The sequence below is a fragment of the Microbacterium sp. NPDC058342 genome (assembly GCF_042723935.1).
GTDB lineage: Bacteria > Actinomycetota > Actinomycetes > Actinomycetales > Microbacteriaceae > Microbacterium.
Map to the genome: position 1 here is coordinate 113,269 of NZ_JBHXID010000003.1, position 55,024 is coordinate 168,292.

The following is a 55,024-nucleotide window of genomic DNA, read 5'->3' on the forward strand; positions in this document are numbered from 1 at the left end:
TCTCCGCCTCGGCGCTCCCGGCTCATGCCGTCCGCATCGCGTACACGATCAGGAGCGTGGTCACGACGAAACCGCAGGCGTAGTTGATCCAGAGGAAGTGCCGCCATCCTCGGTTGGCCCGCGCGGAGTCGGCATCCGGCACGCGGGCGTACGGGGCCGCCGCCACGAGGTACGGCACCGCCAGCACCGCGGCGAGCGCACCGGGGAACCCGGTGGTGAGCATCAGCAGCCCGGCGGCGCTCCAGCAGACCAGCGCCAGGCGCACCGTGCGTGCGGCGCCGAACACGGTGGCGATCGATGAGATGCCGCCGTCGCGGTCGGGCACCACGTCCTGCACGGCACCGAACGCGTGGCTGGCGATGCCCCAGAACAGGAACGCGGCGAGGACGGCGATCAGGCCCGGGGTGAACGTGCCGCCCGCGAGGAGGACGCCGTAGACGGCCGGGCTCACGAAGTGCACGCTCGAGGTGAGCGAGTCCAGCATGGGCACCTCCTTGAACCGGAGCGGCGGCGCCGAGTACGCGACGACGGCGAACAGGCTGACCGTGAGCGCGATCCAGGAGCCGGGCCCGCCGAGGATCACGAGCGCGACGACGAAGGGCAGCGCGGTCAGCAGCGCGGCCAGCAGCACCGTGCGGTGCTTCTCCGGTGTGAGCAGCGCGCCCTCGACGCCGCCCTTGCGCGGGTTGGCGAGGTCGGATGCGTAGTCGAAGACGTCGTTCACGCCGTACATGGCGAGGTTGTAGGGGATGAGGAAGAACACCGCCCCGATGATCAGCGGAGCATCCACCTCTCGTGCGACCAGCAAATACGCGGCCGCGAAGGGGTAGGCGGTGTTGATCCAGCTCAGCGGCCGGGACGCGGTGAACAGGTCGGCGATCACTCTTCCCCTCCCTCCACGACACGGTCATCGGCGGACCGCGCGGTCGTCAGCCGGCTCCACAGGGCAGGAAGAAGGATGACGGCCGCGAGCGGGTAGGCGAAGTCCTCGATCGGAGCGGCGCCGATGCGCAGCCCCGACACGTGGGAGTCGGCGTAGGAGAACAGGCCGGCGGCGATCATCAGGTTGTCGAACACGGCCGTCAGCAGGATGAGTGCCGCGGCGGCGATCGCCAGGGCCCCCGACGACGGCCCGCCGGGCCGGCGCAGCACGGTCGCGGCGATCACCGCCAGCAGCAGGAAGCCGGCGCACAGGAGCAGATAGGTCACGGCTTCTCCTCACGCTTTCGCTCCAGCATCCGCTGCGCACCGCACGAGAGCACCATGGTGAGCTCGCAGAGGAAGAGCAGGAACAACGGCTCCTCCAGTGGCAGATCGGGCGCCAGGAGGATGCCGGTGGCGAACGGTCCGTCGGCGCGGAAGAAGATGCCCAGGCCGATCCCGGCGATGTCCCAGAGCAGGAAGAACACCAGGCCGACGCCCAGCACCACCAGCGCGCGCAACGGGCTGCGCCCCAGGAAGAGACGGTGGCGCAGATCGAGCGCCGTCACACCCGCGAGCGAGACGAGCAGGAACGCCGGGTAGAGCAGGCTCACAGCGGCTCCGGGAGGGGGCCGGCCGATCGGTCGCCGCGCAGCCGCTTGACGACGAGCTCGGCGCTGATCAGGCACATCGGCAGGCCGATCCCGGGGATCGTCGTGGCGCCGGCGAAGAGCAGTCCCTTCACCTTCGCCGAGGAGTTCGATCCGCGCAGCAGCGCGCTCTGGCGCAGCGTGTGCGCCGGTCCCAGCGCGCCGCCGCGCCACGCGCCGAACTCGCGCTCGAAGTCCGCCGGGCCGATGCTGCGGCGCAGCACGACGCGCTCGCGCAGGTCGGCTGCACCGCTCCAGGTCGCGATCTGATCGATCGCCGCGTCCACGGTGCGCTCGACGGTCGGGGACCCGGTGCCGTCGATACCGCCCGTCCCGATGGCGGTGTCGGCGGGCACGGGGATCAAGACGAACAGGTTCTCGTGACCGACCGGGGCGACGTCGTCGCTGACGCTGGGACGACACACGTAGATCGATGCGGGATCCGGGATGCTCGGACGATCGCCGTAGATCGCGTCGAATCCCGCCTCCCAGTCGCGGGTGAAGAACAGGGTGTGATGGGCCAGCTCCGGCAGCTCTCCTCGAACGCCGAGCAGGGCGAGCACGGCACCGGGGCCCGGTTCCCGACGTCGCCACCACCCCTCGCTGCGACTGCGGTGCCGAGGGTCGAGCAGCTGCCGCTCGGTGACGTTCAGGTCGGCGGTGGACACCACGACGTCGGCGGGAAGGCGTCCGGCTCTCCCGTCGGCATCCACGACGTCGACCCCGCGGGCGGCACCGGCTTGCACGACGATCCGCTGCGCGCGGCATCCGGTGCGGATGTCGACGCCGTGCTGCGCGGCGAGGCGGGCGATCGCATCGATCACCGCGGCGATGCCGCCGCGCGGATACAGGACGCCCTGACCGATGTCGAGGTGGCTCATCAGGTGGTACATCCCCGGCGCGGCTGCCGGGGATGTGCCCAGGAACACCGCGGGGTAGCCGAGCACCTGCTGCACGCGCCGCTCGCGCGAGTGTCGCCGGATCCGGCGATCGAGTGGCTCGCCCAGCAGCTTGGCGAGTCGGGGCAGCCTGCGCAGCGTGTCCGTGCCCAGCAGAGGACGCAGCGACTCGTAGGTGCTGTAGAGGAACCGCGACGTCGCGAGCTCGTAAGTGTCGGCGGCCGAGGCGAGATAGGCGTCGAGGCGCTCGGCTGATGCCGGGTCCAGCGAGACGAGGGCGTCCCGAGCTCCGTCTGCCGGCAGATCGAACGGCACCGCGTCGCCCTCGAAGTACACGCGATACGCCGGGTCGAGCCGCAGGAGCTCCAGCTGCTCGGCGGAAGAGGTGCCCATCAGCCGGAAGAAGTGGTCGAACACCTCGGGCATGAGATACCAGGACGGCCCGGTGTCGAAGGTGAATCCGCCTGACTCCCACCGCCCTGCGCGCCCGCCCAGCTCATCCCGGGCCTCGATCAGGGTGACCTCGGCGCCGTTGCGGGCCAGCAGGGCGGCCGTGGCCAGCCCGGAGATGCCGCCGCCGATCACGACGATGCGCTGCGCCGGGCTCATGCGCCGACCCGGCCCATGGCCGCCGCTGCGACCAGACGCAGCTTCACCGCTGTCGGCACCGACACGCGACGACGACGCAGCTCGTCGGCCGGTGTGGCGCGCAGCTGATCGTTCAGCCGGCCGAAGAGGGCGGCGGCCGCCGCCGTGGCGCGCTTCGAGCCTGCAGGCAGGCGCCCGATGGCGAGCCGGGCGGCATCGAGGTCCGCGGCGATGTCCTCGACGACGGTGTCCTTCTGCGCGTCGGTGATCGTCGCGGGGTCCACCCCGGGGATGTACGACCTGCCGAGCCGCGCGGAGTCATCCGCGAGGTCGCGCAGGAAGTTCACCTTCTGGAAGGCCGCGCCCAGCCGGCGCGCGCCCTCCTCCATCTCCTCGTCCAGCACGAGCGCCGGGTCCTCGAGAGTGAAGACGCGCAGGCACATGGAGCCCACCACCTCCGCGGAGCCGTGGATGTAGCGCCGGTATCCATCGAGGTCGAGATGAACATCACCGGCGTCCACCCGCATCGATGCGAAGAACGGGCGCACCAGCCCGGCGTCGATCCCGGTGGCGCGGGCGGTGGCGGCGAACGCGTGCACGGTGAGGTTGGCGCTGAAACCTCGAGAGAGCGCCGCGACGGTTTCGGATTCGAACTGGTCGAGCAGGGCACGGGTCGCGACGGGATCCATGCCCGCCTCCGCCGCGGGGCCGTCCACGATCTCGTCGGCGACGCGCGCGAGCGCGTACACGTCGGCGATGCCGGCGCGCACCTCGGCGGGAAGCATCCGGCTCGCGAGCCCGAAAGAATTCGAGTACGCGCGGATGACCCGGGCGGACGACGCGCGAGCGGTGCGCGTGTAGAGCTCGAGCCCGGTGTGCTCGCTCATGCGTCCCGCCCCGCGCAGTCCACGGCGATCCGGCGCAGCGCGCCGCGCAGCGGATCGGGCAGCGGCGCTTCGTCGATCTCGCGCTGGACGCGGTCCAGCTGCTCGGCGATGGTCTGCTGCATCCGGTCGGCAGCGCCCGAGGAGATCAGGGCCGCGCGCAGACGGCCGGCGTCGGCGAGATCCAGTCGAGTCCGGCCGAACAGGTGGCGCACCTGTGCCCATTGCGCACTGTGCTCGGCGAAGGCGATGAGGAGGGTGCGCTTGCCCTCACGCAGATCGCCGATCACCGTCTTCCCGCTGCGGGTCTCCGCGCCGAACACGCCGATGACGTCGTCGCGCATCTGGTACAGCAGGCCCAGGCTCGCGCCGATCCCGCCGAGTCCGGACACCGTGCGCGCGTCGGCGCCGGCGAGCAGTGCGCCGGCCCGAAGCGGCGCCGAGAACGAATAGCACGCCGTCTTCTGCTCCATCATCCGCAGGATCTCGTGCTCATCGGCCCTCAGGACGCCCAGGGCATAGCCGACGTCGGAGTGCTCGCCCGACGCCGTCACCGCCAGGCAGTCGTCCACGAGCGCGTGCAGTGCGGCACGAGCGGAGTGCTCGATCTCGGCGATCAGGGAGTGCACCCCGCTGAGGAGCACGTCGCCCGCGAGAAGAGCGGATGCCTCTCCCCACGCCGTCGCGGCCTCGGGTGCGACGCCCTCGTCGACCGCTGACGCCGCGAAGCGGCCGGCGAGATTCGGCCGGCCGCGGCGCACCAGGTCGCCGTCGAGCAGATCGTCGTGCAGCAGCAGCGCGGTGTGCAGCAGCTCGAACGCGGCCGCGGCCGTCTCGGCCGAGCGCGAGTCACCGCCGCCGAGCGCCTCGTGCGCGAGTAGGAGCAGGCGCGGCCGCAGCCGCTTGCCGCCGTTCGTGGCCTCCGCGGCCCTGCGCCAGATCTCGCCGTGCCGGGCTCCTCGTGCATCCGCGCGTTCGATGCGCTGGGCGAAGAACCGTCCGATCACCGCGTCCACGTCGGTGGCGATCGTCGTCTCGGGCACTCTCATGCCGCGCTCTCCCAGGCCTCCGCGCGGATGCTGCCGCCGGCGGCGGACATCTGCTCGGCCTGCATCACCAGCCAGGGACTGAACGCCCACGGTGCGGTGGTGAGGGACGCCGCGAGGTCGGCCGGGTTCACCCACCGGTGCTCCATCACCTCGTCGGGGTGCGGCACGAGCGGTCCCACGGCCACAGCGGTGTACACCGGGCACACCTCGTTCTCGACGATCCCCGAGGCGTCGACGGCGCGGTAGCGGAAGTCGGGCAGCACCAGCCGCATGTCCCGCAGCTCGAGGCCGAGCTCCTGGCGACCTCGGCGCGCGACCGCATCGGGGATCGGCTCGAACGGCTCGGGATGACCGCAGAACGCGTTGGTCCAGGTGCCGGGCCATGTCGCCTTGCCGAGCGCCCTGCGGGTGACCAGGATCCGGCCGTCCTGGTCCACGACATGGCAGGAGAAGGCGAGATGCAGGGGAGTGCTCTCGGTGTGGACGGCGGACTTGACCGCGACGCCGCGCGGGCTGCCGTCCTCGTCGAGCAGGATCACTCGCTCCTCAGCGTCCACGTGCCCACCTCTCCTTTGCTAGGTAAGCTAGATGCACACCGACTATATATCTTCAATTCGCATAAAGTAACGGACATGGTCAGTCGAAAGGCGCCGGGGGAGGCGCGCGTGGTCCTGCACGATCCGGTGAGGCTGGATCCGGATCAGGAGATCGTGCGGCGATCGCACCTGTCCGACGAGGATCTCGCCGGCATCGTCGGCGTGCTCGACGCCATGCACCGGTGGCGCGAGGCGGAGCGACGGATGAACGAGGCCTCGCGGCGGTACATGAAGCTGGGCGACACCGATATGCGTGCACTGCGCATGCTCATCGCGGCGCAGCGACAGGGGATGGTCGTCACTCCCGGACTGATCGCCGCTCACCTCGGCATCTCGTCGGCTTCGACCACCAAGCTTCTGGATCGGCTCGAGGCGGGGCGGCACGTCACCCGCGCGCCGCACCCGACTGACCGTCGCAGCCTGGCCATCGAGGTGACCGAGGAGACCAGACGCGTCGCGAGGGAGAGCGTGGGCCGCTCCCACGCGCGACGCTTCGATGTGGTCGCCGGCCTGTCACCGAGCGAGCGCGGCGCCGTCACGGCGTTCTTCGAGGCGATGACCGAGACCGCTCAGCCCGATGCCGACGACGTGGCCTGACATCTGTGACGCCGTGTGTCGCATCGATTCGATGTGCTGCGGCCTGCGCACGTAGCGTTTCTCGAGTCCCCCACGAGAGGAAGAGGCCACCACATGTCCCGCCGCATCACCACCTTCGCCGCCGCAGCAGCCGCGGCCACACTCATCGCATCCCTGGCCGGATGCGCGTCGAACTCGGACGGGGGCTCCGCGCCCGCCTCGGGTGGGAAGGACGAGCCGGTCAGGATCGGCGTCGTCGGCAAGAGCGACCCGCAGTGGCCCGCGTTCGTCGAGGCCGCTGAGAAGGAGGGGATCGACGTCGAGCTCGTGGACTTCGGCTCCTACGAGCTTCCCAACCCGGCACTGACCGAGGGCGAGATCGACCTCAACCAGTTCCAGCACGTCATCTACCTCGCCCAGTACAACGAGGCCTCCGGTGAGGATCTGGCCGTGATCGGCTCGACCCAGACCTACCCGCTCGGCCTGTACTCGTCGAAGTACGACGACGTGAAGGACATCAAGGAGGGCGAGACCGTCGCGGTGCCGGATGACGCGTCCAACCAGGCACGCGGGCTGCTCGTTCTTCAGTCCGCCGGGCTGATCGAGCTCGCCGACGGAGGCTCGCCGTTCTCGGATCTCTCCGATGTCGACGAGGAGAAGTCCAAGGTCAAGGTGACGGCTCTCGAAGCAGCCCTGACTCCCGAGGCGCTGCCGGATGTCGCAGCAGCGATCGTCAACAACGACTTCGTCGAGGGCGCCGGCCTGTCCTTCGACGACGCCCTGTTCACGGACGACGCTTCCGACCCGGCCGCCGCGCCCTACGTCAACATCTTCGCGGCGCGCTCGGAGGACGTCGACGACGAGACCTACCTGAAGCTCGTCGACATCTTCCAGACCGACGAGGCCGTGCAGAAGGGCCTCGCCGAGTCCTCGGGCGGGACGGGTGTGACCGTGCAGATCTCCCGCGAGGAGCTGGCGAAGACTCTCGCGAAGGTCCAGCAGGACGTCGCGGCCGACAACTGACCCGCATCGATCTGAGAGAATCGGGCGGCGCCCCATCGCGCCGCCCGATTCTCCGTGTCGGGTGGCCGGCGCTGCGAATCGCCCGCCCGCACCCGGAAGCCGGAGAGAATCCATGCCGATCGTCTCACTCGAGAACGTGTCGAAGCGATATCCGTCCCCGCACAAGGCGGGGGAGGAGATCACCGCCGTCGACGACGTCACCCTCCACATCGACAAGGGCGACGTCTACGGCATCATCGGATACTCCGGTGCGGGCAAGTCCACACTCGTGCGGCTGATCAACGCGCTGGAACCGGCGACCGGCGGGCGCATCACGGTCGGCGACTTCGAGGTCACCGCGCTCTCCGAGCGTGCGCTGCGCGGCGTGCGCAGCGGTATCGGCATGATCTTCCAGCAGTTCAACCTGTTCTCCTCCAAGACGGTCAGGGCCAACATCGCGTACCCCCTGAAGCTCGCCGGGTGGACGTCCTCCGACATCGATGCCCGCGTCGCCGAGCTCCTCTCTTTCGTCGGCCTCAGCGACAAGGCCCGCTCCTATCCGGAGCAGCTCTCCGGCGGGCAGAAGCAGCGCGTCGGCATCGCGAGAGCCCTCGCCACGCGTCCGGCGATCCTGCTCGCCGACGAGGCCACCAGTGCCCTCGACCCCGAGACGACGCACGAGGTGCTCGCCCTGCTCAAGCGCGTCAACGAGGAGCAGGGGGTGACGATCGTGGTGATCACCCACGAGATGGACGTCATCCAGACCATCGCCACCAAGGTGGCCGTGATGGACCGGGGCCGCGTCATCGAGTACGGCGACGTGTTCGAGGTCTTCTCGGCCCCGCAGCATCCCGCCTCGCAGCGCTTCGTGAGCACGGTCGTCAAGGGCATCCCCTCGCCTGCCGAGCGGGTCGTGCTGCGCGAGCGCCACACCGGGCGGCTCGTCACCTTCTCGTTCCGCGACGGCGGTCCCTCCCAGGCGCAACTCTTCGTCGATCTCGCTGAGGCGGGCCTCGAGTTCGAGCTGGTCTACGGCGGCATCAACGACATCCGGGGGCGCGCCTTCGGACATCTGACCCTCGCGATCCGCGGTGACGACGCGGTCATCGACGAGGCCCTCGCCCGGATCGGCCGACAGGTCGATGTGACCGACATCGACCGGGAGGAGACGCGCTGATGGATCGCCTGGTCGAACTCGCCCCGGAGTTCTGGGAAGCAGCGGTCGAGACGCTGTACATGGTCTCGCTGACACTGCTGTTCGGCGGCATCCTGGGCGGCCTGATCGGTGTCGGGCTCTATGTCACCCGTCCGGGCGGGATGCTGCAGAACCGCGTCGTCTCCTTCCTGCTCAACCTGTTCATCAACTTCTTCAGACCGATCCCGTTCGTGATCCTCATCACGGTCCTCATCCCGTTCTCTCGCTTCGTCGTGGGCAGCGGGATCGGCACGAACGCCGCGATCGTGGCGCTCGTCGTCGCATCGATGTTCGCGATCGGGCGCATCGTCGAGCAGCACCTGGTGGGTGTCTCGCCCGGCGTCATCGAAGCCGCCCGCGCGATGGGCGCGGGGCCCTGGCGCACGCTGTTCACCGTCGTGATCCCCGAGGCTCTGGGGCCGCTCGTGCTCGGCTACACCTTCGTGATCGTGGCGCTGATCGACATGACCGCGATGGCCGGGTACATCGGCGCGGGCGGCCTCGGCAACTTCGCCCTCACGTACGGCCGCCGCCAGTTCGAGCCCGTCGTGATGTGGGCGGCCGTGCTGCTGATCGTGGTCTTCGTGCATCTCGCCCAGACACTGGGGACGTGGCTGGCGCGGCGCATCATGAGGCGCTAGCCGTGCGATGACCTAGCGCGCTCGCGGGGCGTCCTGCAGCGTCCGCCGGGTCGTGAACTCGCGCGGCTCGCCCGTGATCGGGTCGACGAAGCGCAGTTCGCGCGCCAGCAGCTGCAGCGGCCTGTCGAAGTCGTCCGCCGCCTCGGGCAGCAGCTCCGGGTAGAAGCCGTCGTTCAGGATGCCGGCGCCGAGCGCGGCCAGATGCACCCGCAACTGGTGCATCTTCCCGGAGTGCGGACGCAGCCGCGTGTGCAGAACGCGGTCGTCGGAGCCGATCAGCTCGACGAGCGTCTCGGAATTGGGCTCGCGCCCGGCATCGACCTGCACGCACACCTGCGCCCGCAGCTTCTCGATGTGGTTGCGGTAGACGATCGGGAACGACTCGCCGCCCAGAGCGGGCGATGCGGCATCCCAGCCGGCAGGCAGCGCCGACACCGCCTCGTAGACCTTCTCGACCTGACGCCGCTCGAAGAGCAGCTGATACGCGCCGCGCGTCTCGGGGCGCACCGAGAACATCAGCAGTCCCGCGGTCGCCCGGTCCAGCCGGTGGATGGGGGTGAGCTCCGCCAGCCCGAGCAGGTTGCGCAGCCGCACCAGCGCGGAGTTCTGGAGGTACTTGCCGCCCGGCGTCGTCGGGAGGAAGTGCGGCTTGTCGGCGACGACCAGGTCGCGGTCCTGATGCAGCACGTCGATCTCGAAGGGGATCTCGCGCTCCACCGGCGGCTCGCGGTAGTACCAGACGAACTCGTGGGCGCCCAGCGCCGTCTCCCGGGTCAGCGTCGTCCCGTCGCGCGCGACGATCTCACCGCGATCGAATCGGCGCAGAAGCCGCTCCGGGTCGAGGTGGAAGAACCGCTCGGCCATGTACGCGCCGATCGTGGGCCAGGGACCGCTCATCGGCAGGTGCAGGCGGGTCGCGCCGACCCCGTCGCGCACGGGCAGCGGAGAGGCCATCGCCATCACGAGTCGAAGGTCAGGCTGAGCTTGCGCAGCAGACCCGCCAGCCGGTCGCGGTCCGAGCGGGGGAGCGCACGCAGCAGCTCGGCCTCGGCGTCGACGAGGCGGGTGATGGCCGCGTCCACCCGGATCCTGCCGTCGTCGGTGAGGATGACGAGGATGCTGCGGCCGTCGCCGGGGTCCGCTTCGCGCCGCACGAAGCGCCGGCCCACCAGGCGGTCGATGCGGTTGGTCATGGTGCCGCTGCTGACGAGCGTCTGCTGCAGCAGCTGCTTGGGCGAGAGCTGGAACGGCGCGCCCGCGCGACGCAGCGCGGAGAGCACGTCCCACTCCCACGGCTCGATGTCGCTGCGGTGGAACACGTCCCGGCGCGCCCGGTCGAGTTGACGGGAGAGCCGATCCATGCGGGAGAGCACCTCGAGCGGCGAGAAGTCCAGGTCGGGGCGCTGCACGTTCCACGCGCTGACGATCCGATCGACCTCATCCGTCTCCCTCATCCCTCCATCATCGCGCACCGGCGGGCATCGCCGGACGTGCGCGCTCGGCGTCGCGGGCGGGCGGGCTCACAGGCCCGGTCGTGGCAGACTTGTCACGCGGTCGCGCTCTCGGCGCCGCCGCGGTCCGCCGTGGTGTAACGGCAGCACGACAGCCTTTGGAGCTGTGAGGTTCAGGTTCGAATCCTGGCGGCGGAGCATGACGGAGAACAACGCGTCGACTTTCGACAACCTCGCCATCATCGTCCTCGCCGCGGGCCAGGGAACGCGGATGCGCTCGCGGCTGCCCAAGGTGCTGCACGAGATCGGCGGGCGCCCACTGGTCGGTCACGTGCTCAACACCGCGCACGCGCTAGGCGCGCAGCACATCGAGGTGGTCGTGCGCCATGAGCGCGATCAGGTCGTCGCCGCGCTCGCCGCCGACTACCCCGACGCCGTGTTCGTCGATCAGGACGATGTCCCCGGCACGGGCAGGGCTGTGCAGGTCGCGCTCGATGCGCTGCCCGCCGACTTCGGCGGCGACGTGCTCGTCCTCTCCGGCGACTGCCCCCTCGCGGATGCGGACACGCTCGCCGGGTTCCTCCGCGAGCATCGCGCGGCGGGTGCCCCGGCCACGCTGATGACGGCCGTCGTCGACGACCCGACCGGCTACGGGCGCGTCATTCGGGATGCCGACGGCGGCGTCGACCGCATTGTGGAGCAGAAGGACGCCAGCGACGACGAAGCCGCGGTCCGCGAGATCAACGCGGGCATGTACGTGTTCCGCGCCCAGACGCTGCGCCGCTATCTTCCCGAGATCGGCGTGGACAACGCGCAGGGCGAGATGTACCTCACCGATGTCCCGGGTCTGCTCCGTCGCGACGGCGACCGGGTCGCGGCATCCGTGGTCTCCGACGTCACCGTCACGTACGGCGTCAACGACCGCGCGCAGCTCGCCCTCGTCGGAAGCCTCCTCAATGCCCGCATCGTGCGCCGCTGGCAGCGCGAGGGCGTGACGGTCATCGATCCCGCCACCACCTGGATCGACGACGACGCGACGCTCGCGCCCGACGTGACGATCCTGCCGAACACGCAGATCCTGCGCGCCAGCACCATCTCCTCCGGCGCGGTCGTCGGCCCCGACACCACGCTGGTCGACTGCGAGGTCGGTGAGGACGCCGTGGTGCGCCGCACCGACGCGAACCTGGCCGTCATCGGCGCCAGGGCCACCGTCGGGCCGTTCTCGTTCCTCCGCCCGGGCACGGTGCTGGGTGCTGACGGCAAGATCGGCGCCTATGTCGAGACGAAGAACGCCCAGATCGGCGAAGGCAGCAAGGTCCCGCATCTGTCCTACGTCGGGGATGCGACAATCGGACGCGGCGTGAACCTGGGCGCCAGCACGATCACGGCGAACTACGACGACGTGAACAAGCACCGCACCGAGATCGGCGATGAGGTGCACACCGGCTCGCACACGGTGCTCGTCGCGCCCGTTAGGCTGGGAGCAGGTGCGAAGACCGGTGCAGGCGCCGTCGTCCGCAAGGACGTCCCCGCTGGCTCGCTGGCCATGAGCGTCGCCCCCCAGCGCAACATCGAGGGGTGGGTCGAGAAGAACAGAGCAGGAACCGGCGCGGCGGATGCCGCCGCGCGGGAACGATCGGCGGAATAGGCGGACCGATGGGGCGCAAGAAGAAGACGGTGGCACTGGATCGCGAGAACGGCGTCGCACCAGGGCTGATCGCCAAGACGAAGAAGCGGCTCGTCGTCGCGGGAGGGCGCTCGCACCCCGAGCTGACCGCCGCCGTCGCGGCAGCACTGGGTCAGGAGATCGCCCCCGTCGAGCACCGCACGTTCGCCTCCGGTGAGATCTACGCCCGCTTCGAGGTGTCCATCCGCGGCTGCGACCTCTTCATCGTGCAGTCCTTCGGCGAGCCGGTGAACGAGTGGCTCATGGAGACGCTCATCATGCTCGATGCCGCCAAGCGCGCCTCCGCCAAGCGCATCACGGTCGTCGCCCCGTACTACCCCTACTCCCGCCAGGACAAGAAGGGCCGCGGCCGCGAGCCGATCTCCGCCCGCCTCGTCGCCGACATGCTCAAGACGGCCGGTGCCGACCGTGTCATGAGCGTCGACCTGCATGCCGCGCAGATCCAGGGCTTCTTCGACGGCCCGGTCGACCACCTGTTCGCGAAGCCGGTGCTGCTCGAGCACTTCGAGGGCACGCTCACGCCAGAGGACCGTGAGACGCTCACCATCGTCTCGCCCGACATGGGCCGTGTGCGCGTCGCCGACACGTGGTCCGACAGCCTCGGCGCGCCGCTCGCGATCATCCACAAGCGCCGCGACCCGAAGGTGGCCAACCAGGTCTCCGTGCACGAGATCGTCGGCACCGTCGACGATCGCACCTGCCTGCTCGTCGACGACATGATCGACACGGGCGGAACGATCGTCAAGGCCGCCCAGGCGCTCAAGGCCAACGGCGCCCGCAAGGTGATCGTCGCCGCCACCCATGCGATCTTCAGCGACCCGGCCTCCGATCGGCTGCAGGACTCGTCGATCGATCAGGTGGTCGTGACCGACACCATCCCGCTCACCGAATCCCGTCGCTGGGACACGCTGACTATCCTTCCGATCGCACCGCTGCTCGCGACGGCGATCAGACAGGTGTTCGAGGACGGCTCGGTGACGAGCATGTTCAACGGAGACGCCTGAGCGACGAACATCCGGGTCGCTCATAGCCGGATGCTCGAAGCTGGGTGCATGAACGCGCATCCCGCCCTCCGAAACGGAACCGCACTCGCCGGCATCGCCGGTGCTCTGCTGCTCGCCGGATGCTCCGGTGCCGCCGACGCCGACGAGCAGCCTTCGACCTCGGACGCCGCCGGGGACTCCTCGACCGCCGCCCCTTACGCGGACGGGGAGTACACGGCCGAGGGCTCGTATCAGACGCCGGAGACCGTGGAGACGATCTCGGTCACCCTCACCCTCGAGGACGACATCGTCACCGACGTCGAGGTGACCGGCGACCCGATCGCCCGGGAGACCGAGAACTACCAGGGTCAGTTCATCGACGGCATCGCCGACGTCGTCGTGGGGAAGAAGCTCGACGAGCTCGACGTCGACCGGGTGGCCGGCTCCTCGCTGACGAGCGGCGGGTTCGACAAGGCCGTCGAGGCGATCAAGTCGGCCGCCGCCGAATGATCCGGGGGTGCCGGTGAGCAGCTGGCGCTTCGAGGCGATCGGCACCGGCTGGGAGATCGAGACGCAGGAGCCGCTGCCGTCCGAGCATCGGGCAGAGATCCTCCGGGTGATCTCCGCCTTCGACGCGGCATGGTCGCGGTTCCGTGCGGATTCCGTCGTCTCGCATCTGCGCCGGCACGGGGGAGCCGTGGCGGCGCCCGACCACGCCGTGGCGATGCTCGACGCCTACCGAGAGCTGTCAGCGGCGACCGGCGGCGCCGTGAACCCGCTCGTCGGCGAAGGGCTCGAGGCTCTCGGCTACGATGCCGCGACGACCCTCAGGGCGGGACCGCCGCGTTCCGCGCCGGAGGCGTGGGAGCGGATGCTGCGCTGGTCGGCATCCGAGCTGAGCCTCACCGCGCCCGCACTGATCGACGTGGGTGCTCTGGGCAAGGGGCGGCTCGTCGATCTCGTGAGCGAGCTGCTCACCGACGTCGACGGCCGGGTGATCGTCGACGCCGGCGGTGACCTGCGCGTGCACGGCGGAACGGCTCGCGTGGCCCTGGAGCATCCTTACGACGCGACCTCGGCGATCGGCGTCGTCGAGGTGACCGATCGTGCGCTGTGCGCCTCGGCCGTCAACCGCCGCGCATGGGGCGAAGGGCTGCACCACGTGCTCGACGCCCGCACCGGCGTCCCCGTGCGCACCTGGGCCGCCACCTGGGCGGTCGCCGACGACGCCATGCACGCCGACGCGACGGCCACCGCGCTGTTCTTCGACGGCGGCGCGGAGCTCGCCGGCGCGTGGGGCGCGGAATGGGTGCGGATGTCGACAGACGGACGCGTCCAGCGATCCGGCGGCTTCGACGGCGAGCTGTTCACCCGTTCGGGCCCGCGCCCGGAAAGATGAGGAAGAGTGGAAGAGTGATCGCATCTCTCACAGCGCTGCGGCAGCGTGTGCTCGCCGTGCTCGGCGCCATCTCGATGTACCGGCTCGTGCTCTTCGCCCTCGCGGCCCTGGCGGTGATCGCCATCGCACTGTCGCTCGCGGAGCTCGTCGGGCCGACGCCGGCGGAGATACTGGCCACCTTCGCCGTGCTCGCCCTCGTGATATCGGCCGTGGACGCCGCCGCGCAGCGCATCCTGCGGCTGCCCTGGCGGGTCGAGTCGTCGCTGGTGACCGCGCTGATCCTGCTGTTCGTGCTGCAGCCCACGCTCACGCTGCCCGGGCTCGCCGCCACCGCCCTCGCCGGTGGCGTCGCCAGCCTGTCGAAGTACCTGATCGCGTGGCGCGGCCGTCACATCCTCAATCCCGCCGCCTTCGGCGCCACCGTCGTCACGGTGTCGGGCCTGGGCGCCTTCTCGTCGTGGTGGGTGAGCACGCCCGCGCTCGCCGCTGCCGTCGCGGTGCTGGGCCTGATCGTCCTGTGGCGGACCGAGAAGGTGCGCATCGTCCTGGTCTTCCTGCTCGTGGTCGTGGCGGCCTCGGTGCTCCGTCAGGCCGTGCAGCTGCCGGCCGCCGGGCTGGACTTCGTGCTCGCCGATGCCCTCGTCCTCACGCTCACGCAGACCCCGTTCCTCTTCCTCGGCGCCTTCATGCTCTCCGAGCCCCTGACCCTGCCCCCGCGCCGCTGGCAGCAGTTCAGCGTCGCCGGCCTGGTCGGCGTGCTCGCCGGATGGCCGATCCCGATGGGCGATCTCCTCACGCTCGGACAGGAGCGGGCTCTGCTGCTCGGCAATCTGCTGGCGTTCGCCTTCGCGCTGCGCGGGTCGGTGCGACTGGTGCTCGAGCGACGCCGGTTCGTGACCCCGACAGCGCAGGAGCTCACGTTCCGCACGAAGGGACGGCTGCGCTTCCTGCCGGGGCAGTACCTGGAGCTCGACGTGCCGCACCGGCATCCGGATGCCCGCGGCACGCGGCGCGAGTTCAGCATCGTCTCGGCGCCGGCCGATCTTCCGACGCTGCGCATCGCCTACAAGGACGGCGATCAGAAGCATCCCTCCAGCTACAAGCGAGCGCTCAAGGCGGCGCAGCCGGGGGCCGTGCTCGCGGTCACCGGAACCTGGGGCGACTTCGTGCTGCCGCGCGGCGGTGCGCCGACGCTGATGGTGGCGGCGGGCATCGGAGTGACGCCGTTCGTCTCTCAGCTGCGTCAGCTGCAGGCGCTCGGCGCTCACCGTGACGTCGTGCTCGTGTACGTCGCGTCAGAGGCCGCCGAGCTCGCCTTCCGTGACGAGCTGGAGGCGACGGGCGTGCGGGCGATCGTGTTCACCCGCGACGAGCCGGTCGGTCTCGCGCCGGAGTGGAGCTGGGCGCAGGGCGTCCGCCTGGACGCGGAAGGGCTGGAGCGGGTGGTGCCGGACATCGCCGCACGCCATGCCTTCATCTCCGGTCCGCCGCGGCTGATCGCGGATCTCGCTCCCGCCCTGCAGAAGGCCCGGAGCCTGACCACCGACGCGTTCGCCGGTTACTGAGCCGGGGGAAGGGGCGGCGGTGGCGCGGCCGACGGGCTTCGCGGCGCCGCGGCATCCGCGTCGACGACCGGCAGGCGCACGGTGAAGGTCGTGTCGCCCGGAGTGCTGTCCACCTCGATCGTGCCGCCATGCCCCTCGACGATCGCCTTCACGATGGCGAGTCCGAGCCCGGTGCCGCCGGTCTGGCGTGCCCGCGAGACGTCGCCCCGCGCGAACCGCGCGAACAGCTCGTCACGGACCTCGGAGTCGATGCCGGGTCCGTCGTCGTGCACCCGGAGCACCGCGGTTCTCTGCTCCGTGGTCAGCGACAGCGTGATCCTCGTGCCCGGCGGGGTGTGCGTGCGCGCGTTGGCGAGCAGATTCGCCAGCACCTGATGGAGCCGACCGGCGTCGCCGGAGAGCATCACCGGCTCTTCGGGGACCTCGAGCTCCCACGAGTGCTCCTGCCCGGTGGGCTGTGCATCGGTGAGCGCCTCGACGGCGAGACGGGTGAGGTCGATGTCCTTGTACACGAGCTCGCGTCCCTCGTCGAGTCGCGCCAGCAGCAGCAGGTCCTCGACGAGTCTCGTCATCCGCAGCGACTGCGCCTGGATGCGCTCCAGCGCGGACGTCGTGCTCTCCAGGGTCTGCGCGCCGTCGACCGCGTCCTGCGCCTGCCGGATCGCGCGCAGCGAGAGCTCCGAGTAGCCGCGGATGGATGCCAGCGGGGTGCGCAGCTCGTGGCTGGCATCCGCGACGAATCGCCGCATGCGCTCCTCGTTGCGCTGACGCGCCGCGAGCGAGGTGTCGACGTGGTCGAGCAGGGTGTTCAGGGCGATGCCCACCCGGCCGACCTCGGTGCGGGGGTCGGCCTCGTACTCCGGCACTCGCTCGGTGATGCTCACCTCGCCCCGGTCGAGCGGCTGACCCGCGACGCGGGTGGCGGTCGCGGCGACCGCGCGCAGCGGTCGCAGACCCATGCTGATCGTGAGCGCGGTGGTCAGCGCCAGCAGCAGCAGGCCGCCCAGGGTCGCCAGAGCGATCACCGTGAACAGGTCGCCGAGTGTGCGCTGGATCTCGGACCGGGAGAGACCGGTCACAACGATGGTGCCGTCGTGCGTCTGGGAGATCGTCGCGAGATAAGAGCCGGCGGACAGAGAAACTTGCGCAACGCTCGCGCCGCGCAGGGAGTCGGTGAGCTCGAAGAGCTCGCCGCTGGTCAGGCTTCGGGCGCCGTCTGTGGTCACGATCACACCGGAAGCCGGCTGCCCATCCTGTTGCACCGCGAGCAGCAGGCCGGCCGGAACGCGCTGGCCGGTGAGGACGCGTTCGGCGGTCAGAGGCGTGCCGTTCAGAGAGGACAGCGGCTCCGCGTTCGCCACCAGCTTCGTCGTCGCTGCCGAATAGCCGCTCAGCTGCTCCTGCAGCCGCTGTTCGAGAGCACCGCCGAGCGTGGCGCTCGTGATGACGGCGACCACCACCAGGATGAGGGAGACGAACCCGATCACGGCGGCCATCAGCCGCGCCTGCAGGCTCACCGGACGGGTGAACACGATGGGCTACTGCGGTGACTTGATCATGTAGCCGACGCCGCGCACGGTGTGCAGCAGCGGAGTCCGCCCCGCGTCGATCTTCTTGCGCAGGTACGAGATGTACAGCTCGACCACCGAGGACTTGCCCCCGAAGTCGTAGCTCCACACCCGGTCGAGGATCTGCGCCTTGGACAGGACGCGGCGCTCGTTGCGCATGAGGAAGCGCAGCAGCTCGAACTCGGTGGCTGTCAGCTCGATCTCGTCGTCGCCGCGGATCACCTCGTGGCTGTCCTCGTTGAGCGACAGGTCGGCCACCCGCAGGATCGACTGCTCGTCCTCGGTCCGGCCCTGCCCCGACCGGCGGATCACGGCGCGCAGTCGCGCGATGACCTCCTCGAGACTGAACGGCTTCGTGACATAGTCGTCGCCGCCCGCGGTCAGCCCGGCGATGCGGTCGCCCACCGAGTCCTTCGCGGTGAGGAACACCACGGGGACGAGGTTGCCCGCCTCGCGCAGCCGGCGCAGCACGCCCATGCCGTCGAGGTCGGGCATCATCACGTCGAGCACCAGCGCATCGGGCTCGAAGTCGCGTGCGACCTGCAGCGCCTCGAGTCCGGAACCCGCGGTGCGCACCTCCCAGCCCTCCATCCGCAGGGCCATCGCGAGAAGATCCGTGAGCATCGGCTCGTCATCGACCGCGAGGATCCGCAGCGGAGCGCCGTCGGAGCGGCGCAGGTCGGGGTGATCGTGGCTCATGCACTCATTGTGGGCGCACAGTCATAGAGAATCCATAGCGAATCCTATGTGAACACTGTGGAGTTCCTTCGTAGGTCGGCCCGAGACGCGAGCGTCAGTGCGTGTCCTCGGCCTCGACCTCGCTGCGGTCGCCGGACCAGAGCGTGTGGAAGGTGCCGGCCTTGTCGATGCGGCGGTAGGTGTGAGCGCCGAAGAAGTCGCGCTGACCCTGCACGAGGGCGGCCGGGAGACGGTCGGCGCGAAGGCCGTCGTAGTACGACAGCGACGACGCGAACGCCGGGACCGGGATGCCTGCCTGCGTCGCCGCGATGACCACGCGCCGCCACGCGGCCTGCGCCCGGGTGAGCGCCTCGGCGAAGTACGGCGCCGTCATCAGCACGGGCAGCTCGGGTGCCTCGGCGTAGGCGTCGGCGATCCGGTTGAGGAACTGGGCGCGGATGATGCAGCCTCCGCGCCAGATCTTCGAGATCGCTCCCAGGTCGATGTTCCAGTCGTACTCGGCGGCGCCTGCCCGGATCTCGTCGAAGCCCTGCGAGTACGCGACGATCTTCGACGCGTACAGCGCCAGGCGCACGTCCTCGATGAACGCCTCGGGATCGGCGACCGTGAACGCGTCTGCGGGGCCGGGAAGGGCGCCGGCGACGGCACGCTGCTCGGGGTGGGACGACAGCGAGCGCGCGAAGGTCGCTTCGGCGATGCCCGAGACGGGCACGCCGAGCGACAGCGCGGTCTGCACGGTCCATGCGCCGGTGCCCTTGGCCCCCGCCTGGTCGACGATGACGTCGACGAGCGGCTTGCCGGTGCCGGCGTCCACCTGGCGCAGGACCTCGGCGGTGATCTCGATGAGGTACGACTCGAGCTCGCCGGCGTTCCACTCACCGAAGATGTCGGCGATCTCTGCGGGGGTGCGGCCCGTGCCGCGACGGATCAGGTCGTAGGCCTCGGCGATCAGCTGCATGTCGGCGTACTCGATGCCGTTGTGCACCATCTTCACGAAGTGGCCCGCGCCGTCGTGGCCGACGTGGGTGACGCAGGGCTCGCCCTCGGCGACCGCGGCGATCGACTTCAGGATCGGCCCGAGCGTGACCCAGGACTCGTCGGAACCGCCGGGCATGATGCTCGGACCGAGCAGGGCGCCCTCCTCGCCACCGGAGATCCCGGCACCCACGAAGTTGATGCCGGTGTCACGCACCGTCTTCTCGCGGCGGATGGTGTCGGGGAAATAGGCGTTGCCGCCGTCGACGATGATGTCGCCGGGCTCGAAGACGCGGACGAGCTCGTCGATCACAGCGTCCGTGCCTGCACCGGCCTTGACCATGATGATCGCCGTACGCGGCTTCTGCAGGCTCGCCGCGAACTCCTCGTACGAGAACGCGGGGATGAATCCGGCCTCGGGATGTGCGCTCAGCAGTTCGTCGGTCTTCGCGCGGCTGCGGTTCAGCACCGCCACCGTGTTCCCCTCGCGACTGGCGAGGTTGCGGGCGAGATTCGAGCCCATGACGGCGAGTCCGACGACTCCGATGTTGGCTGATGCTTCGGGCACTGAGAGCTCCTCGATCGTGGATGACGGTGATCTCAGATTACCGTCGGCCGATCGGCGCGGACGTCCCTGTGACGGGTCAGTCCTTGCGGTAGCCCGAGCGGCCCATCGCGAACATCGCGGCGATGGAGGACACGACTCCGCAGACGGCGATCGCGCCGATCAGCCAGAGGACGACGTGCGAGAGGAAGGCGGCATCGAGCATGGCAACAGCCTACCGAGCTTTTCGGGTAGCATGGAGGCGTTCCTCGGCGAGGGATGGCGCGCACGCGCTCATCCGTTATCGACGCGGTGGTGTGTGGTCGTCCTCGTGCATGATCCCGCGTCCTCGTGTCCGCATCCGAGGCGCCGATCCCATGACCACCGCGCGGCCCGGCCCGTGCGTCCTGAAGGAGAACCACATGTCTGACGAGAACAAGGTCCACGCCGACCTTCGCACGAACTTCGGCAAGGGCTTCGCCCGCCGCCTGCGCGCCGCCGGCAAGATCCCCGCCGTCATCTACGGCCACGGCACAGAGCCCGTGCACGTCGCGCTGCCCGGTCACCAGGTGTCGCTGATCATCCGTCGCGCCAACGCCCTGCTCGAACTCGACATCGAGGGCAGCTCGCAGCTCGCCCTGGTCAAGGACGTGCAGAAGGACCCGGTGCACCAGATCATCGAGCACATCGACCTGCTGGTCGTGAAGAAGGGCGAGAAGGTCGCGATCGATCTTCCCGTCGTGCTGGTCGGCGAGTCGTTCGCCGGCACCATCGCCAACCTCGACGCCACGACCCTCTCGGTCGAGGCCGAGGCGACGCACATCCCGGAGCACGTCGAGGTCTCCGTCGAGGGCCTCGAGGAGGGCGCTCACATCACCGCCGGTGACGTCAAGCTCCCGAAGGGCGTCACCCTCGTCGCGGACCCCGAGACCCTCGTGGTCGCGATCTCGGTGCCCGCCGCTCCGGTCGAGGACGAGGCCCCCGCGGCCGAGGCCCCCGCCGAGGAGGCTCCGGCCGAGGAGGCCGCCGCGGAGTGATCCGCTGACGTTTCAACGGGGAAGGGGACGCGAGCTGCTCGCGTCCCCTTCTCCTATCCGTCGAGAGGAACTGAGCATGACGTCCACGTGGCTGATCGTCGGTCTCGGCAACCCGGGGCCGCGATACGCGCCCACCCGCCACAACATCGGCCAGATGGTGGTGGACGAGCTCGCCGCGCGCCGCGGAGAGCGCTTCCGGGAGCACAAGGCCGGGGCACGCGTGGTCGAGACCTGGCTGCGGCCCGGTGGAGACAGGCTCGTGCTCGCCAAGCTCAACTGCTACATGAACGTCTCGGGCGCGCCCGTCGCAGCGCTCGCCCGCTTCTACTCGGTCGACGCCGCACATGTCGTGGTCGTGCACGACGAACTCGACATCCCGTTCGACAGCATCCGGCTCAAGACCGGCGGCGGGCACGGCGGCCACAACGGCGTGCGCGACATCGCCCGCGCCCTGGACACGCCGGAGTTCCCTCGCGTGCGTGCGGGGATCGGTCGTCCCCCTGGACGGCAGGACCCGGCGGACTGGGTGCTCGCCCCGTTCGGCTCTGACGAGAGGAAGACGCTGCCGATCTTCCTCTCGGATGTGGCCGACGCCGTGGAGCAGCTGGTCGACGAGGGACTGCTCGCCGCGCAGCAGAAGCACCACTCCCGCGGTTGAGCCGCGTCAGAGCGACTGCGGGTAGGCGATCCCGTTCCCGACGCCGAACAGGATCGACGCGCCGAAGAAGAAGAACGCCGGGCCGAGCACCGCGAGCACGATGGCCGTGATCCCCATGCCGCGTCCGCGCCGCCGAGCCGTCGCCACGATTCCGAGCACGAGTGCGGCGACGCCCAGCACGGTCGCGGCCCAGAAGGTGATCTCGATCCACAGGACCTGGGTGCGCACGGGCGACAGCGCCGAGAACGCGATGTCGCCCGACATCAGGATGAGGTCGTCGATGAGCACCTGCAGCCCGATCTGCAGCGCGAGCACCCCGCCGACGATCGGTGCGACCACGGCGGCGAGCAGAGCGGCGACCAGGGCGAGGGCCCCGGTGCGCTTGGACGGCGCCCGCTCGGTCGGGGGAACCTGATATCCGCCGACGGGCATCAGGTAGCCGCCGACCGGGACCCCATAGGCGCCGGGAGGGGCTGCGGGAACCGGCGGCACGGAGGATGCTGGCGCCGGCGCCGATCCGTACGGCGAGCCGCCACCTGGGGCGGGGAACCGAGGATTCTGATCCGTCACGTCGCTCCTCCTGGAAGTCGCTGCCCCGTCACACGCGACGGAGCAGCCCGACCTTGTCGTACACGTCGGCGAGAGTGGCATCCGCGACCGCATCCGCCTTGGCCGCGTTGACGGCCAGAAGGCGGTCGAGCTCGGCCGGGTCGTCGAGAAGCGCGTTCGCACGCTCGCGGACAGGACCGAACTCCTCCACCACGACTTCGGCGAGACCCTTCTTGAAGTCGCCGTAGCCGCGCCCCGCATACTCGTCCTCGATGGCGCCGATCTGCCGGCCCGTGAGGGCCGCATAGATGGTGAGCAGGTTCGAGACGCCCGGCTTGCCGTCGCGGTCGTAGCGGACCGTGCCCTCGGTGTCGGTCACCGCGCGCATGATCTTCTTCGCCGACTTCGCGGGGTCGTCGAGCAGCCACAGCACGCCCGCGTCGCTCTCGGCGGATTTCGACATCTTCGAGGTGGGGTTCTGCAGGTCGTAGATGCGAGCGGTGTCCTTCTGGATGACCGCCTTCGGGATCGTGAACGCCTCGCCGAAGCGCTTGTTGAACCGCTCGGCGAGGTCGCGGGTGAGCTCCACGTGCTGCTTCTGGTCGTCGCCGACCGGCACCAGCTCGCTCTGGTAGAGCAGGATGTCGGCGGCCATCAGGACGGGATAGGTGAACAGGCCCACCGAGGTGGAGTCCGCACCGTAGCGCGCCGACTTGTCCTTGAACTGCGTCATGCGGCCGGCCTCGCCGAAGCCGGTGATGGTGCTGAGGATCCAGGCCAGTTCCGCGTGCGCGCGCACGTGCGACTGCACGTACAGGGTCGACTTCGACGGCTCGATCCCCGCGGCGATGTACTGCGCCGCCGTCCGCCTGGTCTTCTCGCGCAGCTCTGCCGGATCCTGCGGCACCGTGATGGCGTGCAGATCGACGACCGAGAAGAACGCGTCGAACGAGGTCTGCATCTCACGCCACTGCAGGAGCGCCCCGATGTAGTTGCCGGCCTGGAGCGAGTCGGCGGAGGGCTGCATTCCGGAGTAGAGGCGTGGTCGCTGGGTCACAGCTCAATCCTACGGGGAGGTTCGTGACGCGACGGTCGACCGCGCATCGGCTCAGTAGGTGTAGTCCACGATCACCGGTGCGTGATCGCTCCACCGCTCGGCATACGTGGCCGCACGTGCCACGGAGTATCCGGTGGCCCGGTTCGCGAGCGAGGGCGTCGCGAGGTGATAGTCGATGCGCCAGCCGGAGTCGTTGTCGAAGGCCTTTCCGCGCATCGACCACCAGGTGTACGGCCCGTCGACCTCGCCGTGCGCGGATCGGCCCACGTCGATCCAGCCGATCCCCGTGCCGCCGCCCTCCGGCGCGAACGGCCGTGTGTCGCTGAGCTGCCCGACCATCCCGCGACCGACGCCCTCCTGCCCGGTCACCGGCTCACCTGCGGCGCCGAGGAAGCGGTCGAAGTAGGCGCGCTCACGGGCCAGGAAGCCGGACTTCTTGACATTGCCCTTCCAGTTCAGGATGTCGAGTGGGCGATGCCCGACGTTGAGGTCGCCCGTGACGAGGGCGTGGGCCCCATCCGCGCCGAGCTGCGTCATGCGCACCGTCATCGCGTCGAGGAACTTCCACTTCTCATCCTGCTTGGGCGTGTCGGCCTCCCCGGAGTGCACGTAGGCGCTGACCACCGTGAGCGGGATCCCGCCGATCTCGAAATCGGCCTCCAGCCACCGCCCGGCCGAATCGAAGTCGTCCGCGCCCAGTGCGGTGCGGAATGCGGTGGCCGGCGTGCGGCTCAGCACGGCGACGCCCGCGCGGCCCTTCGCCGTGGCCGCATCGTGCAGTATCGACCAATCCGGGAACGCCGCAGCGAGATGCTCGTCCTGGCCGCGCACCTCCTGAAGAGTGAGGATGTCGACGTCTGCCGCGTCCAGCCAGGCGCGCATGCCGTTGCGGACCGCCGCGCGGATCCCGTTGACGTTGACAGAGGCGATACGCAGATGGGGCATGCCACAAGCCTAACGAGGGCCCCCGACACGTCGCGCCGCTCGGTGGGCGCCCGCGCCCGGTCGTTCGAGGGGCTCCCCCCGGTCGTGTGCGCCGATGGCGATCCAGGTCGCCGACAGCAGGATGACGGCGGCGACGAGCCGGCACCACAGCAGCAGCGCCACCATGACCGCGAAGGCCGCCAGCAGCGGGTTGCCGGGCGTGTGCGCGAACAGCAGACCCGCGCCGAGCTGGAGCGCCGCCACGGCGGTGCCGCCGAGTGCCGCACCGGGCCAGATCGTGCGCCAGCGGATCGATGTGCCGGTGAGGAAGCGCACGAGCAGCGCGATCGCGGCGATGTCGATGGCGACGATCACCAGCACCGAGGATCCGCGCACGAGAGCCGGGTACGCGCCGTCCGGCATCTGCCAGCCGAGCAGGTCGAAGAGCTGGGTGAGCGCCCAGACGCCCCCGACCGACAGGGCCGCGCCGGCCAGCAGCGCGATCCCGAACGCCAGAGCCGCGGCGGCGTCGCGCACCTTCAGGAGCAGATAGCCGCGCGGGTCGAAGGGCAGCCCGAAGACATCGCGGACGGCGCGACGGGTGAAGGTCACCGCGCCGATGGCGGTCCACAGCACGACGGCCATCGCGATCAGGCCGGTGACGGTGAAGGCACCCGCGGTGCTCGCCGCCACCTCATGCACCTGCTCGACCGTCGCCAGTCCGGTCCCGGCATCGCTGATGACCCCGGGGAGGTAGCTGTTGGCGACGCGGATCAGCGCATCGATCGCGGGGCCGCTGCCGCCCACCCAGATGCCGGCGACGGCGAACGCGGCATAGAGCAGGGCGAACAGCGCGAAGAGCGCCTGGTAGGCCATGCCCGCCGACAACAGGAAGCCGTTGCGGCGAAGGAAGCGTCGCCACACCCGGATGGGGAGCAGCCGTGTCGTGCGCCGGGCCAGGACGACAGCGCGCCCGGCTGAACGGGTCAGTCGGGCGCGCATGTCGCGGGGGCGTCTCGTCAGCGGCCGCCGCGCAGGACGGCCTGCTTGACCTCCGCGATGGCCTTGGTCACCTCGATGCCGCGCGGGCACGCCTCGGTGCAGTTGAAGGTGGTGCGGCAGCGCCACACGCCCTCCTTGTCGTTGAGGATGTCCAGGCGCACATCGCCCGCGTCGTCGCGCGAGTCGAAGATGAACCGGTGCGCGTTGACGATCGCAGCCGGGCCGAAGTACTGGCCGTCGGTCCAGAACACCGGGCACGAGGAGGTGCATGCCGCGCACAGGATGCACTTGGTGGTGTCGTCGAAGATCGCACGGTCGGCGATCGACTGGACGCGCTCCTTGCCCTTCTCGGGGGAGGAGCTCGCGATGAGGAACGGCTGCACCTCGCGGTACGACGCGAAGAACGGCTCCATGTCGACGATCAGGTCCTTCTCCAGCGGCAGGCCCTTGATGGCCTCGACGTAGATCGGCTTCGAGATGTCGAGGTCCTTGATCAGGGTCTTGCAGGCGAGGCGGTTGCGACCGTTGATGCGCATGGCGTCGGAGCCGCAGATGCCGTGCGCACAGGAGCGGCGGAACGACAGCGAGCCGTCGACCTCCCACTTGATCTTGTGCAGCGCGTCCAGCACGCGGTCGGTGGAATACAGCTCGACGTCGTAGTCGACCCAGCGCGGCTCGGCGTCGACCTCCGGGTCGAAACGGCGCACGATGAAGGTGACCAGGAAGGACTGCACCCCGGTGTCGTTCGTGTCCGCGGCAGGCGCCTCTGCGATCGCGTTCGACATGGTCAGTACTTCCTCTCCATCGGCGGGTACTTCAACTCGCCGTTCTCATTCTTCGTGAAGACCACGGGCTTGGTGGCGAGCTCGATGTGATCGCTCGGGTCGGAGGAGTGCGCGTCACCAGTCAGGTAGGCCATGGTGTGCTTCATCCAGTTCTCATCGTCGCGCTTCGGGAAGTCGTCGCGCATGTGGCCGCCACGGCTCTCCTCGCGGTTCTGCGCGGCGTAGACGACGACCTCGGCGATGTCGAGCAGGAAGCCCAGCTCGACGGCCTCGAGCAGATCGGTGTTGAAGCGCCGACCCTTGTCGTCGACGTGCACGTTCTTGTAGCGCTCGCGCAGCTCGGCGATGACCCCGAGCACGTGCTGCAGCGACTCGTGCGTGCGGAACACCTGTGCTCCCTTGTCCATCTCGTCCTGGAGCTTCTTGCGCAGGACGGCGATGCGCTCGGTGCCCTGGCTGTTGCGCAGACCCTCGATCATCCCGGCGACGAACGCGGCGGGCTCCTCCGGCAGCGGCACGAACTCGGCGGTCTTGACGTACTCGACGGCGTTGCGGCCGGCGCGCTTGCCGAACACGTTGATGTCGAGCAGCGAGTTGGTGCCGAGCCGGTTGGAGCCGTGCACCGAGACGCAGGCGCATTCGCCGGCGGCGTACAGGCCCGGCACGACCGTGTCGTTGTCGGCCAGGACCTCGGCGGCATTGTTGGTGGGGATGCCGCCCATCGCGTAGTGCGCGGTCGGCATCACCGGCACGGGCTCCACCACGGGGTCCACGCCCAGATAGGTCCGAGCGAACTCGGTGATGTCCGGCAGCTTCGTCTCGAGGATCTCGGCGCCCAGGTGGGTGCAGTCCAGCAGCACGTAGTCGCGATGCGGGCCGGCTCCTCTGCCGTCGAGGACCTCCTGCACCATGGATCGCGCGACGATGTCTCGCGGGGCGAGGTCCTTGATGGTGGGGGCGTAGCGCTCCATGAAGCGCTCGCCCGAGGCGTTGCGCAGGATGGCGCCCTCACCACGGGCGCCCTCGGTGAGGAGGATGCCGAGACCGGCGAGGCCGGTGGGGTGGAACTGGAAGAACTCCATGTCCTCGAGCGGCAGGCCCTTGCGCCAGACGATGCCGACGCCGTCTCCGGTGAGGGTGTGCGCGTTCGAGGTGGTCTTGAAGATCTTTCCGAAGCCTCCGGTCGCGAAGATCACGGCCTTCGAGTGGAAGACGTGCAGCTCGCCCGTCGCGAGGTCGTAGGCGACGACACCGGCCACCTGGGTGGCGCCGTCGGCGTCCTTCACGGTGATCAGGTCGAGCACATAGAACTCGTTGAAGAAGTTGATGCCGAGCTTGACGCAGTTCTGGAACAGCGTCTGCAGGATCATGTGACCGGTGCGATCGGCCGCGTAGCAGGCGCGGCGCACGGGCGTCTTGCCGTGCTCGGCGGTGTGGCCGCCGAAGCGGCGCTGGTCGATCTTGCCCTCCGGGGTGCGGTTGAAGGGCAGGCCCATGTTCTCCAGGTCGATGACCGCGTCGATGGCTTCTTTCGCGAGGATCTCCGCCGCATCCTGGTCGACGAGGTAGTCGCCGCCCTTGACCGTGTCGAACGTGTGCCACTCCCAGCTGTCCTCCTCGACGTTCGCGAGGGCGGCGGCCATGCCGCCCTGCGCCGCGCCGGTGTGGGAGCGGGTCGGGTAGAGCTTCGAGATCACCGCGGTCCTGGCGCCGGGACCGGCCTCGATCGCGGCGCGCATGCCGGCACCGCCGGCGCCCACGATGACGATGTCGAACTCGTGGTAGTGCACTCCGTCGCGGACGACGGAGTCATGGGTCTGCGTGGTCACTGTGTTGTCTGCCTTCTCTGTCTCTACTTGCCCAGCGCCTGGCACGTCTCCCAGAGCGCTCCGTCCTCGAACACGCCGCCACAGGGGTCGAACGTGAACACGACGAGGGTGCCCAGGATGATCAGGAGGGCGGCGGCGAGGCCGAGCGCCCACACCAGCGCGGTGCGCGCCTTGGCGTTCGTGACGTAGTCGTTGACGATCGTGCGCATGCCGTTGGCGCCGTGGATCAGGGCGAGCCACAGCATCAGCACGTCCCACCACTGCCAGAACGGGTTGGCGAACTTGCCGGCGACGAAGCCGAAGTCGAGCGCGTGGATGCCCTGGCCCAGCATGAGGTTGACGAAGAGGTGGCCGAAGATCAGCACGACGAGCAGCACGCCCGAGCCGCGCATGAACAGCCAGCCCCACTTCTCCAGGTTGAATCCCCGCCAGCGGCGGGATGCGGGAACAGCGGTCTGCGTGGTCATCAGTGGCCTCCTCCGAAACCGGCGAACGCGAGCGACAGGTGGCGCGGCACGAAGCCGAGCATGACGACCGCCCACAGGCCGAGCACGATCCAGAACAGCTGGCGCTGGTACTTGGCGCCCTTGGACCAGAAGTCGACGAGGATGATGCGCAGGCCGTTGAACGCGTGGAAGGCGATGCCGGCGACCAGCACGACCTCGCCGAAGGCCATGATCGGGTTCTTGTACGTGCCGATGACGGCGTTGTAGGCCTCGGGCGAGACCCGCACGAGCGCCGTGTCGAGCACGTGGACCAGCAGGAAGAAGAAGATCGCGACGCCGGTGATCCGGTGCAGCACCCACGACCACATGCCTTCGCGACCCCGGTAGAGGGTTCCGCGCGGCGACTTGGAGGTGGTCTCTGAAATCGATGGTGTCAAGCGCGTGCTCGTGGACACATCGTCCTCCCTGCTCGATGAGATGTCAGGTCCGTGCATCCGGGCACGCCCGACCTCGTCCATCCTATTCCTGTCAGAACGCTGGGTGCGACGAAGGCGACCCTTAGCGCGCAAGCGCACAGGGTTCGGCCGCTAGGTTGGACGGCATGGCGCGAATCGACGACTTCCACGCGGTGATCCCGGCCGGAGGCATCGGCAGCAGGCTGTGGCCGCTGTCGCGCGCGGACGCGCCGAAGTTCCTGCACGACCTCACGGGGTCGGGCCATTCGCTGCTGCGGGACACCTGGGATCGGCTGGAGCCCCTCGCCGGTGCGGAGCGCATCGCCGTGGTCACCGGTCGCGCGCACCGGGCCGCCGTCGAGGCGCAGCTGCCGGGCATCCCGGACGCGAACGTGATCCTGGAGTCCGAGCCACGGGAGTCGGCGGCGGCCATCGGCCTGGCGGCGGCGATCCTGCATCGAAGGAACCCGGACGTCATCATCGGCTCCTTCAGCGCCGACCACGTCATCCGCGGCACCCAGGTGTTCGAGTGGGCGGTGCAGCAGGCCGTCGCGGTGGCCCGGCAGGGGTACGTCGTCACCATCGGCATCCCGCCCACCGAACCGTCGGTCGGGTTCGGCTACATCAAGCGCGCCGGCGAGATCGTCGTCGCGGGGGCTCCGGAGGCGACGCTCGTGGAGCGCTTCGTCGAGAAGCCCGACCTCGAGACGGCCAAGGAGTACGTCGCCGACCGCGACTACCTCTGGAACGCCGGCATGTTCATCGCGAAGGCGAGCGTGCTTCTCGACGAACTCGAGGCCAGCGAACCCGAGCTGCACGCCGGGCTGCTCGAGCTGGCCGAGTCCTGGGACGATCGCGAGCGGCGCGGACCGGCCGTGGATCGCATCTGGCCGCGGCTGAAGAAGATCGCGATCGACTACGCGGTGGCGGAGCCGGCCGCCGAGCGCGGCCGTCTCGCCGTGATCCCCGGTCACTTCGACTGGGACGACGTGGGCGATTTCGCCTCGCTGACGAAGCTCATCAACCACGGTCGCCGCAACGACCTCGCCGTGCTGGGGCCGCGCGCCCGCGTGCTCTCGGATGCGGCCAGCGGCATCCTCGTCAGCCAGACCTCGCGCGTGATCAGCCTGGTCGGCGTGCAGGACATCGTCGTCGTGGACACCGACGACGCCCTGCTGGTGACCACCGTCGAGCACGCGCAGCGCGTCAAGGGAGTGGTCGAGTCGCTCAAGCTCACCGGCCGGGGCGACGTCCTGTAGTCGCTCGCGTCGTAGCGGTGCGCCAAGCGGATCGCGAGGTTCGCATTTCGGATTTGTAACCTTTCGCCAGCACATCCGGGCTGAACGTGCGCACGACCGTAACCGTGGGTAACTTAGATCGATCCGCGATGTCCGCGGGAAAGATCTCATGGGGAGGCAAAGAGTGCCCATCTCTACGACCAAGAAGATGCTCGGCGCAACCATCGCCGCCGGCGTCGTCCTCGCTCTCGCCGGCTGTGGCCAGGCGCCGACGAACGAGCCCGGTGGCGACGGCGGCGACAAGCCGGCCGCATCGGACTTCCAGACCTGCATCGTCTCGGACTTCGGCGGATTCGAGGACAAGTCCTTCAACCAGCTCTCGCTCGAGGGCGCCGAGAAGGCCGCCGACGAGATCGGCGTGCCGATCAAGCAGGCCCAGTCGAACGCCGAGACCGAGTACGCCCCCAACGTGGAGAACATGGTCTCCGAGGGCTGCAACGCCATCGTCACCGTCGGCTTCGCCCTCGCGACCGCCACCGTCGACGCGGCCAACGCGAACCCCGACACCGACTTCATCCTCATCGATGACGCGGGCGGCGACGCCAAGCCCGACAACGTCAAGCCCCTGCTCTACAACACGGCCGAGGCCGCGTTCATGGCGGGCTACCTGTCGGCCGGCTACACGAAGACCGGCAAGGTCGGCACCTTCGGCGGCATGGAGTTCCCGACCGTGACGATCTTCATGGACGGCTTCAAGCAGGGCGTGGACCACTACAACGAGCAGAACGACAAGGACGTCGCCGTCGTCGGCTGGGACGGCAAGACCGGCTCCTTCACCGGTGGCTTCGAGGCCAACCAGGACGCCAAGACGGTGGCCACCAACATCATCGACCAGGGCGTGGACGTCCTCTTCCCGGTCGGCGGGCCGATCTACCAGTCGGGTCTGCAGGCCATCAAGGAGTCCGGCAAGGACATCGCGCTGATCGGCGCGGACGCCGACCTGTTCAACACCGACCCGACCACGGCCGACTTCGTGCTGACCTCGGTCCTCAAGGGCATGGACATCTCCACCTACGAGGCAGTGATGTCGGCCGCGGACGGCGAGTTCAGCGGTGACCCGTACATCGGCACGCTCGAGAACGAGGGCGTCGGCATCGCGCCGCTGCACAACTTCGAGAGCAAGGTCGACGCGGAGCTGGTCACCCAGGTCGACCAGATCAAGCAGGACATCATCGACGGCAAGATCACCGTCACGTCCTACCTGGACAACTGACCCGATTACGCAACGGGGAGGCCGGCCGTGCCGGCCTCCCCGCTGTCGTCTGCTCGGGCGATCCCTGGGCGGCGCAGCATGTCACGAATAGGATCGGACACATGAAGCTCGAACTGCGCGGCATAACGAAGAGGTTCGGCGCACTGACGGCCAACGACCACATCGATCTGGTCGTCGAACCGGGGGAGATCCACTGCCTTCTCGGTGAGAACGGCGCGGGGAAGTCCACGCTGATGAACGTCCTGTACGGCCTGTATCAGGCCGACGAGGGGCAGATCCTCATCGACGACGTCGTGCAGCACTTCAGCGGCCCCGGCGACGCGATGAGCGCCGGAATCGGCATGGTGCACCAGCACTTCATGCTCGTGCCCGTCTTCACCGTGGCCGAGAACGTCATGCTCGGCCACGAGCAGACCTCCTTCGGTGGACGCCTGGACCTGGCGGCCGCCCGGCGGCGGGTGACCGAGATCTCCGACCGGTTCGGATTCGACGTGGATCCGGATGCGATCGTCGAGGACCTCCCCGTCGGCGTGCAGCAGCGGGTCGAGATCATCAAGGCCCTCTCGCGGGATGCGAGCATCCTCGTGTTCGACGAGCCCACCGCGGTGCTCACCCCGCAGGAGACCGATGAGCTGATGGCGACGATGCGCCGGCTCAAGGAGCAGGGCACCGCCATCGTCTTCATCACCCACAAGCTGCGCGAGGTGCGCGAGGTCGCCGACCGGATCACCGTCGTGCGCCTGGGCAAGGTCGTCGGCGAGGCGCAGCCCACCGCGTCGAACACCGAGCTGGCGTCGCTCATGGTCGGCCGCGCGGTCGAGCTGACCGTGCAGAAGGGCGCGCCGAACATCCGCAGCAGCGCGCTGGTCGTCGAGGGCCTGACCGTCACCGACGCCGTCGGCACGGTGCTCGTCGACGACGCCTCCTTCGAGGTGCGCGGCGGCGAGGTGCTCGCGATCGCCGGCGTGCAGGGCAACGGTCAGACCGAGCTCACCGAGGCCCTCCTGGGTCTGCAGGACCGGGTGCGGGGAAGCATCCGCCTGAACGGGCAGGAGCTGGTGGGTCGCAGCGTGCGCCACATCCTCGACGCCGGTGTCGGCTTCGTCCCCGAGGACCGCGGCGTCGACGGTCTGGTGAAGGAGTTCTCCATCGCGGAGAACCTCATGCTCGATCGCGCGAACGGCGCGCCCTTCGTGAAGGCGGGCGCGCTGCAGCTGGGCCTGCTCGACGAGTTCGCCCGGGAGAAGATCGCCGAGTTCGACATCCGCACCCAGGGTCCCTCGCAGGCGGCGGGACGCCTCTCCGGCGGAAACCAGCAGAAGGTCGTGCTCGCCCGGGAGCTGAGCCGCGACCTCTCGCTCTTCGTCGCGGCGCAGCCGACTCGCGGCGTCGACGTCGGATCCATCGAGTTCATCCACAAGCGCATCGTCGAGACGCGCGACTCGGGCGTTCCGGTGATCGTGATCTCCACCGAGCTGGACGAGGTCGCCGCGCTCGCCGACCGGATCCTCGTGATGTACCACGGCAGGATCGTCGGCATCGTGCCGGGCGACACCCCGCGCGAGCAGCTCGGCCTGATGATGGCCGGCGCCGTGAACGAAGGAGCACAGGCATGACCACCGCCGAGACCCGGCCCGCGGCGCCGCAGCGCCCGGAGCCGACGACCCCGCAGCGCCCGTCGCGCTGGCGCAGGGCGTGGACGCAGGTGGTGAGCGGCAGCGCGCTCGTCTCCGTTCTCGCCGTGGTCGCGGCCGTGATCGTCGGCTCCCTGATGATCGCCCTGACCGACCCGGACGTGCAGGCCGCGGCCGGATACTTCTTCCAGCGTCCATCCGACACGTTCGAGGCCATCGGCGCGGCGGTGGGCGGGGCGTACGCGGCTCTGTTCCGCGGATCGATCTACAACTTCAACGCGTCGTCGTTCGCGGTGGGCATCCGCCCCCTGACCGAGACGCTCAAGTTCGCCACGCCGCTCATCGCCGCAGGCCTCGGTGTGGGCCTCGCGTTCCGCGCGGGCCTGTTCAACATCGGTGGGCAGGGCCAGATGCTCATGGCCGCGGCGGCCGCCGGGTACGTCGCCACCGCGTGGAACCTGCCCTTCCCGCTGCACATGATCGCGGCGATCGCGGCCGGCCTCGTCGCGGGGGCGGTCTGGGCGGGCATCGCAGGGCTCCTGAAGGCCCGCACCGGTGCCCATGAGGTGATCGTGACGATCATGCTCAACCACATCGCGGCGTACCTGCTGGCGTGGATGCTGGCGACGCAGGGCATCCTGCAGGCGCCGGGCTCCAACAACCCGAAGACCGCCCCGATGGCCGACAGCGCCGTGCTGCCGCCCATCCTCGGACCGATGTACAAGCTGCATCTCGGCTTCCTCCTGGCCCTGGTCGCCGTGGCCGTCACCTGGTGGCTGCTGGAGCGCTCGAGCCTGGGCTTCCGGTTCCGCGCCGTCGGCGAGAATCCCGCCGCCGCCCGCACCGCGGGCATCTCGGTGGGCCGGATGTACTTCCTCGTCATGGTGATCGCGGGCGCCCTCGTCGGCCTCGCCGGCGTCAGCCAGGTGCTCGGCACCGAGCCGAAGGGCTTCGGCGGTGGCATCGACGCCGGAATCGGCTTCGACGCGATCACGGTCGCGCTGCTGGGCCGTTCGCGCCCGCTGGGCATCCTGTTCGCCGGCCTGCTGTTCGGCGCGTTCAAGACGGGCGGGTTCACCATGCAGGCGTCGCAGGGCGTGCCGATCGAGATCGTGCTGGTCGTGCAGTCGCTGATCGTGCTGTTCATCGCCGCGCCGCCGCTGGTGCGCGCCATGTTCGGAGTGCCCCAGCCGGATCGGCCCGGCCGCAGGCAGCGTCGCGCCGCGAAGCGGGCCGCCGCATCGGAAGGAAAGGAGGTCGCCGCGTGAGCGCTCAGACCCTCGAGGCGCAGCCGCGCACCGTCGCGGTCATCTCCTGGAAGACCCCGATCGTGCTCGGCGTGCTCGCCGTACTCGTGGCCCTGCTTCCCCTGTTCGCGCCTCGCGCGGGCGACGCGACCTTCCGCTTCGCCGCGGGCGGCGATGCCATCGCCGTCCCCGACCTGGTCGTTCCGGGTACTGCCACCGCGTGGGTGTGCATCGTGATCGCCCTGGCGGTGGCGGTGGCCGCGACGCTGCAGACGGCCTCGCGTCGCCGGGTGCCGCTCTGGCTGGTCGCCGTCTACGCGGTCGCACTGATCTTCGGCTTCCTGTCGTGGGCGGCTGCCGGAAGCTCCGGCACCCTGCCGATGATCAGCCTGCTCAGCGGAGCCCTCGCCCTGGCGACACCGCTCATCTTCGGCGCCCTCGGCGGCGTGATCGGCGAGCGGGCCGGCGTGGTGAACATCGCCATCGAGGCCCAGCTGCTGGCCGGCGCGTTCACGGCCGCGATCGTCGCCTCGCTGACCGACAGCCCGTGGGCCGGCCTGATCGCGGCGATGGCCGCGGGCGTGCTGGTCGCGCTGGTGCTGGCTGTGTTCGCGATCACCTACTACGTCGACCAGGTGATCGTCGGCGTCGTGCTGAACGTGCTGGTGATCGGCGTGACCACCTTCCTGTTCCGTCAGGTGCTCTCGCCGAACGAAGCGACCATGAACACGGTGCAGCCCTTCCACGGCATCGCGATCCCGCTGCTCAGCGACATCCCGGTGCTCGGACCCATCCTGTTCCGTCAGACGATCATCGTCTACCTGATGTACGTCATCGTCTTCGTGGTCTGGTACGGCATGTACCGCACCCGCTGGGGCCTGCGCATGCGTGCCGTGGGCGAGCATCCGCAGGCGGCCGACACCGTCGGCATCAACGTCGCGCGCACGCGCTACATGAACGTGCTGATCGCCGGGGCGATCGCGGGCATGGGCGGTGCCTTCTACACGCTGGTGTCGGTACCGCGGTTCAACCCCGAGATGACCGCCGGCGCGGGCTTCATCGCCCTCGCCGCGGTGATCTTCGGAAAGTGGGACCCCATCCGGGCGACGCTCGCCGCGCTCCTGTTCGGCTTCGCGACGAACCTGCAGAGCGTGCTCAGCGTGATCGGGTCCCCGGTGCCCAGCCAGTTCATGCTGATGCTGCCGTACATCGTGACGATCTTCGCCGTCGCCGGTCTGGTGGGGCGCTCGCGCGCGCCTGCGGCGGACGGCGAGCCCTACATCAAGTCCTGATTCCGAGGAGACGCATGACCGACATCGACTGGGACGACCTGCGCCACGTCGCGACCGAAGCGATGCACAAGGCGTACGCGCCGTACTCGCGCTACAAGGTGGGCGCTGCCGCGCTCGTGGACGACGGACGCGTCGTGGCGGGGTGCAACGTGGAGAACGCGTCGTACGGGGTCACCCTCTGCGCCGAGTGCGCGCTGATGGGTGATCTGCACATGTCAGGCGGAGGGCGGCTCGTGGCGTTCGTCTGCGTGAACAACGAGGGTCAGACGATCATGCCGTGCGGCCGCTGCCGTCAGCTGCTGTCCGAGCACGCGAGTCCCGAGATGCTGCTGGAGACCGTCTCGGGCATCCGCACGATCGACGAGGTGCTGCCCGACCGATTCGGTCCCGCCGACCTGGAGATCGTCCGATGAGCGTCGAGCCGTTCGACGCGGTCGACGTGATCCGCGCCAAGCGCGACGGCGCGGCCGTCGGCGAGGACGCCCTGCGCTGGATGGTCGACGCCTACACCCGGGGCTATGTCTCGGATGCGCAGATGGCGTCCTTCGCGATGGCGATCTTCCAGCGCGGGATGCAGCGCGACGAGATCCGCGTGATGACCGACGCCATGATCGCGACGGGTGAGCGGATGGACTTCTCGGGACTCGGCAAGCGCACCGTCGACAAGCACTCCACCGGCGGCGTGGGCGACAAGATCACCCTGCCGCTGGCACCGCTGGTCGCCGTGTTCGGCGTGGCAGTGCCTCAGCTGAGCGGCCGCGGCCTCGGCCACACCGGAGGCACCCTCGACAAGCTCGAGGCCATTCCGGGCTGGCGGGCCGCCCTGTCGAACGACGAGATGTTCGCGCAGATGCGCGGCGACGTCGGCGCGGTGATCTGCGCGGCGGGCTCGGGTCTCGCACCGGCCGACAAGAAGCTCTACGCCCTGCGCGACGTGACGGGCACGGTCGAGGCGATCCCGCTGATCGCCTCGAGCATCATGTCGAAGAAGATCGCCGAGGGCACGGATGCACTGGTGCTGGATGTGAAGTTCGGCAACGGCGCCTTCATGCAGGACATCGATCGCGCCCGCGAGCTCGCCCGCACCATGGTGGCGCTGGGGACCGATTCGGGCGTCGCGACGACCGCGCTGCTCACCGACATGAACGTGCCGCTGGGCCTGGCGATCGGCAACGCCAACGAGGTGCGCGAGTCCGTCGAGGTGCTCGCCGGCGGCGGTCCCGCCGACGTGCGCGAGCTCACGGTCGCGCTGGCACGCGAGATGCTCGCCCTGGCGGGGCAGCCGGATGCCGACGTCGAGCGCGCCCTGGACGACGGGCGCGCGATGGACTCCTGGAACGCGATGATCCGCGCACAGGACGGCGACCCGGATGCCGCGCTGCCGACACCGCGCGAGACGCACGTCGTCACCGCTGACCGCGACGGCATCGTCACCCGCATGGACGCGCTGCCGTTCGGCATCGCGGCCTGGCGTCTCGGCGCCGGTCGTGCCCGTGCCGAGGACCCGGTGATCCACGCCGCAGGGATCGACCTGGCGGTCAAACCGGGGGAGCGGGTGACGGCCGGGCAGCCGCTGTTCACCCTCGCCGCCGACGACGAGGCGCGCTTCGCCCGGGCGCTGCAGGCACTCGACGGGGCGTACGAGCTGGGCGACACCGCCCCCCAGGCCGCGCCCATCGTGCGCGAGCGCATCACGGCCTGATCTGCACCCCGTGCGACGAGGAGAGACGATGACCATCGACCAGAACGGCGATCTCACGGTGCAGGGCGCGTCGCTGCGCGCGCTGCCCAAGGTGTCGCTGCACGACCATCTCGACGGTGCGCTGCGCCCGGGCACGATCCTGGAGCTCGCCGCCGAGGCGGGCGTCGAGCCTCCGGCTGCGGATGCGAAGGGTCTGCGCCGCTGGTTCGCGGACCGGAGCGCATCCGGCTCGCTGGTCGAGTACCTCGAATCCTTCGCGCTGGTGAGCGCGGTGCTGCAGACCGAGGCGGCGCTCACCCGCGTCGCGCGCGAGTACGTCGCCGATCTCGCCCAGGACGGCGTGATCTACGGCGAGGTGCGCTGGGCGCCGGAGAAGCACGTGTCCGGCGGGCTCAGCCTCGAGCGGGCCGTCGCGGCCGTGCAGCGCGGCATCGAGGAGGGCGAGGACGAGGCGGATGCGGCAGGGCGCAGCATCCGGGTCGGGCAGATCCTCTCCGCCATGCGTCACGCCGACCGGTCGCCGGAGATCGCGCGGCTCGCCGTGGCGAACCGCGAGCGGGGGGTGGTCGGCTTCGACATCGCCGGCCCCGAGGACGGGTTCCCCGCCTCGAGCCACCGCGAGGCCTTCGACTATCTCGCCGCCGAGTTCATGCCGGTGACGGTCCACGCGGGTGAGGCGGCCGGTCCCGCATCGATCCGGTCGGCCATGCTCGACGGGAGGGCGCTGCGGCTGGGCCACGGCGTGCGCATCGCCGAGGATCTGCAGGTCATCGAGCGCGAGGGCGACGACGTGCAGGTGCAGTTCGGCGACCTGGCGCGCTGGGTACGGGACCGGGAGGTCCCTCTGGAGCTCTCGCCGAGCTCGAACCTGCAGACCGGGGCGATCGCGCAATGGGGAGACGAGCCGGCCGACCATCCCTTCGACCTGCTTTACCAGCTCGGCTTCGCGGTGACGGTGAACACCGACAACCGCACCATGAGCGGTACGTCGCTGACGCGGGAGCTCGCACTCCTGGTCGACGCGTTCGGGTACGACCTCGACGATCTGGAGGCATTCCAGTTCAACGCGGCGTCCGCCGCCTTCCTGCCCGTGGAGGAGCGCGAGGAGCTCGTCGAGATGATCGCCGAGGGCTTCGAGCGCTGAGGCTCGACCGCCCGCCGGGAGAGATCAGACGAGAAGGGACACCGCGGCGCGCGCGAGGATGACGAGGATGCCCGCCCAGGCGCACAGCAGCATCACGCGTCGGGCGAGGGCGAGAGGCACCCGCCGCGCCGCCACAGCGCCGAGGAGCATGCCACCGGCGGTGCCTGCGGCGAGGAGGGCGAGCTCCGGCAGGGGGGTCGAGGGCAGTCCGCGCAACGCCACCGACACCGTGCCGTATCCGAGAAAGACGATCTGGGCACTCGCCGCGAAGCGTCGCTGATCCCAGTGGTCGCCGAGCGCGAAAGATGCCAGGGCGGGACCGGAGAGGCCGCTCGACGCATGCATGAACCCCGCCAGGGCGCCGGCGCCCACCGCGCCGCGGCGGCCGTGCATGTGACGGGCCACCCCGCCCAGACGCTGCGCGCTGAGGGCGAGGACGCCCACGGCGCCGATGAGCAGCAGCAGGGCGGGCTCGGGGAGTGCCGCTGCGGTGAGAGCACCGAGGGGAGCGGCCGCGAGCCCAGCGGCCAGCAGCCACAGGGTCCGCGGCCAGTCCACGTCGCGCCAGGCGCCGGGACAAGCATGAGGCTCCTGGGGCGGCCGCGGGCCGGCCGTCCCAGGAGCCTAGACGGTCAGGCGGCCGACACCTCGACGACCCGCGCGGCGAAGACGTCGCGGACGGCGTCGTACAGCGGATGCGCGGCGTCGAGACCCGTGACCGCCTCGGCGAGCACGTCGGCCTCTTCGGTGCGCAGCCGGCGCTGCAGCTCCACCGACTGCTCGTCCTCGGGGTCGTCGAAGGCGAGCGCGGCTCCGACGGCGACGAGCAGCGCGTCGACGTCGAGTCCGCGCTCGGCGGCCTCCGCCGCCGGACCGATGAAGCGCTCGTGACGGGACAGCTTTCGCAGCGGCTGGCGACCGACGCGCCACACCGTGTCGGGAAGGGCGGGATTGGCGAAGCGGCGCAGGATGGTGGACCGGTACTCGGCGAGCTCCTGCGGGTCGAGCCCGTGCTTGGCCGCGAGGAGCGCGGAGGTCTCCTCGAGCGCCGCGGCCACCTGCGCGGCGATCGTCTCGTCGGCCAGGGCGTCCGAGATGCGCTCGATGCCCGCCTGAGCACCCAGGTACGCGGTGGTGGCGTGACCGGTGTTCACGGTGAACAGCTTGCGCTCGATGTACGGCGTCAGATCGTCGACGAAGTGCGCGCCGGGGATGCTCGGCATCCGGTCGCCGAACGGTCCGCGCTCGATCGCCCATTCGAAGAACGGCTCGACGGTCACGTCGATGCCGCCGTCGGCGGGCTGACCGGGGACGATGCGGTCCACCGCCGTGTTGGCGAAGACCGCCCGGCCGGCGAGGGCTCCCCAGTCCTCGCCGGCGCGGTCGATGATCTCCTGCCGCAGCAGGTCGGTGGCGCCGATCGCGTTCTCGCACGCCATGACCTGCAGCGGCGCGGCGTCCGGGTCCCGACGGCGGAGCGCGTCGAGGATCGGCGCGGCCACGAACCGCAGCACGGTGGGGCCGACCGCGGTGGTCACCACGTCGGCATCCGCGATCTCGGCGACGAGCCCCTCGGGGTCCTCGGCGCTGTTGATCGCACGGAAGCCGGTGACCACCGTGTCGGTGCCTCCGTCGCCCACCTCGTGCACCGTGTAGCGGTCGGCCGCGTTGATCGCGTCGACCAGCCCGGCCGCCACGTCGGAGAACACCAGCTCGTAGCCGCCCTGGTGCAGGAGGAGCCCGACGAATCCGCGGCCGATGTTGCCGGCGCCGAAGTGGACGGCCCTCATGCCTCGTTCACCGCCGACAGCAGAGCGAAGAGCTCCTCGGGCGTGGCGGCGGCGTTGAGCCGTGCCACGTCCTCCTCGTCGGAGAACAGCTCGGCGATCTGGGCGAGGATCTGCAGATGATCGCCGTCCTTGCCGGCGATGCCGATGACGAAGCTCGCCCTGTCGCCGGCCCAGTCGACGCCGCCGTCGTAGCGGACGACGCTCAGCGCCGAGCCGAGCACAGCGTCCTTCGCGTCATTGGTGCCGTGCGGGATCGCCAGTCCGTTGCCCATGAACGTGGACACGGTCGCCTCACGGTCGTGCATCGCCTGCAGGTATGCGGGCGTCACGGCGCCGGCGGCCACGAGGGCGTCCGCGGCCTGCTTCAGAGCCTCGTCGCGCGTCGCGGATCCCGGCACGATCCGCACCCGGTCGAGGGTGAGGACAGCCTCTGCCCCTGCGGGTGCCGTCGTCTGCGCCGCGGGGGCGGCCGTGTCCGTCTCGGTGGCGGCGGGTGCCTGACCCTGGTCACGGACCAGCTCCACGACCTCGTCGTACTTCGGCGAGTTCATGAAGTTGTCCACCGAGACGTGCAGCGAGTCCGGCGACTGCGCCTTCGCCCGGTCGGTGAGCTGCTGCTGAGTGATGACGAGGTCGGCGGTTCCGTCGAGGTTCGCGATCGCCTGGTTGACCACCGTGACGCCCTGCACCCCGGCCTGCTTGAACTTGTTGCGCAGGACGCTGGCGCCCATGGCCGAGGATCCCATGCCCGCATCGCATGCGAACACGACGGATCGGATCGGAGCGGTGAGGGTCGCCGTGCCGGCGCCGCCGAGGCCGGCCAGCACGCTGGACTCCTTGCCCTTGTTCGCCTGGGTCTGCGAGATCGCGGCGGCGAAGGCGGCGTCGCCCTCGGCGGCCAGATCGCGCCGGCGGCTGGCCAGCAGGAACGGCATGCAGACCAGGAAGGTCACCGCCGCTGCGAGCACGACCGACAGGATCACGCCGATGTGGCTTCCCGGTGCGGTCTGGAACAGCACCGCGAAGATCGATCCGGGGGCGGCCGGGGCGACCAGGCCCGACTGGAAGATCACGTTGGTCAGCACCCCCGTGGCGCCACCGGCGATGAGGCCGAGGATGAGAGTCGGCTTGGCCAGCACATACGGGAAGTACACCTCGTGGATGCCACCGAGGAACTGGATGACCGCGGCGCCCGGTGCGGTCGCGCGCGCGGCGCCGACGCCGAACACGGTGATCGCCATCAGCAGGCCGAGGCCCGGGCCGGGGTTCGCCTCGATGAGGAACAGCAGGCTCTTGCCGGTCTGCGAGGACTGGTCGCTGCCGAGCGGGGTGAACACGCCGTGGTTGATGGCGTTGTTCAGGAACAGCACCTTCGCGGGCTCCACGATGATGCTCGCCAGCGGCAGTAGGTGCGTGTCGACCAGCCAGCCCACGGCGCCGCCGAGGATGTCCGTGATCCACTTCATCAGGGGGGCGAGCCAGAAGAACGCCGCCAGCGATGCGAAGAAGGCGACGAAGCCCGCTGAGAAGTTGTCGACGAGCATCTCGAAGCCGGGCTTGATCTTGCCCTGCCAGGGCTTCTCGACCCACTTCAGGATGAGGGCGGTGAGGGGTCCGGCGATCATCGCGCCCAGGAACATCACGGTTCCGTCGGCGCCGATGATGACACCGAACGCGGCCACCGCGCCGACCACGCCGCCGCGGTGCCCGTGCACCATGCGACCGCCGGTGAACGCGATCAGCAGCGGCAGCACGTAGTTGATGATGGGACCGACGAGGCCCTTGTAGTCGACATCGCCGATCGTGCCGCCGCCGAGGATGGCGGAGTCGGCCCAGCGCCAGGCCTCGATCGGCCCGTCGTTGCCGACCCAGCCCTTGTCGATGAAGAGGGCGGTGATGATGCCCCAGGCGATGAAGGCGGCGATGTTCGGCATGATCATGCCGGAGAGGAATGTGCCGAATCTCTGAACGCGGACGCGGGCTCCGCCCGGCGCGCTGGTGGCAGGTGACGTCGTCGTCATGGTGTCGTCTCTTTCTCGGTTCGGGTGGGGATGGGGTTGTTACTTCTGTTCGGCCGCGGCCTGCGCTGCCGCGCGGGCTCCTGCCGCGTCGTCGGCGTCCAGCGCGGCGGTGGCGATGCGGCGGGCGTCCTCGAGGCTGTGCTGCGAGATCGAGCGGCGGACGTCGGAGAGGGCCGCTGGAGCCATCGACAGGCTCGTGGCGCCGAGGCCCACGAGCACGACGGCCAGCAGAGGATCGGCGGCGGCCTCGCCGCAGATGCCGACGGGCTTGCCGGTGCGGGCACCCGCATCGCCGACCTCGCGGACCAGGCGCAGCACCGCCGGGTGCCAGGGGTCCTGGAAGGAGGCGACCGAGCCGAGCAGGCGGTCGGCCGCCATCGTGTACTGCGTGAGGTCGTTCGTGCCGATCGATGCGAAGTCGGCGTGGCCGAGCACACGATCGGCGAGCAGCGCGCTCGCCGGGACCTCGACCATGACCCCCGCGGTCTTCAGCCCGTACTCGCGTGCGAGGCCCGTGACGTACGCGGTCTCCTCGACGGTGGTGACCATCGGGGCCATGACCCACAGATCGGCCGCGGTCGCGGCATCCGCCTCGGCGAGGGCGGTGAGCTGCTCGCGCAGGATGTCCTCGCTGGCGCGCAGGGCGCGCAGTCCGCGCAGTCCCAGGGCCGGATTCTCCTCGTGCGCGTCGTTGAGAAACGCCAGCGGCTTGTCCGCGCCGGCATCCAGCAGCCTGACGACGACCTTCTTGCCCTCGAACGCCTCCAGCAGCTCGACGTAGGCGGCGCGCTGCTGCTCGATCGTCGGGGCCTGAGCCGAGGACAGGAACAGGAACTCCGTGCGGAACAGGCCAACGCCCTCCGCGCCGCGGTCGACCGCGTCGGCGGCGTCGCCCGGCTTTCCGAGGTTCGCGAGCAGGCTGATCGGGGTGCCGTCGGCGAGCGCCCCGGGAGCTGCGGGACCGGCATCCTCGGCGGCCCGCGCGGCGATGCGCGCGGCTGCACCGGCGAGCTCCTCCTGCGTGGGGGAGTCGTTCACGGTGCCCGTCGCGGCGTCGACGATGACGGTCGTCCCGTCGGCGAGCGCGGCGGCGTCCGCCGCGCCGACCACGGCGACGATCCCCTTCTCCCTGGCCAGGATCGCCGTGTGGGAGGTGGGTCCGCCGTCGGAGGTGATCAGCGCGAGCACCTGGTCGAGGTTCAGCAGGGCGGTGTCGGCGGGTGCGAGGTCGCGGGCGACGAGCACGAACGGATGCCCGGGGTCGGGCACGCCCGGCGCGCCGACGCCCTGAAGGTGCGCCAGCACGCGCTGTGCGATGTCGTCGAGGTCGGCCGCACGCTCCCCGAGGTATCCGCCGACGGCCTCCAGCGTCGCGCGGAACCCGGCGAAGGCGTCGTGCACGGCCCATTCGCCCGTGGTGCCCTCGTCGATGCGCGCGTCGACCTCGTCCATCAGCGTCGGGTCCTCGGCGATCATCGCCTGAGCCTCGAGCACTTCCTGGGCGGCACCGCCGGCGGCATCCGCCCGCTGCTGCAGGTCGGCGGCGACGGCCCGCACGGCTTCGCGCACACGGGCGCGCTCCGCGTCGGCGCCGGCGGTGCTGGCCTGCTTGTCGGGAGCGGGGAGCGCCTCGGCCATCCGCACGACGGGCCCGGAGGCGACGCCCTGACCGATTCCGACTCCTCGCAGCACGCTCATGCGTCCTCATCGTGGTCGGTGGTGAGCACCTCGGTGAGGCCGTCGAGCACGGCCTCGGCGTTGTCGCCGTCGGCGGTGAGCACCACGTGGTCTCCGAAGTCGATGCCCAGGGCCACGACCGCGAGGATGCTGGCCGCGTTGACGGCCTTGCCGGAGTCCTTGGCGATCGTCACCGGGATCCCGGCGTCCTTCGCGGCCTGCGCGAAGAGCTTGGCGGGGCGTGCGTGCAGACCGTGCGAGGAGCCGACGCGGACTGTGCGGGTGATGGCGGTCATGGGATTTCCTTCCGGTCGTGCGGCGCGGCCATCGCGTCGCGGACGAAGCGCAGTGTGCGGGTGCCGTCGAAGTCGGCGAAGGCGTCGTGCGACAGCGCGGCGACCAGGACGTGTTCCGGCAGAGCCGAGCGGATGCCGTCGACGCGGTCCGCGAGGTGCGGGCCCACCAGCACGACGTCGACGCCGGCCGCCGCGCGCGCGCTCTGCTCGGTGCCCGCCTCGGTCGTCCAGGGCAGGCCTGCAGCAGCCGCCGCCCGCGCGAGGCGCTGAGCGACGAACGTGCTCGACGCCCCGGCACCGCACACCACGAGAATCCGCATCGATCTGCCTTTCCACCTTCAGTGTCGCGTGCGCTCTCAGCGTTCTTCCAGCAGAGTTCTTTCCGCCCCCGCGGAACGAGGCTTTCCGCTCCTCCGCTCGACGGGACGGGTCCGTTCCGGCCCCGCACCCCGGAGGACTGGCATCATGGAGGCGCAGGGTCATCGACGAGGAGGGCGGCGGATGTCACGTCAGCGCCAGGATCAGCTCCTCGCCGTCCTCCGGCGGCAGGACTCCTGGGCGACCGCCGCGAGCCTCGCCGACCAGCTGGGCGTCACCCCGCGCAGCATCCGCTCCTACGTCGCGGCACTCAACGCGCGCACCCCCGGCCGGGACGCCGTCGAGTCCGGCCCCGCCGGCTACCGGGCGGGAGCGCGGGCCGCCGATGCCGCCGGGACCCCGGACGCGCTGGGCACCCCGCGCGCGCGGCTGCACCGCCTCGCACGCACGCTGATCGACGAATCCGACGGCATCGACGTGCACCAGACGGCCCTGGCGCTGCACGTCAGCGAGACCACGCTGGAGAACGACCTGGCCAGGGTGCGCTCCCTGCTCGAGGGCGGTGACGTCCGCCTGGAGCGCGAGCGCGATCGCGTGCGGCTGCGCGGCGACGAGCAGGCCCTTCGCCGCCTGCTCAGCCGCCTGGCGCAGGATGAGATGGACGCGGGACCGCTGCGGGCGGATGCGCTGCAGCGCGCCCTCGAGCCCGAGGCGGTGCCCGCTCGGGCGGTCGGCCCGTTCAAGGCGGAGCTCGTGCGGGAGCTGGGAGAGCTGGGCTACTACGTCAACGAGCTGGCGATCAGCGACGTCCTGCTGCACATCACGATCGCCGCGGAGCGGGTCGCGGTCGGGCGGCCCCTGGAGCAGCGGGTGGACATCGCCGACGACGCGGTCGCGGCCGTGGGGGAGTCGATCACCCGGCTGGCGGCCGAGCACTTCGGGGTGACGCTCGGCGACGGCGACCGCGAGCATCTCGCGGATCTCGTGCTGACGCGCGTGGTCACGCCGGGGGAGCAGCGCATGGGGCGCACCCCGCGGCGCGTCGACGACGAGGTGCAGCAGGCCGTGCGGGCGGAGATCGAGCAGGCCGCCCACGATTATCAGGTCGACCTCGTCGACGAGTCGTTCATCGTGCGGCTGTCGCTGCACGTGCAGAACCTGCTGCGCCGCTCGCAGGAGCAGGCGTGGACCCGCAACCCGCTCACCCAGTCGCTGAAGTCCTCGTACCCGATGATCTTCGACGTGGCGGTGTCCATCGCCAGCGGCCTGCACGACCGCCTGGGCGTGCCGCTGCAGGAGGACGAGATCGCCTACATCGCGATGCACGTCGGCGGACGCCTCGAGCGCAGCCGGACGGCCGATGCCATCCTGACCGCGACCATCGTGTGCCCCGGCTATCGCGAGCTGCAGGAGCTGCTGCGCTCCAGCGTCGACCGGTCGCTGGGACGGCTGATCGAGGTGGTGCGCGTGGACACCAGCGTGGATCCCGACTGGGACGCGCTCGACACCGACCTGGTGCTCAGCATGATCCCCGGCCCGGGCTCGGACGAACGCGTCGTGCGCATCAACCCGTTCCTCGCCGAATCCGACATCGAGCGGGTCCAACAGGCGGCCGCCCGCATCCGGCGGGCGCGGCGGCTGAGCCGGCTCCGTGAGGAGCTGCAGCGCTACTTCTCCGCAGACGCGTTCCTCGTCCCCGTCCCGGATGTCGGCGAGGAACGCATCATCCGGATGCTCGGCGGCATGCTGACGGACTCGGGCCTCATCGGCGAGGACTACGTCGAGAACACGATCGCCCGCGAGCGGATGTCGTCCACCGCCTTCACCGACGCGCTGGCGGTGCCGCACGCGCTGCAGATGACGGCCCGGCGCACGGCCATCGCGATCGGCATCGCCGATGGGTCGGTCGCCTGGGGCGGAGGCCGGGTGCAGGTGGTCGCGCTCGCCGCGTTCAGCGAGACCGACCGCGACGCTTTCCAGACCGTGTTCGAGCAGTTCGTCGAGGTGTTCAGCGAGCGCGACAGCGTGCAGCGGATCGTGCGACGAGCGAGCGGCTTCGACGCGTTCCTCGACGAGCTCGTCGCCGTGATCGACGGCTGATCAGCGCGGGTTCAGCACCGCGGACAGCGCATCGAGCAGCGCGGGAGCGCCCGGCGCGTCGGCGACCTCGAAGGTCACCTCGTCGCCGGCGGCGATCCCCAGGTCCATGACGGCCAGCACGCTGGAGAGCTCCGCGCTCTCCCCGGTCTCGGTGGTCAGCAGCACGGTCGAGCCGTGCGCCTGCGCGAGGCGGGCCAGTTCGGCGACGGGGCGGGCGTGCGCTCCGTCGCCGACGCCGACTCTGACCCGCCTGCGCAGCGTGCTCATCCGCGCTCCGCGAGCATCTCCTGCACGGCGGTCTCCAGTTCGGCGACCGCCTCCGCGGCCTCGGCAGCGGACGCCGCCCGCGCGTCGATGTACACCTTCAGCTTGGGTTCGGTGCCGCTCGGACGCACGATGACGCGCGACCCGTCGGAGAGCCGATAACGCAGCACGTCGCCCGTCGGGGTGCCGGCGCCGCTGCCGTGAGCGAGGTCGTCCGCCGCCGTGACGGAGCGGGATCCGAAGGCGGACGGAGGCTGCGTGCGCAGCGAGAGCATCGTGTTCGATATCACCGCGAGGTCCTCCACGCGGATCGAGACCTGGCCGCTGGCGAAGTGGCCGACGCGGGCGCCGAGATCGTCGAGGAGCCCGGCGATGCTCGTGCCGCCGACGCGCGCTTCGGCGGCGAGCCCGAGCATGGCGATCGCGGCCGAGATCCCGTCCTTGTCGCGCACGGTCCCGGGGTTCACGAGGTAGCCGAGCGCCTCTTCGAAGCCGAACACCATGCCGGGTGCGCGCGAGATCCACTTGAAGCCGGTGAGCGTCTCGTGGAAGTCGAGGCCGTAGGCCTCGGCGATCGCTCCGAGACCGGGCGAGGACACCAGCGAGCAGGCGAGGGACGCCCCGGCGTCACCCTGCGCGGCCCGCGCCGCGCGCCAGCCGAGAAGCAGACCGACCTCGTTGCCGGTCAGTCGGCGCCAGCCGCCTTCGGCGCTCTCGTCGGGGATGGCCACGGCGAGCCGGTCGGCATCCGGATCGTTGGCGAGGATGAACTCGGCGTCCGCCGCGCGGGCGCGCGCGAACGCGAGATCCATGGCGCCCGGCTCCTCCGGGTTCGGGAACGAAACCGTGCGGAAGGTCGGGTCGGGGTCGCGCTGCTCGTCCACGATCCGCGGAGCGGGGTATCCGGCGCTCTTCACCACGCGGGAGAAGGTCTCCCATCCCACGCCGTGCATCGCCGTGTAGACCCAGCGCATCTCCTGCACGCCGAAGGGCGCGGGGGCGACGGCCGCGGTCGCCGCGACATACGCGTCGACGACGTCCTCGCGGGCGATCTCGTAGGCGTCCGACCGGGGCAGCAGCCCCACGTCTCCGGCATCCGCGACGCGCTGGATGTGCGCGGCGATCTCGGCATCCGCCGGTGCGACGATCTGCGAGCCCGCGTCCGCACCGCCGAGGTAGACCTTGTAGCCGTTGTCGTTCGGCGGGTTGTGGCTGGCGGTCACCATCACGCCCGCGTCCGCACCGAGATGGCGGACGGCGAAGGCCAGCACCGGCGTGGGCAGAAGTCGAGGCAGCAGGATGGCGCGCAGACCCGCCCCGGCGAACAGCTGCGCCGAGTCGAGCGCGAAGCGACGGGAGTTGCGTCGCCCGTCATAGCCGATGACGACCGTCGGGGTGCCCGGGGTGCGCTGCAGCAGGTACCCGGCGAAGCCCGCGGCGGCCTGCGCCACCAGCACGCGGTTCATGCGGTTGCTGCCGGCCGCGAGACCGCCGCGCAGCCCGGCCGTGCCGAAGGCCAGACGGGTCGAGAAGCGATCGTCGAGGTCGGCGAGTGCGGCGGCGTCGCCGGCCGCGGCGCGTGTGATGATGCCCGCCAGCTCGTCGCGCGTCTCGGCGTCGGGATCCTGACGCAGCCAGGCGCGCGCCTGCGTCAGCAGCTCGCTCGCGGGGGTGCTCACAGCGCCTCGATGACGCGGGCGAGCAGGGCGGAGATCACGGGCTCGGCCTGCTGGCCCGCCTCGATCACCTCGGCGTGGCTGAGCGGCGTCTGCTGGATGCCGGCGGCGAGGTTCGTGATGAGGGAGAAGCCGAGGACCTCCATGCCGGCCTCACGTGCCGCGATCGCCTCGAGCGCCGTGGACATGCCGACGATGTCGCCGCCGATGGTCTTGGCCATCTGCACCTCGGCCGGGGTCTCGTAGTGGGGACCGCGGAACTGGGTGTACACCCCTTCGTCGAGCGTCGGGTCGATCGAGCGGGCGATGTCGCGCAGTCGCTTCGAGTAGAGATCGGTCAGGTCGACGAAGGTCGCGCCCTCCAGCGGCGAGTCGGCGGTGAGATTGATGTGGTCGCTGATCAGCACGGGCTGGCCCGGCTTCCAGCTCTCGCGCACGCCGCCCGCGCCGTTGGTGAGCACCATGATCGACGCGCCCGCCGCGGCGGCGGTGCGTACGGAGTGCACCACCCGCCGCACGCCGTGGTTCTCGTAGTAGTGCGTGCGCGCGCCGATGACGAGCACGTTCTTCCCGTCGGGGGTGCGGATGCTGCGCAGCGTGCCGACGTGGCCCTCGAGCGCGGGCCGGGAGAAGCCGGTGACCTCGGTGGCGGGAACGGTGGCGACGGTCTCGCCGATGATCTCGGCGGCCCGGCCCCAGCCGGAGCCGAGGGTCAGGGCGATGTCGTGATGGTCTACCCCCGTGAGCCGCGCGATGTCGGATGCGGCCTGCGCGGCGACCTCGAACGGATTCGCATCCGGGGCGTCGAGGGGGTGGATGAGAGTGTCTGGCATGAGACCACTCTAGGAATGTGCGGGCCGCACTGCCAGTACGGAAGAATGGAGTGCATGTCTCAGACTCCCTTCGCGAACAGGCAGAGTGTGGCCGTCCTCGGCGGCGGCCCCGGCGGTTACGAGGCTGCCCTCGCCGCCGCGCAGCTGGGCGCGGAGGTGACGCTCGTCGAGCGCGTCGGAGTGGGCGGATCCGCGGTGCTCACCGACGTCGTCCCCTCCAAGAGCCTGATCGCCACCGCCGACGCCGCCGTCGCCATCTCCGAGGCCAGCGACCTGGGTGTGCAGTTCTATGCCAAGGGCGGCGACGGCAAGCCGCTCAAGCCCGAGATCGCGATCAACCTCGCCGCCGTGAACAAGCGGCTGCTCGCCCTCGCCGGCCAGCAGTCCGAGGACATGCGCGCCACGCTGCTCGAGGCCGGGGTGCGCATCCTCTCCGGTCACGGCCGCCTCGAGGGGCCCAACGCGATCATCGTCGCCACCGGGCCCGGCGGCACGGACTTCGACCGCGTCGAGGCGGACACGGTGGTCGTCTCGGTGGGCGCCTCGCCGCGGGAGCTCGACTCGGCCAAGCCCGATGGGGAGCGCATCCTCACCTGGACGCAGCTGTACGACATGAAGGCGCTGCCCGAGCACCTCATCGTCGTCGGCTCCGGCGTGACGGGGGCGGAGTTCGCCTCGGCGTACATGAACCTCGGCGCGAAGGTCACACTCATCTCCAGCCGAGACCAGGTGCTGCCCGGTGAGGACGGCGACGCGGCCAAGGTGCTCGAGAAGGTCTTCAAGCGCGGTGGTATGCAGGTGCTCTCGAAGGCGCGTGCCGAGAAGGTCGAGCGCACCGCCGGCGGTGTCACGGTCACCCTCGCCGACGGTCGCACGGTCGACGGCAGCCACTGCCTGATGGCGGTCGGATCGATCCCGAACACAGCGGGGATCGGGCTGGAGGACGCCGGTGTCGAGCTGACCGAGTCCGGGCATGTGCGCGTCAATCGCGTGGCGCGCACCTCGGTGCCCAACGTCTACGCGGTGGGAGACTGCACGAACTTCTTCCCGCTGGCATCCGTCGCCTCGATGCAGGGACGCACCGCCGTGTTCCACGCGCTCGGCGACATCGTCATCCCGCTCGAGCAGCGCAAGATCACCGCCAACATCTTCACCGCGCCCGAGATCGCGACGGTCGGATTCTCGGAGCAGGACATCGAGAACGGGCTCGCCGACGGCATCGCCTTCAAGCTGCCGCTGGCGGCGAACCCGCGTGCCAAGATGATGGGCATCAAGGACGGCTTCGTGAAGGTCATCGCGCGCAAGGGCTCGGGCACCGTCATCGGCGGTGTCGTGGTCGCACCGAAGGCATCCGAGCTGATCTACCCGCTTGCGATCGCCGTCGAGCGCCGGCTGAACGTCGACCAGGTCTCGCGGGTGTTCGCGGCGTACCCGTCGCTGTCCACGAGCTTCACGGATGCCACCCGCGCCATGCACCTGGTGAACTTCGGCTGAGTCCGCGACGCGAAAGGCGCGCCCCCGGTGATCCGGGTGGCGCGCCTTTCGTCGCAGTGGGCGGAGGTCAGCTGATCGTGAGCAGCTGATGGCCCGCGGAGACGGTGGTGCCGGGAGCGGCGTCGATGCTGCCGATGACACCGTCCTTGTGCGCCTGCAGCGGCTGCTCCATCTTCATCGCCTCGAGCACGACGACGAGATCGCCCTTGACGACCTGCTGGCCCTCCTCGACGGCCACCTTGACGATCGTCGCCTGCATCGGCGACTTCACCGCGTCGCCGGAGGCGCCGGAGTTCGCCGTGGAGGCGTGCGAGCGTCGCGACGGAGGCACGGCCGCGGGGCGGCCGGCGGTGCCGGAGACGGGGGCGGTGACCTGATCGGGCAGGCTCACCTCGAGGCGACGACCACCGACCTCGACGACGACCGTGTGCCGGCCGGGGGCTGCGGAGGGATCCGCGAGCTCGCCGTCCCAAGCCGGGATGTCGTTGACGAACTCGGTCTCGATCCAGCGCGTGTACACGCCGAACTCGCCGTCCTCGGCGGTGAAGGCGGGGTCGCGGACGACCTTGCGGTGGAAGGGCAGCACGGTCGGAAGGCCCGACACCTCGAACTCGTCGAGCGCGCGGCGCGAGCGCTCGAGCGCCTCGGCGCGGTCGCGGCCGGTGATGATGATCTTCGCCAGGAGCGAGTCGAACGCGCCGGATACGGCGTCGCCGGCCGTCACGCCGGAGTCCAGGCGGGTACCGGGGCCGCCGAACGTCTTGAAGACGTGGATCGGCCCGGGCTGGGGCAGGAACCCGCGGCCCGGGTCCTCGCCGTTGATGCGGAACTCGATGGAATGGCCGGTCGGCTGCGGGTCGTCGTAGTCGAGGATGCCGCCGGCGGCGATGCGGAACTGCTCGCGCACCAGGTCGATGCCCGTGACCTCCTCGGAGACGGGGTGCTCGACCTGCAGGCGGGTGTTCACCTCGAGGAACGACACGGTGCCGTCGGCGCCGATGAGGAACTCGCAGGTGCCGGCGCCCACGTAGCCGACCTCCTTGAGGATGGCCTTCGACGCGGAGTACAGCTGCGCGTTCTGCTCGTCGGTCAGGAACGGCGCGGGGGCCTCTTCGACGAGCTTCTGGTGCCGGCGCTGCAGGGAGCAGTCGCGGGTGGACACCACGACGACGTTGCCGGCCGCGTCCGCCAGGCACTGCGTCTCGACGTGGCGCGGCTTGTCGAGGTACTTCTCCACGAAGCACTCGCCCCGCCCGAAGGCGGCGACGGCCTCACGGGTCGCGGACTCGAACAGTTCGGCGACCTCGCCGAGCTCGCGCGCGACCTTCAGGCCTCGCCCGCCGCCGCCATAGGCGGCCTTGATCGCGATGGGCAGGCCGACCTTCTCGGCGAACGCGACGACCTCTTCGGCAGTCTCGACCGGACCCGGGGTGCCGGGGGCGAGGGGAGCGCCCACCTTCTCGGCGACGTGACGAGCGGTCACCTTGTCGCCGAGCGCCTCGATCGCCTCCGGGGAGGGACCGATCCATGTCATACCGGCGCTGATCACGGCGCGGGCGAACTCCGCGTTCTCCGCGAGGAAGCCGTAGCCGGGGTGCACGGCGTCGGCGCCCGAGCGCCGGGCGACCGAGAGGATCTTGTCGATCTGCAGGTAGGTGTCGGCGCTGGTCGCGCCGTCGAGGGCATAGGCCTCGTCCGCGAGTCGCGCGTGCATGGCGTCGCGGTCCTGGTCGGCGTACACGGCGACAGAGGAGATCCCGGAGTCCCGGGCGGCGCGGACGATGCGTACGGCGATCTCGCCGCGGTTTGCGATAAGTACCTTGGCGATATCAGGCATGACTGTCAGCCTAGCGAGTGCGGCGCCGATCCTTTTGACGACTCTCCACAAGAAATCGCCGGTTCCGTTATGAAGGCTTCACGGAGCGCGCTCGGATGCGGGTGCCCGGCATCACCGCTGCGATCGCGGGGTCCACAGGTCCGTCCAGGTCACCCCGAGCTCGGCGGCGAGCGCTCGAAGGGTCGAGAGCGACATGCCGACGACGGTGGAGGGGTCTCCCTCGACGCGCGTGATGAACGCTCCACCGAGGCTGTCGACCGTGAATGCGCCCGCGACGAGCAGCGGCTCGCCCGTGGCCACGTAGGCGTCGATCTCGGCATCCGACACGTCTGCGGCGAAGGTGACGCTCGCCTCGGCGACCGCGGTGGCCTCCACAGGGTCGGCGTCGGGACGCACCCGGAACACCGAGTGTCCCGAGTGCAGCACGCCCGTGGCGCCGCGCATCCGCTCCCAGCGGGCGCGAGCGGCTTCGGGCGTGTACGGCTTGCCGTACACCTGTCCGTCCAGCGCGAACATCGAATCTCCTCCGATGACGATGCCGTCGAAGCCCGGGTGCTCCTCGCCCACTCGCCGGGCCACGTCGGCGGCCTTCGCCCTCGCCAGCAGCAGCACGAGCTCGTCGGGCGCCAGCGCCGCGCCGCGCCGCGCCTGGGCCTCGGCGGCGATGGCGTCCTCGTCGGCGTCCGGGGAGAGAACGACCGGCTCGATTCCCGCCTGACGCAGCAGCATGAGGCGGGCGGGGGAGGTGGATGCCAGGCAGACGCGCATGACCCCACGCTATCCCGTATGGGATCCTGGAACGATGACCTCCTCCCCGCCTGTGCTCGACCTCGACATCACCGGAATCGCGCACGGGGGCACCTTCATCGCCCGCCACGAAGGACGGGTCGTGTTCGTTCCGGACGCGATCCCCGGGGAGCGCGTGCGGGTGCGCGTGACGGAGCCCGCCGGCGGCGCGGCGGACACGCGCAGCTTCTGGCGGGCGGAGACGCTGGAGGTGCTCGAGGCCTCCCCGCATCGCCGCGAGCATGTCTGGGCCGAGGCGGATGTCTCCCGTGCACCCGAGGACCGGGTGGGCGGAGCAGATCTCGGGCACATCGCGCTCGACGAGCAGCGCCGGCTCAAGCGCCGCGTGCTGCAGGAGGCGCTCGACAAGTTCGCCGGGCCCGGTCTGCAGGCTCCCGAAGTGCAGCCGGTCGATGGCGGCGACGGAACGGCATGGCGCACGCGCGTCTCGCTGCACGTCGACGACGAGGGTCGCATCGGTCCGTACGCCGCGCGCAGCCACCGCGTCATCGACGTGGCGACGCTGCCCCTCGCGCGCCCCGCGGTGGCCGATGCGGCCTGGGGTCTGCGCGCGCAGAAGCCGGGACGGGTCGACCTGGTCGAGCCGGGCGACGGGCGCGTGCGCGTGCTGCCGCGACCAGAGGGCGCACGGAGGGGAAGGCCGGAGAGCGTCTACGAGATCGCGGGAGGCCGGCGCTTCCGCGTCGACGCGGGCGGCTTCTGGCAGGTGCATCCGAACGCCGCGGAGACGCTGCAGCAGGCCGTGGGCGAGGCCCTGGCGGGCCGGGTCGACGCGGATGCCACCCACTTCGACCTGTACGGGGGCGTGGGACTGTTCGCGGCCACGCTGGGCGCGCAGGGCGCGGCCGACATCATCACCGTCGAGTCGGATCGCCGTGCGACCGAGCACGCCGCACACAACCTCTCCGACATCGACGTGCAGGCTGTCACGGCGCGCGTCGACCGCTTTCTCACCGGGCTGCCCGAGGGCACCGCGGCGGGAGCGGTCGTGCTCGACCCGCCGCGGGCGGGCGCAGGCCGGGGAGTGGTCGAGTCCATCCATGCGCTCGCGCCGGATGCCGTGGTCTACGTCGCGTGCGACCCGGTCGCGCTCGCCAGGGACCTCGGCACCTTCCGTGGTCTCGGCTGGGAGACGGCATCGCTGCAGGGGTTCGACCTCTTCCCGCACTCGCATCACTTCGAGGCGGTCGCGCTGCTCACGCGCTGAGCGTCATCCGCGGTCATGCGCCGAGCACGGGGCGGCTTCGGCACTGGGTAGGCTGACCGCATGAGCACAGTCGCCCTGATCGACGACCACGAATCCGTTCGCCTGGGACTCGAGGCGGCCTGCCTGCGCGACGGCGATCAGGACGTCGTCTTCTCCGGAGGGACGGTCAAGGAGTACCTCGCCTGGCGCCGGGCCAGTGGCGCCCGCACCGCCGACGTCATCGTGCTCGATCTCACGCTGGGCGACGGCACCACCGTCACCGAGAACGTCGCGACTCTCGTCGCCGACGGTGCGAGCGTCGTGATCCACAGCGTGGCGGACCGGCCGGCGGCCGTGCGCGAGGCGCTCGTGGCGGGCGCTGCGGGAGTGGTCAGCAAGTCGTCGGCTCTCGACGACGTGCTGGACGCCATCCGCACGGTCGCGCGCGGCGAGGCGCTGAACAACGTGGAGTGGGCGAGCGCCGTCGACGGGGACCGCGACTTCGCCGACGCGCAGCTGTCCACCCGGGAGCGGGAGGTGCTCCGTCTGTACGCCACCGGCCTGCCGCTGAAGGCGGTGGC

55 protein-coding genes and 1 tRNA gene (1 of these 56 cut by a window edge) are annotated in these 55,024 nt (G+C 70.3%); 24 read left to right on the forward strand and 32 right to left on the reverse strand.

The features are described from left to right. Positions 1–22: 22 nt before the first annotated feature. From ACFWHT_RS14315 to idi, 7 genes are read right to left on the reverse strand one after another with little or no spacing between them, the layout of a single operon-like run. Complete coding sequence (locus tag ACFWHT_RS14315; RefSeq protein ID WP_378829724.1) at positions 23–883, reverse strand: prenyltransferase; 861 nt, start codon at positions 881–883, stop codon at positions 23–25. Then, on the reverse strand, positions 880–1,209 hold the full coding sequence (locus ACFWHT_RS14320; protein ID WP_378829726.1) for a lycopene cyclase domain-containing protein: 330 nt from the start codon (positions 1,207–1,209) through the stop codon (positions 880–882). The genes ACFWHT_RS14315 and ACFWHT_RS14320 overlap by 4 nt, the downstream gene beginning before the upstream one ends. Next, positions 1,206–1,535 carry a lycopene cyclase domain-containing protein gene (locus ACFWHT_RS14325; RefSeq protein WP_378829727.1) on the reverse strand — a complete coding sequence of 110 codons (330 nt, stop codon included), beginning with the start codon at positions 1,533–1,535 and terminating at the stop codon, positions 1,206–1,208. Before ACFWHT_RS14325 ends, ACFWHT_RS14320 begins: the two co-directional genes overlap by 4 nt. Then, complete coding sequence (crtI, locus tag ACFWHT_RS14330; RefSeq protein ID WP_378829730.1) at positions 1,532–3,079, reverse strand: phytoene desaturase family protein; 1,548 nt, start codon at positions 3,077–3,079, stop codon at positions 1,532–1,534. The genes ACFWHT_RS14325 and crtI overlap by 4 nt, the downstream gene beginning before the upstream one ends. Next, positions 3,076–3,945 carry a phytoene/squalene synthase family protein gene (locus tag ACFWHT_RS14335; protein ID WP_378829732.1) on the reverse strand — a complete coding sequence of 290 codons (870 nt, stop codon included), beginning with the start codon at positions 3,943–3,945 and terminating at the stop codon, positions 3,076–3,078. Before ACFWHT_RS14335 ends, crtI begins: the two co-directional genes overlap by 4 nt. Then, positions 3,942–4,991 carry a polyprenyl synthetase family protein gene (locus tag ACFWHT_RS14340; protein ID WP_378829734.1) on the reverse strand — a complete coding sequence of 350 codons (1,050 nt, stop codon included), beginning with the start codon at positions 4,989–4,991 and terminating at the stop codon, positions 3,942–3,944. The genes ACFWHT_RS14335 and ACFWHT_RS14340 overlap by 4 nt, the downstream gene beginning before the upstream one ends. Beyond that, positions 4,988–5,548 (reverse strand): isopentenyl-diphosphate Delta-isomerase, encoded by a 561-nt coding sequence (gene idi, locus ACFWHT_RS14345; RefSeq protein WP_378829736.1) that lies wholly within the window; start codon positions 5,546–5,548, stop codon positions 4,988–4,990. Before idi ends, ACFWHT_RS14340 begins: the two co-directional genes overlap by 4 nt. Positions 5,549–5,623: 75 nt before the next feature. Here idi and ACFWHT_RS14350 point away from each other — a divergent pair, with 75 nt between their 5' ends. The 4 genes from ACFWHT_RS14350 to ACFWHT_RS14365 all read left to right on the forward strand — a co-directional run bounded on the left by ACFWHT_RS14350 (position 5,624) and on the right by ACFWHT_RS14365 (position 9,001). Then, positions 5,624–6,184: a MarR family winged helix-turn-helix transcriptional regulator gene (locus ACFWHT_RS14350; RefSeq protein ID WP_378829738.1), complete on the forward strand. Its 561-nt coding sequence runs from the start codon at positions 5,624–5,626 to the stop codon at positions 6,182–6,184. A 93-nt stretch (positions 6,185–6,277) separates the two neighbouring features. After that, on the forward strand, positions 6,278–7,186 hold the full coding sequence (locus ACFWHT_RS14355) for a MetQ/NlpA family ABC transporter substrate-binding protein (protein WP_378829741.1): 909 nt from the start codon (positions 6,278–6,280) through the stop codon (positions 7,184–7,186). Positions 7,187–7,298: 112 nt separating this feature from the next. Then, on the forward strand, positions 7,299–8,342 hold the full coding sequence (locus ACFWHT_RS14360) for a methionine ABC transporter ATP-binding protein (RefSeq protein WP_378829743.1): 1,044 nt from the start codon (positions 7,299–7,301) through the stop codon (positions 8,340–8,342). Further along, a complete protein-coding gene (locus ACFWHT_RS14365; RefSeq protein ID WP_378829745.1) occupies positions 8,342–9,001 on the forward strand; it encodes a methionine ABC transporter permease in 660 nt (219 codons plus the stop codon). Before ACFWHT_RS14360 ends, ACFWHT_RS14365 begins: the two co-directional genes overlap by 1 nt. A gap of 12 nt (positions 9,002–9,013) precedes the next feature. Here ACFWHT_RS14365 and ACFWHT_RS14370 read toward each other — a convergent pair whose 3' ends face one another. Continuing rightward, positions 9,014–9,955, reverse strand: coding sequence for a pseudouridine synthase (locus tag ACFWHT_RS14370; RefSeq protein WP_378829747.1), 942 nt, complete (start codon positions 9,953–9,955; stop codon positions 9,014–9,016). 5 nt (positions 9,956–9,960) lie between these two features. After that, positions 9,961–10,455: a MarR family winged helix-turn-helix transcriptional regulator gene (locus ACFWHT_RS14375; protein WP_378829750.1), complete on the reverse strand. Its 495-nt coding sequence runs from the start codon at positions 10,453–10,455 to the stop codon at positions 9,961–9,963. A gap of 123 nt (positions 10,456–10,578) precedes the next feature. Here ACFWHT_RS14375 and ACFWHT_RS14380 point away from each other — a divergent pair. The 6 genes from ACFWHT_RS14380 (at position 10,579) to ACFWHT_RS14405 (ending at position 16,086) form a co-directional block, all read left to right on the forward strand. Continuing rightward, positions 10,579–10,650: transfer RNA gene (locus ACFWHT_RS14380), tRNA-Gln, on the forward strand. A 1-nt stretch (position 10,651) separates the two neighbouring features. Further along, a complete protein-coding gene (gene glmU, locus ACFWHT_RS14385; protein WP_378829752.1) occupies positions 10,652–12,100 on the forward strand; it encodes a bifunctional UDP-N-acetylglucosamine diphosphorylase/glucosamine-1-phosphate N-acetyltransferase GlmU in 1,449 nt (482 codons plus the stop codon). 8 nt (positions 12,101–12,108) lie between these two features. Next, on the forward strand, positions 12,109–13,143 hold the full coding sequence (locus ACFWHT_RS14390; protein ID WP_378829754.1) for a ribose-phosphate diphosphokinase: 1,035 nt from the start codon (positions 12,109–12,111) through the stop codon (positions 13,141–13,143). Positions 13,144–13,191: 48 nt separating this feature from the next. After that, entirely contained in the window at positions 13,192–13,632 is a 441-nt protein-coding gene (locus tag ACFWHT_RS14395) for an FMN-binding protein (protein WP_378829756.1), read from the forward strand. 7 nt (positions 13,633–13,639) lie between these two features. Beyond that, on the forward strand, positions 13,640–14,521 hold the full coding sequence (locus tag ACFWHT_RS14400; protein ID WP_378829758.1) for an FAD:protein FMN transferase: 882 nt from the start codon (positions 13,640–13,642) through the stop codon (positions 14,519–14,521). A gap of 14 nt (positions 14,522–14,535) precedes the next feature. Next, positions 14,536–16,086: an FAD-dependent oxidoreductase gene (locus tag ACFWHT_RS14405; protein ID WP_378829760.1), complete on the forward strand. Its 1,551-nt coding sequence runs from the start codon at positions 14,536–14,538 to the stop codon at positions 16,084–16,086. Here the strand turns inward: ACFWHT_RS14405 and ACFWHT_RS14410 are convergent. The 4 genes from ACFWHT_RS14410 to ACFWHT_RS14425 form a co-directional block, all read right to left on the reverse strand. Beyond that, a complete protein-coding gene (locus ACFWHT_RS14410; protein ID WP_378829762.1) occupies positions 16,080–17,618 on the reverse strand; it encodes a sensor histidine kinase in 1,539 nt (512 codons plus the stop codon). The two genes, ACFWHT_RS14405 and ACFWHT_RS14410, sit on opposite strands and share 7 nt — an antisense overlap. Before the next feature lie 6 nt (positions 17,619–17,624). Next, positions 17,625–18,353 carry a response regulator transcription factor gene (locus tag ACFWHT_RS14415; RefSeq protein ID WP_378829764.1) on the reverse strand — a complete coding sequence of 243 codons (729 nt, stop codon included), beginning with the start codon at positions 18,351–18,353 and terminating at the stop codon, positions 17,625–17,627. Between the two features lie 94 nt (positions 18,354–18,447). Next, the gene (gene gndA, locus ACFWHT_RS14420) at positions 18,448–19,896 is read right to left on the reverse strand and encodes an NADP-dependent phosphogluconate dehydrogenase (protein ID WP_378829765.1); all 1,449 of its coding nucleotides are present in this window, start codon (positions 19,894–19,896) and stop codon (positions 18,448–18,450) included. 76 nt (positions 19,897–19,972) lie between these two features. Beyond that, the gene (locus tag ACFWHT_RS14425; protein WP_378829766.1) at positions 19,973–20,098 is read right to left on the reverse strand and encodes a hypothetical protein; all 126 of its coding nucleotides are present in this window, start codon (positions 20,096–20,098) and stop codon (positions 19,973–19,975) included. A gap of 196 nt (positions 20,099–20,294) precedes the next feature. Here ACFWHT_RS14425 and ACFWHT_RS14430 point away from each other — a divergent pair, with 196 nt between their 5' ends. Both ACFWHT_RS14430 and pth read left to right on the forward strand, forming a co-directional pair. Beyond that, on the forward strand, positions 20,295–20,909 hold the full coding sequence (locus ACFWHT_RS14430; protein ID WP_378829768.1) for a 50S ribosomal protein L25/general stress protein Ctc: 615 nt from the start codon (positions 20,295–20,297) through the stop codon (positions 20,907–20,909). Positions 20,910–20,985: 76 nt separating this feature from the next. Then, positions 20,986–21,567 carry an aminoacyl-tRNA hydrolase gene (gene pth, locus ACFWHT_RS14435; protein ID WP_378829771.1) on the forward strand — a complete coding sequence of 194 codons (582 nt, stop codon included), beginning with the start codon at positions 20,986–20,988 and terminating at the stop codon, positions 21,565–21,567. Positions 21,568–21,573: 6 nt separating this feature from the next. Here the strand turns inward: pth and ACFWHT_RS14440 are convergent, their stop codons facing one another. From ACFWHT_RS14440 to sdhC, 8 genes are all read right to left on the reverse strand, one after another. Beyond that, positions 21,574–22,059, reverse strand: coding sequence for a hypothetical protein (locus ACFWHT_RS14440; protein ID WP_378829772.1), 486 nt, complete (start codon positions 22,057–22,059; stop codon positions 21,574–21,576). A gap of 106 nt (positions 22,060–22,165) precedes the next feature. After that, the gene (gene trpS / locus ACFWHT_RS14445) at positions 22,166–23,173 is read right to left on the reverse strand and encodes a tryptophan--tRNA ligase (protein WP_378829774.1); all 1,008 of its coding nucleotides are present in this window, start codon (positions 23,171–23,173) and stop codon (positions 22,166–22,168) included. A 51-nt stretch (positions 23,174–23,224) separates the two neighbouring features. Then, positions 23,225–24,118 carry an exodeoxyribonuclease III gene (locus ACFWHT_RS14450; RefSeq protein WP_378829776.1) on the reverse strand — a complete coding sequence of 298 codons (894 nt, stop codon included), beginning with the start codon at positions 24,116–24,118 and terminating at the stop codon, positions 23,225–23,227. A 9-nt stretch (positions 24,119–24,127) separates the two neighbouring features. Beyond that, entirely contained in the window at positions 24,128–25,099 is a 972-nt protein-coding gene (locus ACFWHT_RS14455; RefSeq protein WP_378829778.1) for a YihY/virulence factor BrkB family protein, read from the reverse strand. A gap of 17 nt (positions 25,100–25,116) precedes the next feature. Beyond that, positions 25,117–25,884 (reverse strand): succinate dehydrogenase iron-sulfur subunit, encoded by a 768-nt coding sequence (locus ACFWHT_RS14460; protein WP_378829780.1) that lies wholly within the window; start codon positions 25,882–25,884, stop codon positions 25,117–25,119. A gap of 2 nt (positions 25,885–25,886) precedes the next feature. Continuing rightward, complete coding sequence (gene sdhA / locus ACFWHT_RS14465; RefSeq protein WP_378829783.1) at positions 25,887–27,713, reverse strand: succinate dehydrogenase flavoprotein subunit; 1,827 nt, start codon at positions 27,711–27,713, stop codon at positions 25,887–25,889. 23 nt (positions 27,714–27,736) lie between these two features. Then, a complete protein-coding gene (locus tag ACFWHT_RS14470) occupies positions 27,737–28,180 on the reverse strand; it encodes a succinate dehydrogenase hydrophobic membrane anchor subunit (protein ID WP_378829785.1) in 444 nt (147 codons plus the stop codon). After that, on the reverse strand, positions 28,180–28,614 hold the full coding sequence (gene sdhC, locus ACFWHT_RS14475; protein WP_378829787.1) for a succinate dehydrogenase, cytochrome b556 subunit: 435 nt from the start codon (positions 28,612–28,614) through the stop codon (positions 28,180–28,182). Before sdhC ends, ACFWHT_RS14470 begins: the two co-directional genes overlap by 1 nt. A gap of 146 nt (positions 28,615–28,760) precedes the next feature. On the opposite strand from sdhC, the gene ACFWHT_RS14480 reads away from it, so the two are divergent. From ACFWHT_RS14480 to ACFWHT_RS14515, 8 genes are all read left to right on the forward strand, one after another. Continuing rightward, complete coding sequence (locus tag ACFWHT_RS14480) at positions 28,761–29,873, forward strand: mannose-1-phosphate guanylyltransferase (RefSeq protein ID WP_378829788.1); 1,113 nt, start codon at positions 28,761–28,763, stop codon at positions 29,871–29,873. 163 nt (positions 29,874–30,036) lie between these two features. Further along, entirely contained in the window at positions 30,037–31,125 is a 1,089-nt protein-coding gene (locus tag ACFWHT_RS14485) for a BMP family protein (RefSeq protein ID WP_378829791.1), read from the forward strand. 101 nt (positions 31,126–31,226) lie between these two features. Beyond that, on the forward strand, positions 31,227–32,741 hold the full coding sequence (locus ACFWHT_RS14490; RefSeq protein ID WP_378829793.1) for an ABC transporter ATP-binding protein: 1,515 nt from the start codon (positions 31,227–31,229) through the stop codon (positions 32,739–32,741). Then, positions 32,738–34,027 carry an ABC transporter permease gene (locus ACFWHT_RS14495; protein WP_378829795.1) on the forward strand — a complete coding sequence of 430 codons (1,290 nt, stop codon included), beginning with the start codon at positions 32,738–32,740 and terminating at the stop codon, positions 34,025–34,027. Before ACFWHT_RS14490 ends, ACFWHT_RS14495 begins: the two co-directional genes overlap by 4 nt. Continuing rightward, on the forward strand, positions 34,024–35,298 hold the full coding sequence (locus tag ACFWHT_RS14500; RefSeq protein WP_378829797.1) for an ABC transporter permease: 1,275 nt from the start codon (positions 34,024–34,026) through the stop codon (positions 35,296–35,298). Before ACFWHT_RS14495 ends, ACFWHT_RS14500 begins: the two co-directional genes overlap by 4 nt. A gap of 14 nt (positions 35,299–35,312) precedes the next feature. Further along, positions 35,313–35,711, forward strand: a complete 399-nt coding sequence (locus ACFWHT_RS14505; protein ID WP_378829800.1) for a cytidine deaminase — start codon at positions 35,313–35,315, stop codon at positions 35,709–35,711. Then, the gene (locus ACFWHT_RS14510) at positions 35,708–37,000 is read left to right on the forward strand and encodes a thymidine phosphorylase (protein ID WP_378829802.1); all 1,293 of its coding nucleotides are present in this window, start codon (positions 35,708–35,710) and stop codon (positions 36,998–37,000) included. The genes ACFWHT_RS14505 and ACFWHT_RS14510 overlap by 4 nt, the downstream gene beginning before the upstream one ends. A 28-nt stretch (positions 37,001–37,028) precedes the next feature. After that, a complete protein-coding gene (locus ACFWHT_RS14515) occupies positions 37,029–38,144 on the forward strand; it encodes an adenosine deaminase (protein WP_378829804.1) in 1,116 nt (371 codons plus the stop codon). 24 nt (positions 38,145–38,168) lie between these two features. Here ACFWHT_RS14515 and ACFWHT_RS14520 read toward each other — a convergent pair whose 3' ends face one another. From ACFWHT_RS14520 to ACFWHT_RS14545, 6 genes are all read right to left on the reverse strand, one after another. Then, positions 38,169–38,702 carry a TSUP family transporter gene (locus ACFWHT_RS14520; protein ID WP_378829806.1) on the reverse strand — a complete coding sequence of 178 codons (534 nt, stop codon included), beginning with the start codon at positions 38,700–38,702 and terminating at the stop codon, positions 38,169–38,171. Positions 38,703–38,776: 74 nt separating this feature from the next. Next, positions 38,777–39,934 (reverse strand): mannitol-1-phosphate 5-dehydrogenase, encoded by a 1,158-nt coding sequence (locus tag ACFWHT_RS14525; RefSeq protein WP_378829809.1) that lies wholly within the window; start codon positions 39,932–39,934, stop codon positions 38,777–38,779. Beyond that, positions 39,931–41,955 carry a PTS mannitol transporter subunit IICBA gene (locus tag ACFWHT_RS14530; RefSeq protein ID WP_378829810.1) on the reverse strand — a complete coding sequence of 675 codons (2,025 nt, stop codon included), beginning with the start codon at positions 41,953–41,955 and terminating at the stop codon, positions 39,931–39,933. Before ACFWHT_RS14530 ends, ACFWHT_RS14525 begins: the two co-directional genes overlap by 4 nt. 39 nt (positions 41,956–41,994) lie before the next feature. Continuing rightward, on the reverse strand, positions 41,995–43,653 hold the full coding sequence (ptsP, locus tag ACFWHT_RS14535; protein ID WP_378829812.1) for a phosphoenolpyruvate--protein phosphotransferase: 1,659 nt from the start codon (positions 43,651–43,653) through the stop codon (positions 41,995–41,997). Beyond that, a complete protein-coding gene (locus tag ACFWHT_RS14540) occupies positions 43,650–43,928 on the reverse strand; it encodes an HPr family phosphocarrier protein (protein WP_378829814.1) in 279 nt (92 codons plus the stop codon). Before ACFWHT_RS14540 ends, ptsP begins: the two co-directional genes overlap by 4 nt. Continuing rightward, positions 43,925–44,248 (reverse strand): PTS sugar transporter subunit IIB, encoded by a 324-nt coding sequence (locus tag ACFWHT_RS14545; RefSeq protein ID WP_378829816.1) that lies wholly within the window; start codon positions 44,246–44,248, stop codon positions 43,925–43,927. The genes ACFWHT_RS14540 and ACFWHT_RS14545 overlap by 4 nt, the downstream gene beginning before the upstream one ends. 181 nt (positions 44,249–44,429) lie before the next feature. On the opposite strand from ACFWHT_RS14545, the gene ACFWHT_RS14550 reads away from it, so the two are divergent. Then, the gene (locus ACFWHT_RS14550; protein ID WP_378829819.1) at positions 44,430–46,346 is read left to right on the forward strand and encodes a BglG family transcription antiterminator; all 1,917 of its coding nucleotides are present in this window, start codon (positions 44,430–44,432) and stop codon (positions 46,344–46,346) included. Here ACFWHT_RS14550 and ACFWHT_RS14555 read toward each other — a convergent pair whose 3' ends face one another. Genes ACFWHT_RS14555 through ACFWHT_RS14565 form a run of 3 tightly spaced genes read right to left on the reverse strand, consistent with a single transcriptional unit; the run spans position 46,347 to position 49,119 of the window. Continuing rightward, positions 46,347–46,613: an HPr family phosphocarrier protein gene (locus ACFWHT_RS14555; protein WP_378829821.1), complete on the reverse strand. Its 267-nt coding sequence runs from the start codon at positions 46,611–46,613 to the stop codon at positions 46,347–46,349. It lies immediately after the preceding gene. Continuing rightward, on the reverse strand, positions 46,610–48,289 hold the full coding sequence (locus ACFWHT_RS14560) for a phospho-sugar mutase (protein WP_378829823.1): 1,680 nt from the start codon (positions 48,287–48,289) through the stop codon (positions 46,610–46,612). The genes ACFWHT_RS14555 and ACFWHT_RS14560 overlap by 4 nt, the downstream gene beginning before the upstream one ends. Beyond that, positions 48,286–49,119, reverse strand: coding sequence for a purine-nucleoside phosphorylase (locus tag ACFWHT_RS14565; RefSeq protein ID WP_378829825.1), 834 nt, complete (start codon positions 49,117–49,119; stop codon positions 48,286–48,288). Before ACFWHT_RS14565 ends, ACFWHT_RS14560 begins: the two co-directional genes overlap by 4 nt. Before the next feature lie 45 nt (positions 49,120–49,164). Here ACFWHT_RS14565 and ACFWHT_RS14570 point away from each other — a divergent pair, with 45 nt between their 5' ends. Continuing rightward, positions 49,165–50,613 (forward strand): NAD(P)H-quinone dehydrogenase, encoded by a 1,449-nt coding sequence (locus tag ACFWHT_RS14570; RefSeq protein WP_378829828.1) that lies wholly within the window; start codon positions 49,165–49,167, stop codon positions 50,611–50,613. A 67-nt stretch (positions 50,614–50,680) separates the two neighbouring features. Here ACFWHT_RS14570 and ACFWHT_RS14575 read toward each other — a convergent pair whose 3' ends face one another. Both ACFWHT_RS14575 and ACFWHT_RS14580 read right to left on the reverse strand, forming a co-directional pair. Beyond that, a complete protein-coding gene (locus tag ACFWHT_RS14575; protein ID WP_378829829.1) occupies positions 50,681–52,450 on the reverse strand; it encodes an acetyl/propionyl/methylcrotonyl-CoA carboxylase subunit alpha in 1,770 nt (589 codons plus the stop codon). 111 nt (positions 52,451–52,561) lie between these two features. Then, on the reverse strand, positions 52,562–53,218 hold the full coding sequence (locus ACFWHT_RS14580) for a Maf family protein (protein WP_378829831.1): 657 nt from the start codon (positions 53,216–53,218) through the stop codon (positions 52,562–52,564). Positions 53,219–53,252: 34 nt separating this feature from the next. Here ACFWHT_RS14580 and ACFWHT_RS14585 point away from each other — a divergent pair, with 34 nt between their 5' ends. Both ACFWHT_RS14585 and ACFWHT_RS14590 read left to right on the forward strand, forming a co-directional pair. Next, positions 53,253–54,464 carry a class I SAM-dependent RNA methyltransferase gene (locus tag ACFWHT_RS14585; RefSeq protein WP_378829833.1) on the forward strand — a complete coding sequence of 404 codons (1,212 nt, stop codon included), beginning with the start codon at positions 53,253–53,255 and terminating at the stop codon, positions 54,462–54,464. A gap of 60 nt (positions 54,465–54,524) precedes the next feature. Further along, a protein-coding gene (locus tag ACFWHT_RS14590; protein WP_378829835.1) for a response regulator crosses the window boundary here: on the forward strand, positions 54,525–55,024 show its 5' portion. 160 nt of this gene lie beyond the right edge of the window; the window shows 500 of its 660 coding nt (coding positions 1–500); the start codon lies at positions 54,525–54,527; the stop codon falls past the right edge of the window.

What these genes read in the sequence shown, in the direction of transcription:
- crtI (WP_378829730.1), bottom strand. Translation starts at nt 3,079, where the DNA reads ATGAGCCCGGCGCAGCGCATCGTCGTGATCGGCGGCGGCATCTCCGGG.
- ACFWHT_RS14335 (WP_378829732.1), bottom strand. Translation starts at nt 3,945, where the DNA reads ATGAGCGAGCACACCGGGCTCGAGCTCTACACGCGCACCGCTCGCGCG.
- ACFWHT_RS14340 (WP_378829734.1), bottom strand. Translation starts at nt 4,991, where the DNA reads ATGAGAGTGCCCGAGACGACGATCGCCACCGACGTGGACGCGGTGATC.
- ACFWHT_RS14350 (WP_378829738.1), top strand. Translation starts at nt 5,624, where the DNA reads ATGGTCAGTCGAAAGGCGCCGGGGGAGGCGCGCGTGGTCCTGCACGAT.
- ACFWHT_RS14355 (WP_378829741.1), top strand. Translation starts at nt 6,278, where the DNA reads ATGTCCCGCCGCATCACCACCTTCGCCGCCGCAGCAGCCGCGGCCACA.
- ACFWHT_RS14360 (WP_378829743.1), top strand. Translation starts at nt 7,299, where the DNA reads ATGCCGATCGTCTCACTCGAGAACGTGTCGAAGCGATATCCGTCCCCG.
- ACFWHT_RS14365 (WP_378829745.1), top strand. Translation starts at nt 8,342, where the DNA reads ATGGATCGCCTGGTCGAACTCGCCCCGGAGTTCTGGGAAGCAGCGGTC.
- ACFWHT_RS14370 (WP_378829747.1), bottom strand. Translation starts at nt 9,955, where the DNA reads ATGGCCTCTCCGCTGCCCGTGCGCGACGGGGTCGGCGCGACCCGCCTG.
- ACFWHT_RS14375 (WP_378829750.1), bottom strand. Translation starts at nt 10,455, where the DNA reads ATGAGGGAGACGGATGAGGTCGATCGGATCGTCAGCGCGTGGAACGTG.
- glmU (WP_378829752.1), top strand. Translation starts at nt 10,652, where the DNA reads ATGACGGAGAACAACGCGTCGACTTTCGACAACCTCGCCATCATCGTC.
- ACFWHT_RS14390 (WP_378829754.1), top strand. Translation starts at nt 12,109, where the DNA reads ATGGGGCGCAAGAAGAAGACGGTGGCACTGGATCGCGAGAACGGCGTC.
- ACFWHT_RS14395 (WP_378829756.1), top strand. Translation starts at nt 13,192, where the DNA reads ATGAACGCGCATCCCGCCCTCCGAAACGGAACCGCACTCGCCGGCATC.
- ACFWHT_RS14415 (WP_378829764.1), bottom strand. Translation starts at nt 18,353, where the DNA reads ATGAGCCACGATCACCCCGACCTGCGCCGCTCCGACGGCGCTCCGCTG.
- ACFWHT_RS14425 (WP_378829766.1), bottom strand. Translation starts at nt 20,098, where the DNA reads ATGCTCGATGCCGCCTTCCTCTCGCACGTCGTCCTCTGGCTGATCGGC.
- ACFWHT_RS14430 (WP_378829768.1), top strand. Translation starts at nt 20,295, where the DNA reads ATGTCTGACGAGAACAAGGTCCACGCCGACCTTCGCACGAACTTCGGC.
- pth (WP_378829771.1), top strand. Translation starts at nt 20,986, where the DNA reads ATGACGTCCACGTGGCTGATCGTCGGTCTCGGCAACCCGGGGCCGCGA.
- ACFWHT_RS14450 (WP_378829776.1), bottom strand. Translation starts at nt 24,118, where the DNA reads ATGCCCCATCTGCGTATCGCCTCTGTCAACGTCAACGGGATCCGCGCG.
- ACFWHT_RS14455 (WP_378829778.1), bottom strand. Translation starts at nt 25,099, where the DNA reads ATGCGCGCCCGACTGACCCGTTCAGCCGGGCGCGCTGTCGTCCTGGCC.
- ACFWHT_RS14460 (WP_378829780.1), bottom strand. Translation starts at nt 25,884, where the DNA reads ATGTCGAACGCGATCGCAGAGGCGCCTGCCGCGGACACGAACGACACC.
- ACFWHT_RS14470 (WP_378829785.1), bottom strand. Translation starts at nt 28,180, where the DNA reads ATGACCACGCAGACCGCTGTTCCCGCATCCCGCCGCTGGCGGGGATTC.
- ACFWHT_RS14480 (WP_378829788.1), top strand. Translation starts at nt 28,761, where the DNA reads ATGGCGCGAATCGACGACTTCCACGCGGTGATCCCGGCCGGAGGCATC.
- ACFWHT_RS14490 (WP_378829793.1), top strand. Translation starts at nt 31,227, where the DNA reads ATGAAGCTCGAACTGCGCGGCATAACGAAGAGGTTCGGCGCACTGACG.
- ACFWHT_RS14495 (WP_378829795.1), top strand. Translation starts at nt 32,738, where the DNA reads ATGACCACCGCCGAGACCCGGCCCGCGGCGCCGCAGCGCCCGGAGCCG.
- ACFWHT_RS14505 (WP_378829800.1), top strand. Translation starts at nt 35,313, where the DNA reads ATGACCGACATCGACTGGGACGACCTGCGCCACGTCGCGACCGAAGCG.
- ACFWHT_RS14510 (WP_378829802.1), top strand. Translation starts at nt 35,708, where the DNA reads ATGAGCGTCGAGCCGTTCGACGCGGTCGACGTGATCCGCGCCAAGCGC.
- ACFWHT_RS14515 (WP_378829804.1), top strand. Translation starts at nt 37,029, where the DNA reads ATGACCATCGACCAGAACGGCGATCTCACGGTGCAGGGCGCGTCGCTG.
- ACFWHT_RS14525 (WP_378829809.1), bottom strand. Translation starts at nt 39,934, where the DNA reads ATGAGGGCCGTCCACTTCGGCGCCGGCAACATCGGCCGCGGATTCGTC.
- ACFWHT_RS14530 (WP_378829810.1), bottom strand. Translation starts at nt 41,955, where the DNA reads ATGACGACGACGTCACCTGCCACCAGCGCGCCGGGCGGAGCCCGCGTC.
- ptsP (WP_378829812.1), bottom strand. Translation starts at nt 43,653, where the DNA reads ATGAGCGTGCTGCGAGGAGTCGGAATCGGTCAGGGCGTCGCCTCCGGG.
- ACFWHT_RS14540 (WP_378829814.1), bottom strand. Translation starts at nt 43,928, where the DNA reads ATGACCGCCATCACCCGCACAGTCCGCGTCGGCTCCTCGCACGGTCTG.
- ACFWHT_RS14545 (WP_378829816.1), bottom strand. Translation starts at nt 44,248, where the DNA reads ATGCGGATTCTCGTGGTGTGCGGTGCCGGGGCGTCGAGCACGTTCGTC.
- ACFWHT_RS14550 (WP_378829819.1), top strand. Translation starts at nt 44,430, where the DNA reads ATGTCACGTCAGCGCCAGGATCAGCTCCTCGCCGTCCTCCGGCGGCAG.
- ACFWHT_RS14555 (WP_378829821.1), bottom strand. Translation starts at nt 46,613, where the DNA reads ATGAGCACGCTGCGCAGGCGGGTCAGAGTCGGCGTCGGCGACGGAGCG.
- ACFWHT_RS14565 (WP_378829825.1), bottom strand. Translation starts at nt 49,119, where the DNA reads ATGCCAGACACTCTCATCCACCCCCTCGACGCCCCGGATGCGAATCCG.
- ACFWHT_RS14570 (WP_378829828.1), top strand. Translation starts at nt 49,165, where the DNA reads ATGGAGTGCATGTCTCAGACTCCCTTCGCGAACAGGCAGAGTGTGGCC.
- ACFWHT_RS14575 (WP_378829829.1), bottom strand. Translation starts at nt 52,450, where the DNA reads ATGCCTGATATCGCCAAGGTACTTATCGCAAACCGCGGCGAGATCGCC.
- ACFWHT_RS14580 (WP_378829831.1), bottom strand. Translation starts at nt 53,218, where the DNA reads ATGCGCGTCTGCCTGGCATCCACCTCCCCCGCCCGCCTCATGCTGCTG.
- ACFWHT_RS14585 (WP_378829833.1), top strand. Translation starts at nt 53,253, where the DNA reads ATGACCTCCTCCCCGCCTGTGCTCGACCTCGACATCACCGGAATCGCG.